Genomic DNA, 56,900 nt, shown 5'->3' on the forward strand with positions numbered 1-56,900 from the left:
TTCTGTAGCACCGAGCGCGGTGCTACTTCGCTGACGCTGTGATCGGGGTTGAACGCGTCTCCGATAACGAGCGCCACTCCGGGTTCCCACGGCATCATCGTGAGGGTATCGGGGTCAATCTGTGTGAGAAGGTCGGGCAGCCCGGATGACATGATGTCGTTTCCATCGAGCACGCCGCCGCCGGTCGTGGTTACCCAGACGCCTTGGCAGAACAGGGGAGACTTCGCGCGGTGCAATTGGCTGACGAGGAGATCTTTTGAACGGGTGATTCCCAGTACATCCGGGAAGATCAGGCGCAGAACATCGATCCCTTTTGCCTGCAGGTCTGTTTGGAGTGCTGCTATGTCGAGAGTCATTCTTCCTCCGAAAAATAAATCGTTCGGCACTGAACGATTAGTGAGATACTAAGCCACAGAGCGGTGTGGCTGTCCACTCATCGCGAGAATTTACCGGAAAGGTACACAGATGAGAGCCCTCTTGGTGCAACACGATCACGTCACCGCCAGCGGCCCAGTGGGCCACCGCCTCCGGGAGCGCGGCTTCGAAATCGACGAGATCATGGTTGTCACCGAAGAGAATTTCGAGAACCCGAACGTTAATTTTGAATTTCCGGATGTCTCGGGCTACGACCTCGTCGTTCCCATGGGAGCCCCGTGGGGCGCGTGGGATGACGGCTGCATTGGCAAGTGGTTGACTCCGGAACTGGAGTGGGTGCGCTCCGCCATCGAGGCGGACATCCCGGTGCTGGGCATTTGTTTCGGTGGTCAGCTGATCGCACGGGCGCTCGGCGGCACGGTGGCTCGTGGCGCTCAATCAGAAATCGGTTGGAAAACGATTTACAGCGATGACACCTCGCTGGTCTCCAACGGTCCCTGGTTTCAGTTTCACTACGACCAGTGGACGATGCCCGAAGGCGCCGTCGAAATCGCTCGCAACCCGATCGCACCTCAAGCATTCACCTACGGCCGCAGCTTGGCCGTGCAGTTTCATCCCGAACTCAATTCGGCAATTTTGGAAGGCTGGCTTGATCAGGGTGGTATCAACGAAGTGATCGCGAGCGGGCAGAATCCTGAGATCATGATCGCTCAAACCCGCGACGAAGAGGGCCGTGCCGCTGAACGCACGGCAGCCCTCGTGGATGCTTTCCTGGAGCGAATAGCCAAGCTCGTCTAGCGGCGGCGGGGGCGTCGCTGACCGCTACTGAGCTTTAATAACCGTGAGCAAAATCACGGAATCTTCGAGCGCATCCACGGCATGGATCTCAGCGGGAATCGGCAGCAGATCGCCCGGCTTGCCTTCCCACGATTCGTCGGCGGACCGCAGTGCGATGTGTCCGACGAGTACCTGCAGTGTTGCTTCGCCGGGGCTGGAGTGCTCGGAGAGCCCTTCACCAGCCCGCATCGCCATCACCGTTTGTCTGAGCTGGGCATCGCGCCCGCCGCACACCGTCACGGCGCTGCGGCCGTTGTTCGAGGCGAGAGCGCTCGCCAATTCCTGAGAAGCAAGCTCGGTCAAAGAAACAGTGGTGTTCATCTCGTCACGCCTTTCGTGCACGGTCGGCGTCATCGCCGTGGGGCAAAGCTACCGCAGTCGGTACTGGTGCTGCGCGAAGCGGGCCTGCTAGCGGAGCGTCTCCAGCGCCGCCATGACCTTCGCAGCCTCGGTATCCGGGTTCACGAACGCGAGCCGCAACACCGTTTGACCACGCCATTTCGTCGGTACGCACAGGATGACGCCGTCGTGCGCCACTTGCTTCGACCACGCCGAATACTGCTCCGCTGTCCACCCGCTCCGCACAAAGAGCAGCACTGAGAGCTCGGGCTCACGCACGAGTTCGAGGTAGTCGGTCGCGTCGATTGCGCGGGCGACTTCGCGAGCGGTCGACACCGAGGCTTCAACCGCATCCCGATACTTGTCGGTGCCGTGGGTGGCGAGGCTGAACCACAGTGGAAGGCCTCGCACGCGCCGCGAGAGGTGCAGGGCGAGCTCGCTGGGGTTCGACTCGTTGCGGTCAATGGCATCCAAATAGCTGGCGTGCTGAGAGTGCACGGCCCGCGCCAGCTGGGGTTCGCGATAGATCAGCGCACAGCAGTCGTAGGGGGCGAAGAGCCACTTATGCGGGTCGACGATAAAGCTGTCTGCTCGTTCGATGCCGTCAAAGAGGGGGCGGATGCTCGGGGCGGCGAGCCCTGCGCCACCGTAGGCGCCGTCAACGTGCATCCAAACACCGAACTCTTCGCAGACGTCGGCGATATCGGCCAGGTCGTCGACAAGGCCCTCGTTAGTTGTTCCGGCCGATGCGACCACCGCAAACACGTTCGGGTTCTGTTCGAGAACGGCGCGCAGCGCTGCCCCGGTCATGTGCCCGCGATCATCGATCGGCACGTCAACCCGATCCACGTCGAGCGCTTTCGCGGCCGAATTGATCGACGAGTGAGCATTGGAGGTGTAGGCCAGTTGCCAGCCGCCAGCGGGGCGACCACCGCGTCGCGTTTTGGCGGTTTCGCGGGCAGTCATGAGCGCTGAGAGGTTGCCCGAGGTGCCGCCGGAGACGAAAGTGCCGCCGGCAGTATCGGGCCAATCGAGCAGTCCGATAATCCACTGCAGCGCTTGGTTCTCAGCGAAGATTGCGCCAGCACCCGACTCCCAGAGGCCGCCAAAAATGTTAGCGGAACTCGTGACGAGGTCGAAGGCTACTGCCGCCCGGGTAGGGGCGGCAGCGATATAAGCGAGGTTCAGCGGGTCATCCTGAGCCCGCGTTGCAGGTTCAAGAATCTCATCGAAAATACGCAACGCTTCCGCGCCGCCGATGCCCTCCGGGCGGATCGCGTGACCAACCGCGGCTGCCAAATCGGCCGCTGGCCGCGCCGTCGAATACGGATCAGTCTCACGGACCATTCTCTTGGAGGTCCAGTCAATGGCGAGCTGAACTATTTCAGTCTCATCGCCCCAGACAGCGTGGGGTCTGCCCTGCGGCCGAACTTCGCTCATGCAACTACCTCGCTCATGTGCCTACTTTGCTAGTTCGACGCGTACCGGGAGTCGTTTGATTCCGTTGACGAAATTGCTGCGCAGACGGTCAGGCTCACTGAGCTTCGTCATTCCCGAGATGCGGGGCAACAGGTTCTCGAACATAATACGGATCTCAAGGCGTGCCAGTGAGTTTCCGAGACACATGTGCGGGCCACCGCGACCGAACGCCATGTGCTCGTTCGGGTTGCGGGTGACATCCATCTTGTAAGGATCTTCAAAGATCTCGGGGTCGCGGTTGCCGGCAGCGAACCACGTGACAACTTTCTGGCCTTCCTTGATCGCTTGACCATTGATCTCGGTGTCCTTGGTCGCGGTGCGACGGAAGTGGTAAACCGGGCTGGCCATGCGCAAGAACTCTTCGACCGCCCACGGGATGAGTTCTGGTTTTTCTTGGAGTAGCTCAAGCTGGTCGGGGTTATCCATGAGGTAGTTCATGGAGTGCGTGATGGTGTGGCGTGTGGTCTCGTTGCCGGCGACGACGAGCAGCAGAAAGTAGCTATTGAAGTCGCGCTCGCTGAGCGCTTGGCCGTCCATCGGCGTCTGGTTGACGAGGCGCGACACGAGGTCGTTGCCGTCCTTGCCGCGACGCTGGTTGGCGAGGTCGTTGCCGTACTCGAAAACCTCCCGAGCTGCGGGGGAGCGGAAGGGCAGCAGTCGGAACTCTTCGCTCTCGGCGGAGCTTGCCAGTACGTCGGCGTGTTCCGGATCGTCGTTTCCGATCATCCGGTTGCCCCAGTCAATGAGCTTGTAAATGTCGGTGTCGGGCACATCGAGCATTTTGGCGAGAACCCGGATCGGGAAGTCGGCGGCCACCTGGTCGACGAATTCGAACTCGGGGTTCGCAAAGGCAGCATCAAGAGTGCTGGCAGTGAGGCCGCGAAGGAAAGTTTCGTAGCCGGCGACCGCACGGGGCGTGAACTCACCCTGCATGAGGCGGCGGAGCGCCCGGTGACGCACGCCATCCGTTTCGAGCATTGACTTGCGAGCTTCGATTTGGTCAGCGTCGAGCTCTTCGAGGTTGACGGTGCCGCGTTCGCTCGAGAACGTTTCGGTGTCGCGCAATACGGAAACGATGTCGTGGTAACGGGTGAGCGACCAGAAGCCGTGGTTGGGGGCTGGCTCTTCTGACCAGTGCACGGGGGCGTCAGTTCGAAGCTTGTCGAATACGTGCCAGGGTGTGCCGTTCTCGAACAGATCTAGGTCTGCCAGGGTGACGTTCGCCATTGAAGTCAACTCAATCCTCCGTGGGTTGTTTGGATACAAACAATATGCCACATCGGCGCGTTTCTGTGAGCGATGTCCTCAAAAACTTTCTGAACGCCGGGGGTTAGATAGAGTAACCGCAGCTAAACGCGAGCAAGGGGACCCTCCGTGGCCGGACCACACACACTGACTGAGACTGAACGCCAAGTACAAGCGAGAGTCGGCGGCCTTCCGCTGGACTACTCCGCAATGGCCGTAGCATCGAACCTTTTTCGGGCGGCAAACGCCGTGCGTAATCACTTCGAGCGCACCGTGTTGTCGGAGCACAATCTCTCCTGGACAGCGTTTGTCGTTCTCTGGGTTACCTGGATCTGGGAGCCGATTGAAACTCGCCAGATCGCGCTTGAGGGAGGCTTCTCTAAAGCGACACTCACGGGAGTGCTCACGACTCTTGAGCGCCGTGGCTGGCTCACGCGCGAACGCAGCGAAACTGATGGTCGCCTCGTTGTGGTGAAGCTCACTGATCGTGGGCGCGAACTCATGACGGAACTCTTCCCTGCATTCAATCAGCAAGAGCAAGCGGTGGCGGGTCCGGTCGCGCCTGAGCGCCGCGAAGAGCTCGCCGACATGCTGCGCCTGATCACGGCGGGCGTCGAACCCAAGGGCTAACGCTCACGCAATTTTTGGTGGTCGGATGCTCCAAACGCTTGTTTGGGCTCGAATCACTCGCTAAGGTAAGTCATTAGCATCCGAATGACTTAACGGCGAGCGATTCGAGACGGGACAACTATGACCAACGTTCAAGTAGCCGGAGTGACCGTCGATACGCGGCACTTCATCAACGGAGAGCGCGTCGAATCCGACGACACCTTCACCAACGTGTCGCCGATCGACGCCAGTGCACTCGGAGAAATCTCCCGCGGCGGTCAGCGCGAGGTCGACCTAGCCGTTGCTGCCGCTCGGGCAGCATTCCCCGGCTGGGCTGCCACCAGTCCCCAGGATCGTGCAGCCATCATGCACAAGATCGCCGACCTCGTCGAAGAGCGCGTCAGCGACCTCGCCAACGTCGAGACGATGGACAACGGAGCACTCCTGCGCAGCCACCTGCGCGGTGTGATGCCGCGCGTGGCCCACAACTTCCGGTTCTTCGCTGACTACCTCGTGAACGACCTCGGACATCCGGACTTCGAAACTCGTGGCCACAACAACCACGTCTCGTGGGATCCTTCCGGAGTCGCCGCCCTCATCACGCCGTGGAATGCACCGCTCATGCTTGCCACCTGGAAGATTGCTCCGGCGCTCGCCGCGGGTGACACCGTGGTGCTGAAGCCAGCCGAATGGACACCGCTCACGGCATCCCTCTTCGCTGACATCACCGCCGAAGCTGGGCTTCCCGCCGGCGTCTTCAACGTCGTGCAGGGTTACGGAAAAGAGGCGGGTGCCGCACTGGTCGCTCACCCCGATCTCAGCCGCATCTCCTTCACGGGCTCGGTGCCGACGGCCAAATCGATCGCTCGCGCCGCCGCCGACAACCTCACCCCCTGCAGCTTCGAGCTCGGGGGCAAGAGCCCCTGCATCGTCATGGAAGACGCCGACCTCGAACTCGCTGCAACGCTCGCGGTTGAGCAATACGACAACGCCGGCCAGGTCTGTCTCTCGGGCACGCGCATCCTCGTTCACGAGAACATTGCGGATGCCTTCGCCGAAGCGTTCAAAGCCAAGGTAGCGACCCTGCGCCAGGGTGACCCGCGTGACATCGAGACCGATATTGGTCCGCAGGTTCACCGCGTGCACTTCGAGCGGATCAAGGGATTCGTTGATCGCGCGAAAGACGGCGGAGCAGACATTCTCTTCGGTGGCGGCCCGAACGCTGAACTCGGTGGCCTGTACTTTTCGCCGACGCTCGTCAAGAACCCCGAGGTTGGTAGCGAAATCGTCACGCAGGAGGTCTTCGGGCCGGTGCTGACGATGCAGACCTTTACGACGGATGACGAACTCGTCGCCATGGCGAACGGCACCGAATTCGGTCTCGCCGCCATTCTCGTCTCCGGCAACCGCGAGCACGCCGACGTTATCGCCAAGCAGCTCGTTGCCGGCACAATCTGGGTTAACTGCTTCTTCGTGCGCGACTTGCGGGCCCCCTTCGGCGGTTCCAAGAAGTCGGGTGTCGGTCGCGAGGGCGGCACCTGGTCATTTGATTTCTACGCAGATGTTAAAAACACGGTGGTTTCACCGAACGGATGGAAGGAATAGTCATGGGAGAAGTAGTTGGCGCTGGGCTGATCGCCCACGTACCTACGATCATGTTGCCCAAAGAGGTCCGTATGGAACTCAATGAGGGCAAGGATTCAACGCTCGTTGAAGGGCTCGAACGGCTCCGCAAGGACTACTTCGAGAATGACGATTACGACACTGTTGTTGTGCTCGACAGCCATTGGGCGACCACGGTTGAATTCGTTGTTACGGCGCACGAGCGTCGCCACGGTAAGTTCACGTCAGAAGAGTTGCCGCGCGGAATGAGCGGCGTGCCGTATGACTTCATCGGAGACCCCGAGCTCGCGAAGCTCATGGGGGAGCAGGCCGAAAAGAACGGCACCTGGATCACCCCGATCGACGATGAATACCTGCCGATCATGTACGCCACGATCAACCTGTGGGAGTACCTCGGCAAGGGCCTTCCCGACAAAAAATGGGTGAGCGTCTCGATCTGCCAGACCGCGACCGACGAAGACTTCTTGCGTGCGGGTCGTGCCATTGGTGAAGCAATAGCCAAGAGTGACCGCCGCGTCATCCTGCTCGCATCGGGTGCGCTTTCGCACACCTTCTATAAGCTGCGCGATCTGCGCAAGCACGAGATGGCCGATCCGAGCCACATTTTCTCGGATGCCGCCCGTGCCGCGGACTACGAACGTCTCGACTGGTTCAAGGCTGGCGACCACGCTCAGGTGTTGGAAACCATGCCCGCGTTCCAGAAGGTGCGCCCCGAGGCCATGTTTGGCCACTGGCTCATGACGGCGGGGGCAATTGGCGAAGAGGCGTGCACTGCTCCCGGCGTAATGTACAGCGAATACGAAAATTCCATCGGCACCGGTCAGGTGCACGTGTGGTTCCCGAAGCCAGAAGGTGGCTTCCCAGCAGCAAAGGATGTGGTTCTCTCTCGTGACTGAACTCCGCAGAATACTTCTTGATGGTTACCCGACACAGGTAACCCGCCACGGCGATGTTCTCGTCGCTGGAGACGGCCGCGAGGTTGGTGTCGACGAGGCAATTCACTTGCCGCCGACCGAGCCGAGCAAGATCATTGCCGTGCACTTGAACTACGCCAGCCGCACTGAAGAGTTCATGACCAAGCTGCCCGCAGCTCCGACCTACTTTCAGAAGCCGGTCACCGCGCTCAACACTCACAAGGGTGATGTTGTGCGGCCCGAGGGCTGCAAGTGGTTGAACTTCGAGGGTGAGATCGTCATCGTGATCGGCCGTACGTGCCGCAATGTTTCGCCCGACCAGGCTAGCGACTACATCGCCGGCTACTCGATCGGTAACGACTACGGTCTGCATGATTTCCGCGACACGGATGCCGGTTCCATGCTTCGAGTGAAGGGTAGCGACACGCTCGCTCCCGTTGGCCCGGGTCTCGTGACGGATTGGGATTTCCGTGGCAAGCAGTTGCGCACCATTGTGAACGGTGAGGTCAAGCAAGATGACAACACCGACAACATGGAGTGGGACATGAACTACCTCGTGGCCGACATTGCGCGCACGATCACGCTGAGCCCCGGCGACATGCTGTTCTCGGGAACGCCCGCATTCTCGCGTCCGGTGCAGCCCGGCGACGTTGTTGAGGTCGAAGTTGAAGGCCTGGGCAAGCTGACGAACCGTATCGTTACGGGCCCGACTGCGATCCGCACCGACGTGGGAGCGCAGCCGACCGAGAGCGAAGAGGTAATGTCGACAGCAATGGGTGGCGACTGGGAGTTCCGCGGAATTCGGACCCCGTCGAAGGATCTCTACCCGTCGAAGATTGAGGAAAAACGATGATCAAAATCGAAGTCGACATGAACCAGTGCCAGCACTATGGCCAGTGCGTGTTTGAGGCACCCGACAACTTCAAGCTCAACGATGACGACAAGCTCGAGTACGTGGCCGAAGCGCCCGACTCGGAGCGCGACAACATTGAAGCCGCTGTTGATGTATGCCCGATGCAGGCCATTCGAATCGTCGAATAGTGTCTGAGGCTAACCCCGCCGCACCGGTCGTTATTGTCGGTGCGGCGATGGGTGGGCTGCGCGCGGCGGAGTCTCTCCGTCGTTCGGGCTACACCGGTGCTATCCGCGTGGTTGGCGAAGAACTTCACGCTCCCTATAACCGTCCGCCTCTCTCCAAAGAGGTGTTGGCCACTGACGTGACCCACGAAGCTGTCGCGTTTCCATCGCGCGCCGAGATGGGTGATGTGGAGTGGATGCTCGGGGTACGCGCCACCGCGGTCGATCTTGATGCGCACACTCTCACCACCGACGATGGGTCTGTGCAGGAGTGGCGTGCCCTGGTTATCGCGACGGGCCTGCGCGCTCGCCGCTTGGACTTTGCTCCGATCGCCGGTCGTCACGTTGTCCGTTCGCTGGATGACGCGATGGCTCTGCGCGCCGAGCTCACCGAGGGTGCGCGCGTCGTTGTCGTCGGCTCGGGCTTCTTAGGCTGCGAACTGAGCGCCACCGCTCGCAAGTTGGGCTGCTCGGTCACCATTGTGACGCCGAGTGCCGAGCCCATGATGCGTCCGCTTGGCGACCTCGTGGCGAAGGAAATGCGCCGTCGTCTCACCGACGAGGGCGTCGAAATTTTCTCTGGCGTGAACGTTGCTGCTATCCACGGCGAGACTGCTGTTGAGTCTGTTGAGCTGAGCGATGGCCGCGTGATCGAGGCCGATGTCGTGATCGAGTCTGTTGGCTCGCACTGCAACATCGAATGGCTTGAGGGAACGAACCTCGATGTCTCCGATGGAGTTCTCGCTGACAACGCGATGCGCGCGGTCTCGACCGATGGTGTCTCCCTCGATGACGTTTACGTGGTGGGCGATATCGCTCGCTTCCCGAACCCCATGTTCGACGACGTTGCTCGCCGTATCGAGCACTGGAATATCCCGACCGACACCGGCAAGCGCGCGGGTGCCGTTCTCGCGGCACGCCTCGCCGACGACGGTTCCTTTGCCGACGTGGTGACTAAACCGTTCGCTCCGATGCCGTCATTCTGGTCGAACCAGTTCGAGATCAAGCTGCAGGCCTACGGTCTGTTGGGCTTGGTGTCGGATGACGACATCCGCGTGCTCGAGGGAGATCTCACCGACCAGGCTGCCGTGGGCTACTACCGCGACGACCGTCTCGTGGGCGTTCTCGGAATTGGCATGAAAGCCGCGCTGCTGCCGTATCGCAAGCAGATCGCGGAGGGTGGCGCGTAGCCGTTCTGCTTTTGCTGCCCTGTCCGTAGGCGAAGCGGGGTCGTAGGCTGGGCTTATGACTCCCGCTTCGACTATCGCCGTTGCCCAGTTCGTTCCTGGCCATGATCGCGAGGAGAACATCGCGCAGATCACGGAACTTGCTGAGCGTGCCGTCGAGCGTGGCGCGAGCTTTGTGATCTTTCCGGAGTACTCGTCGTACTTCACCGCCACGATGGGCGAAGACTGGGTCACCGCCGCCGAGCCGCTCGACGGCCCTTTTGTGCAGGCCTTGACGTTGCTCGCGCAGCGGTTGCGGATTCATGTCGCTGCGGGAATGTTGCAGTCGAGTGATGAAGAGAACCGCTTCTGGAACACGCTTGTCGCAATTGCTCCTACGGGCGCCATCGTCGCGACCTACAGCAAACAGCATCTCTACGACGCGTTCGGTCAGCGTGAATCCGACTGGGTCATTCCCGGGTCGATCGCTGCGCCGCAGACCTTCGCGTGGGAGGGCTTCACCGTTGGTTTGCAGACCTGCTACGACATCCGTTTTCCGGAGGTATCACGCCGGTTGGTGGATGCCGGCGCCGACCTCATTGTCGTGCCCGCCGAGTGGGTGCGCGGACCGCTCAAGGAATACCACTGGCGCACGCTGCTCACGGCGCGGGCCATCGAGAACACGGTCTTCGTCGCGGCAGCCGATCATGCCCCGCCCATCGGCGTCGGCAACAGCATGGTCGTCGACCCGATGGGCGTGGAGCTCGTGACGATCGGGGAGCGCACGGATGTCGCTGTCGCCCACATCGAGCACGCTCGCCTCGACGAGGTGCGCGCCATCAACCCGGCGCTGTCGTTGCGCCGCTACGGAGTGCACCCGCTCGAAGGCTAGTGGCGCAGTTTCATCCCGGAAAGTTGGGCTGCTGCCCGCTCGAGCACGTCTGGCTTCTTGCAATAGGCGAAGCGGATGAGCGTCTTGTAGTCGGCGTGGTTTTCCGGATGCACGAACGCGGTCACAGGGATGCCGACGACTCCGCTGATCTCGGGGAGGATGCGGCAGAAATCGGCGGCGTCCGTCACACCGAGGGGTGCGGCATCCGCAACGATGAAGTAACCGGCTTGGGGCGTGCTGACATCGAAGCCGGCGTTGCGCAGCCCGGCGCCCAGGGTGTCGCGCTTGCGGGCAAGGCCGCCGGCGAGATCGGTGAAGTAGCTGTTAGGCAGCCCGAGGCCGGTAGCGATGCCCACTTGCAGCGGTGCGCCGTTGACATAGGTGAGGTATTGCTTCACGGCCATGATCGCTTGGAGCAGCGGCTGCGGTGCGGTGATCCAGCCGATCTTCCAACCTGTGGTGTTGAACGTTTTACCGCCGCTGGAAATGCTGATGGTGCGTTCGAACGCGCCGGGCAGACTCGCGACAGGGATGTGTTCGTGGCCGAAGGTGATGTGTTCATAGACTTCGTCGGTCACGATGAGGGCGTCGTATTTGTGGGCGAGCTCGACGATCAGTTCGAGAGTTTCGCGGTCGAGCACAGCGCCGGTGGGGTTGTGCGGACTGTTCAGAATAATGAGCCGGGTGCGTCCGCTGAAGGCGGCCCGGATGTCGTCATGGTTGGGCTGAAAATCGGGGGAGCGCAGCGGCACTGTCACATGGGTGGCGCGCGCATAGTTGATCATTGCGCCGTACGCGTCGTAAAACGGCTCGAGCGTGATGACTTCGTCGCCCTCGCTCGTGAGGGCGAGAATCGTAGCGGCGAGTGCTTCGGTCGCTCCGGCAGTTGCCAGTACTTCGGTGTCGGGGTCAACGTCGATGCCGTAGAAACGCTGCTGATGCTCGGCGATCGCGTTGCGCAGTACAGGGAGCCCGTTGCCTGGCGGGTACTGGTTGGTGCCGTCGCTGATGGCCTTGCGGGCGGCATCCAACACTTCGATGGGGCCGTCCTCATCGGGGAAGCCCTGACCCAGATTGATCGCGCCGCTACTCACGGCGAGGGCAGACATTTCGGCGAAGATTGTTTGGCTCAGCTGCCCGTCGGCGCCGAGCAGCATGGCGCCAGTGGCGGCGCGTTCCCAAGATCCGGTGACTGTCATTGTGGGCCAAGCCTAACCACTTGCGGTCTCGGATGCCGCAGAAACCGGTTGCTCCACCCAACCTGAATGCGGCCCGACACAAAAACCGCACAAAGTCGGGAGTCGCGCGACAATCGCCGCTTTTCTTCAGGTCAAGCGCGCAGCCAGCCCACAGGCGAACTAAATAGAATGCACAGGTTCGCGGTGGAGGCTAGCACCGCTGAAAGGAGCACATCATGACCGAGGTCCCCGAAGAACCCACCGCCCACAACCCCGCCGGCAGCACACCCGACAACAGCACTGCACCCGGCACCCCCGAAGCATCCGCTGCCACACCTCCCGCAGCACACACGGCAGAAAACGCCGCCGGCGCCACCGAAGCGCCCCCACACGTTTCCCCTTCCGGCACCGCGCCAGAAAGCGCGCCGGCTGAGGCTGCACCAACCGCAGGCACTGCCATCACACCGACGACGCCCACTGTCCCGAGCGAAACACCCATCGCCGCCGCGGTCGCTCCGATTGATGCGAACGTCGCTGCGCCCACAGTTTCAACTACGGCTGCTCCCAGCGCACCGGGCGCGAGCTTCGGAGCCGCCGCAACCGCAGCACCTGCTGAACCAGCAGTCCCCGCCAAGAAGCCACGATTCACACTCGGACTCGTCGCCGGATTCGCCATCGTCGCGCTCCTCGGCGGTGCCTCCGGAGCAGGCGTTGCGCTCTGGGCCGTCGGCAACCAGGCCACCTCGGCCGTCAGCGGAACCGCGAGCCCCGCATCCATCACCGTCAACGACCCGGGAAACGCCACTCTCGTCACTTCGGTAGTCGCCAAAGCAGCCCCCGCCATTGTCACGATCAACGTGACCGGCCAAAACTCCGGTGGTAGCGGCTCGGGCGTTATCATCAGCGAAGACGGCAACGTCATCACCAATGCCCACGTCGTCACGCTCGACGGCGAAGTTGCCGACCCCAAGGTCACGGTCACCACCGCCGATGGGCGACTGCTGTCGGCCACGGTCGTTGGTTTCGACCCGATCTCCGATATCGCCGTGATCCACATTGACTACGTCAGTGACATGCCTTACATCAACATTGCCGATTCCAGCGAGCTGAATGTCGGCGATAACACGGTCGCGATCGGAGCTCCGCTCGGTCTCTCCGGAACGGTCACCAGCGGCATCGTGAGCGCACTCAACCGCAGCATCACGATCGCGTCCTCTGCTCTGCCCGCCGACCCCGAAACAGAGAGCGACGCTCCTGAAGACAGCAACGCGCCTGATCTCTGGAACTTCGACCTCTTCGGCGAAAACGGTCAGGGCGGCGCGCAAAACTCCGCTAACCAGGCCACAGTCGCTCTTGCCGTTATCCAGACGGATGCCGCAATCAACCCGGGTAACTCCGGCGGTGCGCTGCTGAACTCCGATGGTGAACTCATCGGAATCAACGTCGCTATTGCATCCTCCGGCGGCAACGAAGGCAGCATCGGCGTCGGGTTCGCAATCCCGTCGAACGTCGCTAGCCGCGTTGCTAACGAGATTCTCGAAACCGGAACCGCCACGCACGGCCTACTCGGAGCATCCGTCGCTGACGTCACCGACGATCCTGCCCAGAGCAGCGCTCAAGTTGTGGGAGCCAGCATCGTTGGCATCTCCGACGGCGGCGCCGCAGCGGATGCTGGTCTCAAGGTCGGCGACATCGTCACCGGCTTCGATGGCTTGCCCATCACCAACAAGACCGACCTCACCGCTCAGGTGCGGGCATACTCGGCCGGCGCAAGCGTTCCGTTGACTTATGTCCGCGATGGAAAGGGATACTCCGTCGACGTGACCCTCGGTTCACTCCAGTAAACGAACCAATCAGGTATGCGGCGTCACTGGCCTTAGGGCCGGGGGCGCCGCATACGTGTGTAACCGTCGAATTAGTACCCGACACGATAAGCTCTACCGACAACCCAGCCCGACGTATTGGAACCCATGGCAAAGAAGGCTCAAGCCCTCACTGGCGTGTCGTACGTGATGCCCGTACTCAACGAAGTTGAACACATCGAGGCAGCCGTCGACAGCCTCACAGCGCAGGATTACGAAGGACCCTTCGAGATCGTGCTCGCGCTGGGCCCCAGCGTTGACGGTACCAACGCCATTATCGACGAAATGGCGCGACTCGACCCGCGCATTCGTCATATCCCCAACGAACTTGGTTCCACTCCCGGTGGCCTCAACGCCGCTATTCGTGCTTCCACACATCCCATCGTCGTGCGAGTAGATGCCCACTCGGTGCTGCCCACCAACTACACGCGAGTCGCCGTCGAAACCCTCGAACGAAGTGGCGCAGACAACGTCGGCGGCATTATGAAAGCTGAGGGCCGAACGCCCTTCGAGCGCTCCGTCGCCCACGCCTACGGATCGCCAGAAGGGCTCGGCGGTACCCAACATCACACCGGTGGCAAAGAAGGCCCGGCTGATACCGCCTATCTTGGTGTCTTCCAGCGTGACCGCCTTGTCGAGGTAGGTCTGTTCGATGAAGACATCAAACGCGGCCAAGACTGGGAGCTTAATCGGCGACTGCGAGCGACCGGCGGCACCGTCTGGTTCACCCCCGAACTCGAAGTCGTCTACCGGCCGCGCTCCAGTCTCCGCACGCTGGTTCGCCAGTTCGTAGCCACCGGAATCTGGCGTGGAGAACTCGCACGCCGTTTCGGCACAGCCAACTCGTTGCGCTATTTCGTGCCGCCGCTCGCCGTGCTCGGCACGGTAGTGGGCCTCATCATTGGGCTCATTGGCAGCGTGACCGGGGTTGACTGGTTAGCGATCGCTTATGCGGCTCCCGCCGTTTACGTGCTCTTCGTGGTGGCGGCGTCTGCCGTTGCTGGTGCCAAAGAGGGGCTACGATCAGGTCTTTGGTATCTGATCGTGCTGCCGTGCATCCACTTTGGATGGGGTAGCGGTTTCATCCTCGGATTCTTGAAGCTCACTAAGAACATCACTGCGCAAACGGGAAGGTAATGCCGTGTCCCCCCACACACCCTCGCAGCCGACTGCGCGCCCCACCTCCATCGCCCAGCTTCGCGAAGTAACGCAGCCGCCAGAGGTGCGACTTCGCGCCAACGCCGAGCACTGGACCGCGTCGCTCTATCTTCGCGATCTCTCGCCTTATCTAACCTGGATGCTCCTTAAGACATCGATCAGTGCCAACGGTGTTACCGGGCTCATGATTCTCACGGGATGGCTCACTGCCGCAGCACTGCTGATCCCCGGGTTCACCGGAGCGGCTCTGGCGCTGTTTCTTGGCCAAATGCAGATGCTCGTGGACTGCAGCGATGGAGAAGTAGCTCGCTGGCGCAACACCCGTTCGCCCGCCGGTGTCTTTCTCGACAAGGTCGGGCACTACAGTACCGAAGCTCTTATCCCGATCGCTCTCGGCATCCGCGCCGCTGGTTGGCCTCTCGATTTCCCCGCAGATTTCGCGTGGACAACAGCCGGCTTTGCGCTCGCCCTCATCATCGTCCTGAACAAAGCGCTCAACGATATGGTGCACGTCGCGCGCGCCAATGCCGGGCTCGACAAGCTCAGCGATCGCAAGGGCGAGGCCGAACCAAGTCACAGCCTCGTCGCTACGCTGCGCCGGGCCGCACGATTCGTTCCGTTCCACCGGCTCTATCACTCGGTTGAACTCACCATGATCGCCTTCGCCACCGCCATCATCGCGCTCTTCGTCCCTGCGATGGCGGCAGAACGCACGGTGCTGCTCATTCTGCTTCCGCTGGCACTCCTCGCACTCGGCGGACACTTCGTGGCCATCATGGCCTCCAAACGCGTCCGCTCATGACCCACCGCGTCGGCATTGTTTCGCTCACTCAGGGCAAGCGCCCCGTCGATCTAGCCCGAGGGCTCGCCTCGCTCGATGCCCAAGAGGGTGTCGAGCTCGACGTGATCGTCGTCGGCAATGGCTGGCAGCCCAGCGGACTTCCGGATGACGTGCGAGGCCTCCACCTCGAAGTCAACCTGGGCATCCCCGCCGGCCGTAATCGCGGCGTCGAGCACGTTCAGGGTGACTGGATTTTCTTCCTCGACGACGACGCCAGCATCCCGTCGCCGACCTTTCTCAGCGACGCGATCGCGATAATGCAGGCTGATCCCAGTATCGGACTCGTGCAGCCGCGGGTCGAAGACGCCGAGGGCAAAGAGAACCCGCGACGGTGGATTCCGCGCATTCGCAAAGGCGACCCCGCACACTCCAGCGACGTTTTTTCAGCGTGGGAGGGTGCCGTGCTCATGCCCCGTGCGCTCTTCGACCAAATCGGTGGCTGGGGCGACCCGTACTTCTATGCCCACGAAGGCATAGAGCTCGCGTGGCGCGTCTGGGGAGCCGGCAAGCGGGCATGGTACGCCGGAAACCTTGTGGCGAATCATCCGGCCATCGACCCGGCCCGTCACAGTTACTACTACCGCCTCAACGCTCGCAATCGCGTGTGGCTCGCTAAGCGCAACCTGCCCGTGTTGCTCGTTCCCGTCTATGTGGCCAGCTGGACTGCAGTTCAGTTGCTGCGCGCCGCAAGGAATCCCGTGGGCATGCGTGCCTGGTGGGGTGGCTGGATTGCTGGTTGGCGTGAAAACCCCGGTGGGCGCCGCAGTATGGGGTGGGCAACAGTGGGGCGGATGGCGCGTGCCGGTCGCCCTCCCGTGATCTAGCCGCCGCCACTCGCCAACGCACAAACGCGGCACTTCACCGAAGTGAAGCACCGCGCTTTGTTAGTTCAGGCTCTAGTAGCGAGGCTTGCGCTTGGGACGATCGTCGTAGCTGCCGCCGCTTTCGCGACCGCCGCCGCTGCTGTCACTGTCTCGGTTGTTGTAACCGCGCGATGCTTCACGTTCGCGGTTGGCGCGGGCGCCACCTTCGAATGAGCGGTCACGGCTCGGGTACTTGTCGCCAGCGGAACGTGCTCCGCCGCCGTTGGCCTTGCGGTCCGGTGCGATCTCAATCAGCTTGCCGCTGATGCGAGTGTCACGCAGACGCTCGAGCACATCTTTCGACATGTCGGCAGGCAACTCGACGAGCGAGAAGTCCGGGCGAATCTGAATGTGGCCGAAGTCGTCACGGCTGAGTCCACCTTCGTTGGCTAGTGCGCCAACAATCTGGCGGGGCTCAACGCGCTGGCGCTTGCCAACCTCGATACGGTACGCGGCCATGGGCTTCGTGGAACGCGGGCGGCGCTCGGGGCGATCGCCACGCTCTCCGCCACGGTCGCCACTACGCTCGGGGCGATCGGTGCGTGCCTTGCGCTCATCACGCTCTGCGAAACGCTGGGCGCGTTCTTCTTCAGCCGAAAGCAACAGGGGAGTATCACCCTGAGCCACGACGGCAAGCGCCGCAGCAACATCCGCTTCAGGAATATCGTGGTGTTCAACGTAGTGAGCGATGATCTCGCGGAACGCGGTGATGCGTGGCTGCTGGTTGAGCGCTTCGGTGATGGCGTCGTCGAAGCGCGTGAGACGCGTGGAGTTGACGTCTTCAACCGAAGGAAGCTGCATTTGCGTGAGCGGCTGGCGCGTGGCCTTCTCGATGGCGGTCAGCAGGCGACGCTCGCGAGGAGTGACAAAGCTGATAGCCGAACCGCTGCGACCGGCGCGACCCGTGCGACCGATGCGGTGCACGTACGACTCGGTGTCAACGGGGATGTCGAAGTTCACGACGTGGCTGATGCGGTCGACGTCGAGTCCACGAGCGGCAACGTCAGTTGCTACCAGGATGTCGAGCTTGCCCGACTTGAGCTGGTTGACGGTGCGCTCACGCTGAGCCTGAGCAACGTCACCGCTGATCGCGGCCGCGGAGTAACCACGGGCGCGCAACTTCTCTGCGAGGTTCTCGGTTTCGCTCTTCGTGCGAACGAAAATGATCATGCCTTCGAAGTTTTCGACCTCGAGGATGCGGGTGAGAGCATCCACCTTTTGCGGGTAGGACACGATCAGGTAGCGCTGCGAGGTGTTGGCCGACGTAGTGGTCTTGGCCTTGACAGTGATCTCTTCAGCGTTGTTGAGGTACTTCTTGGAGATGCGGCGGATCTGGGCCGGCATCGTCGCGGAGAAGAGTGCAACCTGCTTGTCATCCGGGGTGTCGGCGAGGATCGTCTCAACGTCTTCGGCGAAACCCATCTTGAGCATCTCGTCGGCCTCATCGAGAACGAGGTACTTGAGCTCAGAGAGGTCGAGGGTGCCCTTGGCGAGGTGGTCCATGATGCGGCCGGGAGTACCGACAACAACGTGAACGCCGCGGCGCAGCGCCGACAGCTGAACGCCATAGGCCTGTCCGCCATAGACGGGGAGCACGTGCACGCCACGCATGTGGGTGGCGTACTTCTCGAATGCCTCACACACCTGCAACGCGAGTTCGCGGGTGGGGGAGAGCACGAGCGCTTGAGGCTTGCTCTGGGATACATCGAGGCGCGAGAGAATCGGCAGCGCGAAAGCTGCGGTCTTTCCCGTGCCGGTCTGGGCCAGGCCGACTACGTCGCGCCCTTCCAGAAGAGTAGGGATAGTGGCTGCTTGGATAGCCGACGGCGTCTCGTAGCCAATGTCGCGGACCGCTTTCAATACCGCATCGCTGAGAGCGAGGTCGGAGAAAGTGATCGCGGTCTCGGTGGTTTCAGACGGTGCGGTTGAATCAGAATCGGTCATTGTGTCAACAGTACCTGCTTAACCCCTAGTAACATGCGGTTTTAAGGGCGCTTACCCAGTATTCTGCCCGGAATCGTGCCCGAGTACTATCGAAACTGCGGCTAAGCCTCGCGCCGACGGATCAGCATCGGCTCTGTAACGGTCTGGCGAGTGTGCCGTCGCGGCAAAATTCCGATGATTTGATTGTGACCATGGCTTTACTGAAGGACTTCAAGACCGCACGCAAGGTGGTGCGCACGATGCTGCGCTCGCGCCGCAATCGGCGAAGCGTTGCCGGGCTGCTGGATGAGCATCCACTGCCCGTTCCTGGCTCAGTGAGTATTGCCGTTTACTTCGCCGATACGAAGGTGAATCTGTACCAGATGCGGCAGTGGTACGCGCCCCTCGAAGAGCTTTCGAAGCGTTTTCCCGTGGCCATCATTGCGCGTTCACCGAGCGCAGTACTCGCGCTGTGGAATGAAGCTCCTGTGCCCACGGTCTATTTGCGTCGTGTGTCAGAGCTGGAGCAGTTCGTAGCCGAGCAGCCGTTGAAGATCATTTTCTACGTCAACCAGAACGCCAAGAACTTTCAAATGTTCCGCTACGGCCGCATGTGGCACGTTTTCATCAACCACGGTGAGAGCGACAAAATGTACATGACGACCAACCAGTTCAAGGCTTATGACTTCAGCTTCGTTGCCGGGGATGCCGCGCTCGATCGCCTGAGCTACAAACTCTGGGACTTCGACATCAAGAAAAAGGCGATTCCTATCGGGCGCCCGCAGGCCGATCATTTTGCCGGCGATCTTCCGTACACTCCCGACGACCGAACAGTCATTCTGTACGCTCCCACCTGGGAGGGCGACCGTGATGCTGCCGCCTACGGCTCGATCGAAAGCCACGGTGTCGCCCTCGCCAAGGCAGTAATCGCCAGCGATAAGCATCGTCTGATCTATCGCCCGCACCCACGTAGCGGAGTGGTGAACGATGCCTACAAGCGTGCCAATGTCGACATCATCGCGGCCATTGCCGAAGCGAATGAGTCAGACCCGTCGGTGCAGCACGTGTACGACGATGGCAAAGAAATGGGCTGGCAGCTTGTCGCAGCGGATGTCGCGATCACCGATGTCTCGGCGATGGTCTATGACCGTCTCGCCACGGGCAAACCTCTCATCGTTACTCGCCCTCTCTCGGAGCATGCCGAAATCGATGAGGGCGGCTACCTCGGCTCCTGCGAGTGGCTGCGCGCCGACCAGGCGGGCGACATTCTGGCCATTGCTGAGCGAGTGCAGTTCGACACTGAGGCGAAAGAGCGCTTGGGGTATTGGGCCGAGCGCCATTTCGGCGACACCACTCCCGGTGCAGCAACCGCCCGTTTTCATGACGCAGTCGAGTCGTTGGTGGCGTTGTGGCACCGTCACGCGCAGATCCACATCGGTGATCGTCTGGTCACCGAAGCTGACCCCTTCGAAGACGACGAGGATGAATCGCCCGACGCTGAATAGTCAGCGCGAAGGTTAGCGCCCAGAGTCGTGCTCGGGCGCGTGCGCGTGTCCGGGCGCGTGCTCGGGGTGAGGGGCCGACTCGAGGCCACTATCGCTGCTCGCCTCGATTGCGGGTAATTGATCGCTGTCGAGGTGGTTTTCCAGATCGGCGAGGGTCTCTAGCTCCACCCAACCACGACGTTTTCGGCGCAGAGGTAAGGCTGGCAGCGAAGGCAGTCGTGAGCGTGTGCCGCGGACCTTGGGCGTTTTAGCCGCTTTCGGGAGCGCGATTACCGGCTCGAGCCATGCAGGCAACGTTGCTGGTGCCGGACCAAACCCTTGACGAGCGGTGCGTACGATTTGGCGGCCCAAAATGTTGTTACCGCCGCCGCCAATAACAGCACCGATACCGAACGGCATAAGGCGGCCGACAACATTCGTGCCTTGAGCGGCTGCGTAGCGTTTGAGGAAGGTTTTTTTGAGGCGGTCGGCGATAGGCCCCACTAGGGTGCTGGGCAGATTCTTAGCGAGGGTCTCGCCCCAGAACGCTGAACGAACGGCACCGGCACCGGTCGCTTGGGCCGCGAGCTGTTTCACGAGGTCGCTGCCAGCACCGCCCAGCACCATCGTCATCACGAGGGCGCGCGCACGGTCAGGGTCGTCGACAACGATTCCGTGGACTTCGGTGACCGACTGAGCAAAAAGGGCGCTGGCTTCGAGAAAGCCCGCTGTCTCGACGCCCGACAGCGCGAGCGATGCTCCAGTGCCGACGGCGGGGATCGCCGCGCTCGCTCCCACGAGCGCGCCACCGGTTGTCACGGCAGCCAGATAGCGGCGTTCGAGAACGGTGATGATCTCATCCGGAGTGGCGTGAGGTTTGCTGCGACGGATGCTGCGGATGTGTGCGAGCACAACCGGACGCTGCACCGTGAGCACGCGGTCGATGCCGCGCACCACCATCGGGTGAGAGCTGCTGATATCGCTGTTTGCCATGCGTTTCAGCGTACCGGAGGCGTCTGACGGCATCCCGGGAGTGAGGCTGCCGTTGGCTAACTGTGACGTTCGTGAGCGACGGATGTCGGAGCATCGCCCACACCGCTAGAGGCCAATACCGCCAGAGGCCAACACCGCCAGACGCCAATACCGAGAGACGCCACACCGAGTGGGAGAGTTACGCGGGGTAGTCCTTGTTGTAGAGCGCGAGCACATCGTTGATGGGGCCGTCGAGCACGAGATCGCCTTTGTCGAGGTAGAGCCCGCGGGAGCAGAATCGGCGGAGGTCTCGCTCGTTGTGAGAGACGAAGAAGAGAGTGCGACCGCCCTCTAAGAGTTCTTCAATGCGGCGGTAGCACTTTTCACGGAAGGCCTTATCGCCGACAGCGAGCACTTCATCCACCAGGATGATCGGTTCCTCGAGGCGTGAGATCACAGCGAAAGCAATGCGCACGCGCATCCCGCTCGACAGGTGCTTGTACGGGGTGTCAATAAAGCGCTTAATCTCGGCAAAATCGATGATCTCATCGAAGCGATCGTTGATTTCGCTCTTCGTCATGCCATGGAGGCCCGCCGTGAGGTAAACGTTGTCGCGAACGCTGAGGTCGTCGACAAATCCACCCGTGATTTCGATCAGCGGGGCAACGCCTTTGTCAACGTGCACACTGCCCTCATCGGCCAGCATCACTTCGGCTACGAGCTTGAGCAGAGTCGATTTTCCTTGGCCGTTACGACCAACGACGCCGATTGCTTCACCGGCGTTGACGTCGAAACTTACGTTGCGCAGCGCCCAGAACTCGTCGGCTCGTGCTCGCCGTTTGCGGCCGGCGAAGAGGTCTTTGAAGCTGCGGCGCGATCGACGATTGAGGCGGAAGCGGATGCCCGCATCCTCTACTCGAATAACGCTGTTGTCGGTCATTAGATTTCCTTCAGCACGGCGCGTTCGGTGCGAGCGAAGACAAGGATTCCTACAGCGAGCAGGATCACGCTCATGAGCGCCGCTATCAGTACGGCCGACCAATTGAGCTGGTCGGGAAAGAACGCCGCTCGGTAGAGCGAGAAGATTCCAGCGAGCGGATTGAACGCCGCGAGGGTCTCAAGCCCCAACTTGCCGAGATCGGATAGCCCATAAATGATGGGGGAGGCGTAGAACAAAAACCGCAGCGCCAGTTTCACTGCGCGCTCGAGGTCGCGGAAGAACACTACGAGCGGGGCGACGATGAGACCAACGCCCATCGTGAGAATCGCCTGAAGGATGATTCCCAGCACAAAATAGACTGCTTCCCAGTGCAGCACGGCTCCGTTGAAGACGGCGAATAGAGCGAGAACGGGAAGGCTAGCGATGAACTCGATCCCCTTTGAGAGCACGAGTCGTGCTACCCAGATGGTGCGGGGGATTTTGGTCGATCTGATCAGTTTAGATTCGCGAAGGTATGCCCGAGTGGCGTCGGAAACTGCGCCGTTGAACCACATCCAGGGCAGCAGGGCCGCGAGCAAGAACACGATGTAGGGCTGTTCTCCGACCGTACGCTCGAAGACGCGAGTGAAGACAAACCAGTAGATGCCCGCCATGACGAGGGGATCGAGGATGCTCCACACATAGCCGAGAGCAGACGTGGAGTATCGCACGCGGAGGTCGCGCACCGTGAGTAACCACAGTGTGCGGCGGTATCGGGTGAGGGGAGACCATGCTGATCGACCCAGTGCTGTGTGTGCCACGCCCCTATAGTAAACGGGCAAATCGACAGTCAGCCGCGCTCACGTGCATCTGCGTGAGTTATTCTTCGCTTTAACGAGCGACGTCCGCCCCACACTGAGTGCGAGACGGACGCTGCTGCGAGGCTCGGTGAGCCCCCGACAGTACTTATACGAAGAGGTTTGCGCGCTCGAGATCTTCAGCGAAATCGACCTCGATGGCGTAGAGGTCTGAGATGTCTACGGGCTCAATGAGCAGGTTGTCTTCTTCGATGGCGAGCTCGATGCCGCGTTCGAAGTAGTCCTGGTCGCCGACCTTCTTGAGGTGGCGCAGCAGCGTGGACTTAGCGTCGCGTGAAATGTAGTTGATGCCGACAGCCTCGCCTAGCCCGCCCTTGACGGTCTTGGAAAGCTCCTTGATGAAGCCCTCAGCGTCGGTCGTGTACTTGACCTCTTCGTCAGATACCTTCGCGGTGTTGACGCTGACGAATGACTGATCGCGCGCAACCATGGCTGCGGCACGTTCAAGAGCGGTGGGGTCGAAGACAACGTCGCCGTTCATCCAGAGCACTCCACCAGGAGTGGACGCCTGAAGCGCACGCATGAGGCTCTTCGACGTGTTGGTCTGGTCGTACTGCTCGTTGTAAACGAACGATGCCTCGGGAAATGCTTCGATGATGTGCTCGAGCTTGTAGCCGACGACGATTGTGACCTTGACGTTGTTGCCGAAGGCGTGGTGGATGTTGTCGAACTGCTGCTTCATGATGGTGCGGCCATCGCTGAGCTCAGTCAGTGGCTTCGGAAGCGAGCGGCCCAAACGGCTGCCCATGCCGGCAGCTAAAATAACGACCTGTGTAGTCATGGTGGTCTCCTCAGTAGTTCTGGGGCTCGGGTTCAAGGTTGATGATTTACCTACTGTTAACCCGAGATTGAAAAATACGACACACCTTTGTGCGATAGTCAGGCTAACTGTGTAGGCCGAGAACTCCATAGATTTTTGAGGGTTGTTGCCTATTTGTGATGCAGGCTCATTCTTGAGGCATCTGATTGGTAGGTTTGGACAGTGGAAAACGCCCAAACCCCCGACGAGGGCAAGAAGACTGTTGAAACGCCGGTAACGAAGCCCGTGAGCAGCACCCGAAAGCCTGCGACGGCTCGTGGTTCTCAAGCGAAATCGGCTACCGCCAAGCCTTCAGCCTCTGCTACTCGTAAGCCTGCCGCCAAGAAACCCGCTACCCGCACAACGAGCGCCTCGGCGACGAATGCAACGCCCGGTGCTGCCAAGCCCGGTGCTGCCAAGCCCGGTGCGGCCAAGCCGAGTGCTGCGAAGCCGCGTGCTGCCAAGCCCGGTGCGGCCAAGCCGAGTGCTGCCAAGCAGGCTGCTGCGAAGCCGAGTGCTTCCCCACGCCCGGCGGCGAAGTCGACTGCTGCTGACGCGGCGTCCACGCCTTCAGCGCTCAAAAGCCCCAAGCCGCGAGCACCGAAGCCGCAGGCCCCCAAACCGAGTGGTCCGAAACCCGCTAGCCCAGAGTCAGCCTCACCGAAGCCCACCGCACCTGCTGTTGACGCCGACCTGACCGCTACCGACCTGACCGCTACCGATGTCGCCGCTCTCAGTCCTAGTGAGGGCCCTGAGGGCACAGTCGTTGACGCTAGCGACGCAGCAGTGAGTGTCCAGGCTGCTGATACCGCTGATGCCACTGATACCGCTGATGCCACTGGGGAAGCTGATTCTGAGACTGTCGACGTCGTCGTCGACGGCGTTGAAGCAGCTGACGCCGACGGAGAGGCTGATTCAGGGGATTCAGGAGATTCCGAAAAATCGGTTGATTCGGCTCGCGAGCCGGCGGAGGCCACAACTGACGCGAAGCCGGAGCAGGACGTTCCCGCCGCAGAGGAGAAGCCGGATGCCGTTCTTGCGGGGTTGGCACGCCTGCGAGCACTAGCCTCGCAGTTTGCCGCCCCGGCAGCTGAAGCAGCAGCCAAGAAAGCTGCCGAGCAGAAGCTCGCCGATGAAAAGGCGGCCGCCGACAAGGCTGAGACTGACAAGTTTGAAGCCGAACGTGCGGAAGCGGAAAAGGCTGAGGCAGAGAAAGTCGAAGCGGAGGCGGAAGCCGAACGCGCGGAGTTGGAACGTGCTGAAGCCGAAAAAGCTGAAGCTGAGAAAGCGGAAGCCGAACAGGTAGAAGCTGAACGTCTGACGGCCGAGAAGCCTGCTGACGTCGAGAAGCCTGCTGACGTCGAGAAGACTTCTGACGTTGACGTGACGCCCGTTAGCGCCCCAGATCGAGCCGACGCCGACGCCGACGCCGACGCCGACGCCGACGCCGACGCCGACGCCGAAGCCAGCGAGTCAACGACAGCCGCGCCAATGACGGCCGAGCCAGACACCATTGCTCGCGAGGACGAGGAGCTGAGCTCCGACGCTCCAACGATCGTTGTCGAGCCCAAGCGCGATGACACCGTCAGCGTTGAACCGGAGGATGTGAGCGCAGCCCTGGTCGCCGTTGACCCGACCGTTGCGCACGGACTCGAGGCGACATCCGACGACGTGGTGTTGCAGGTAAACGGGCTCTCGAAGGACTTCGGAGACACCGTTGCCGTCGATGACATTCGCCTCAGCGTGCGCGCCGGAGTGTTTTACGGCATCGTCGGCCCTAACGGGGCGGGCAAGACCACAACGCTCTCGATGATTACTGGGCTGCTGCGACCCGACTCGGGTAACGCAACCGTCAACGGCGTCGACGTGTGGGAATCACCCGAAATTGCGAAGCGCTCCATCGGTGTGCTGCCTGACCGCTTGCGCATCTTTGACCGCCTCACCGGGTCTCAACTGCTGTATTACTCGGGCGTACTGCGTGGTCTCGAAGCATCGGAAGTGCGCAAGCGCTCTGCAGATCTTGCTACCGCGTTCGGGCTCGACGACGTCATGGGGCGACTCGTCAGCGACTACTCCTCGGGAATGCTCAAGAAGGTCGCGCTCGCGGCCGCCATGATTCACTCACCGCGGCTTTTGGTACTCGACGAACCTTTCGAGTCCGTCGATCCTGTGTCGGCGGCAACCGTGACGCGCATCCTGAAGCAATACGTCAACGCGGGGGGCACGGTGTTGCTCTCGAGCCACCGGATGGAACTCGTGCAGCGCGTCTGCAGCCACGTCGCCGTCATCGTTGAGGGCAGGTTGCTCGCGGATGGCACGATCGACGAAGTTCGCAACGGAATGTCGCTCGAAGACCGTTTCGTGCAACTGACCGGTAAGAATTCCAATGGGGGAGGGCTCGAGTGGTTAAGCAGTTTCTCCGACTGAAACTCACCCTTCTCGCGAATGCGTTTCGTCGGGGACCGCTCGTAGCATCCGCCATGGGATTGGTGCTGATCTACAGCGCCGTGCTTTTCGTGATCGCCATTACCGCCGTGGCGGACCTGCGTACCACCACGGCAGAAGTCGCCGGAGCAACCTTGGTGGTCTTCGGCTCCGCTGTGCTCGTCGGGTTCTTGGTGATGCCGCTGGGCTGGAATGCGGATGACGCGCTCGACCCACGCAGATTCGCCTACCTGCCACTCAGTCGCCTGACACTCGCTGCCCTCCTTCTCCTCGTCGGTGCGATCAGCATCCCCACGGTGATGCTTGTCGGGCTCACGATCGCGCAAATCGTCGCGTGGTCTGGCACCCTAGCCTCCGCGCTAGTCTCTGTGCTTTCAGGGCTGATTGTGATTGGCACGGCGGTCGTGGGAGCTCGCCTCGCGAGTCTCGTCGCGGCCCGCTATCTCAGCACCCGTCGTTTGCGGGAGAGCTTCGGCATTGTCGCGGTCACTCTCGTTGTGGCATCGCTGCCGATCGCCGTTATGCTCGCGCTCGCCGACTACCAGTCCCAAGTGTTGCCCGTGATCCGTCGCCTCGCAGCCGCGCTGGAATGGACGCCGCTCGGCGCAGCCTTCAGTGCCCCGGCGTCAGCGGCAGCGGGGGACACCGGCGATGTTGTCGGCAAACTCGCCATTGCTCTCGGCTTCCTCGCCGTTCTCGCAGCCTGCTGGTACTTCCTCTTAGGCTTCGTCCTCTCGCGGCCCGAACGCAGCGCTGTCGAAACCTATCGCTCCGGACTGGGATGGTTTCGTCTTATGCCCGCGACTCCGCTGGGGGCGGTTGCGGCCCGCAGCCTGAGCTACTGGGCTCGGGATGCGCGCTACTTCGTTGCTCTTGCGGCAATCCCCATCATCCCGATCGGAATGGTGGCGGCGCTGCTCGTCGGCGGCATTGGCGCCGACGTGATCGCCTGGATCCCCGTTCCTGTCATGTGTCTGTTTCTCGGTTGGAGCGCTCACAACGATGTCGCCCACGACAACACGGCACTCTGGACTCATGTCTCGGCGCACACGCGCGGCTCGGATGACCGTTGGGGGCGCATCGTGCCCAACCTTCTCGTCGGCATTCCCCTGGCGGTTATGGGAAGCATCCTCACCGTGGTCATTGTGGGTAATGGCGAGGCGCTTCCCGGTCTGATCGGGCTCAGCCTCTGCGTTCTCTTTGCGGGTCTCGGCGTCTCCAGCGTGAGTTCGGCGGCCTTCCCCTACGCAGCACCGCTTCCCGGGCATGGGGCCTTCATTCAACCGCAAGCTCTCGTGTCGAACGCGGCCACTGTGCAGTCCTTCACCTTCGCGCTCTCGACCCTGTTCGCCGTGCCGGTGCTCGCGATCGTGCTGTTCAATCCCTTCACGACCCTTCAGCCGAACTGGGCTGCATTCATCGTGGGTGTGCCGCTGGGGCTGCTCGTGCTCGTCATTGGCGTGTACTGGGGCGGCCGCATCATGGTGCGCCGCGGCCCAGAGCTCTTGGCTCTCTCCTCACAAAACTGACCAACCCCATCCGAGCCGGGTCAGCAGAATCACAGACACCAGCTCACCGCGACGGAAGTAGAATTGGCCCATGGCTGACACCGACATCACAGGCGGCGGAACCGACACTCTCGACCGCGAACTCGAAGAACTGCTCAACCAAGAGCAGGTTGAAGAGGGCGACCACGAGCGCTTCTCGCACTACGCGCCCAAAAACAAGATTATGGAATCGGCGCTTTCGGGCAAGCCGATTCGCGCCCTCTGCGGCAAGCTCTGGACGCCGGGTCGCGACCCGGAAAAGTTTCCGGTCTGCCCCACCTGCAAAGAGGTTTACGAAAAGATGAAGGCCTAGCGATAGACCGTGGGCAACACGGGCTCACCGCGGGAAAGCCGAAAGGCTGTCTGCGGTAGCTCGGCCATCGCTTGCTCGCGGTGGTCTCGGGCGGCTGTCGTTCCGCTGGCACCGAGCCACTGAGCATCCGCCGCTCCCGCCGTCATGAGCGGAACGTTCAGTTCGCGGCCCTCGACCTCGGGCCGAGCATCCTGAGTTTGAAAAATCAGCTCGGATGTCGCAACACCGTTCTGCATCGTACGAATCGCCGCCTTGTGGCCGCCTACCGTCGCCTTGGCAGCGGACTTTTTGGCGACCGAAACCCACTCGCCCGCGTCGTTGTGATGGGCAACGAGCTTGTAGACCATGCCGGCGGCCGGGTGGCCGGAACCGGTGACGACCGAGGTTCCGACGCCGAAGGAATCAACGGGAGCGGCGCGTAACGCAGCGATCGCGTGCTCATCGAGATCGTTCGTGACGGTGATGCGAGTCTTAGTGGCGCCGAGCGAATCGAGCTGAGCGCGAACCGACGCGACCTGGGTGGCCAAGTCGCCGGAGTCGATGCGCACGGCGCCGAGCTCGGTGCCGGCAACCTTGACGGCAAGCGCGACGGCGTTCTCAACGTCGTAGGTGTCGACGAGCAGCGTTGTCGAGGGGCCGAGAGCAGCGACCTGCGCCTGGAACGCTTCTTCTTCGGTGTCGTGGAGCAGCGTGAACGAGTGTGCGGCGGTGCCCATCGTCGGCACGCCCCAACTGCGGCCCGCCTCGAGGTTGCTGGTGGCGCTGAAGCCTGCGATGTACGCGGCGCGAGCGGATGCCACGGCCGAGCGTTCGCCCGTGCGGCGTGATCCCATCTCAGCGAGGGGTCGCGCGTCGGCGGCAGACACCATGCGGGCAGCGGCGGAGGCCACAGCCGAGTCGTAATTCAGCACACTGAGGGCCACAGTCTCGAGCAAGACAGCCTCGGCAAACGATCCCTCGACGGTGAGCAGAGGGGAGCCGGGGAAGTACGCGTCGCCTTCGCGATACCCACTGATGTCGCCCGTGAAGCGATAGTTGGCGAGCCATTCGATTGTCGCGGGACTCACGATCGCGTTGCGCGAGAGGAAGCTCAGTTCGTCGTCGCCAAAGCGGAACTCTGCAATCAGCTCGAGCAGGCGCCCCGTGCCGGCGACAATGCCGTAACGGCGGCTGTCGGGCAGGCGACGGGCGAACACTTCGAACACGCACTGGCGTTCGTGGCGGCCACTGCCGATAGCGGCGTCGAGCATCGTCAGCTCGTATTGGTCTGTTAGTAGAGCGGTACTCACCTGACCAGCGTACGCGACCGTCGCTCAATGCTGGCGGGGAGTGTTCGGGCATCCACCACTACGATTGAAGGCGTGACTGATGCACCCATTGGCGTTTTCGATTCCGGAGTCGGCGGCCTCACCGTTGCCCGCGCCATCATCGACCAGTTGCCGCACGAATCCATCACCTATGTGGGCGACACTCTTCACTCGCCCTACGGTCCTAAGCCCATCGCGGATGTACGTCGCTATGCGCTCGAAGTGATGGACCGCCTCGTTGACGATGGCGTGAAGCTGCTCGTGATCGCGTGCAACACGGCCTCGGCTGCGATGCTGCGGGATGCTCGTGAGCGCTACACCGAGGCGTACGGCATCGAGGTGGTCGAAGTTATCCAGCCCGCTACGAGGGCGGCAGTTAGCCAGACCCGCAATCGTCGCGTCGGAGTGATCGGTACGACCGGCACCGTCAAATCGCGAGCCTACGAAGATGCCTTCGCTGCGGCATCCGACATTCAATTGTTCACGCAGGCCTGTCCGCGTTTTGTCGAATTTGTTGAAGCCGGTATCACTACCGGCCCCGAAGTTTTGGCGGTCGCCGAGGAGTATCTGGCGCCGCTCAAAGCCGCTGATGTCGATACTCTCGTGCTCGGCTGCACTCACTACCCGCACATCTCTGCGGCGATTCAGTACGTGATGGGTCGCGAAGTGACGCTCGTGTCGAGTGCTGAGGAGACCGCGTACGACGTGTACAGCACGCTTGTGGCCCACAACCTGCTGCGCGATTCGACTGAACCCGCTCGCCATACCTTTGAGGCCACCGGGCCAGACAAGCTCGGTTTCACTCGCCTCGCTTCACGTTTTATGGGGCCCAATATTGTGCGCGTCGAGACCTTCGACACCGGCGTAATTAACCTCCCCATTCTCGATTAGCGATGCGGATGCTCCACCGCCCCGGTGGCAAGCAACCCGTGATCGCGCCCACCCCACACCCCAGATTTCACCGATAGAGAGAAGACAGATGTCACGTCACGACGGCCGCGAAAACAACGAACTGCGCAAGGTCACGATCGAGCGCGGGTGGAGCGACCAAGCTGAAGGTTCCGCCCTGATCTCGTTCGGTAAGACCAAGGTGCTGTGCACGGCATCCTTCACGAACGGCGTTCCACGCTGGATGGCAGGCAAGGGCAAGGGCTGGGTTACAGCCGAGTACTCGATGCTTCCCCGCAGCACGAACAGCCGCATGGACCGCGAAGCCGTCAAGGGCAAGGTCGGCGGCCGTACACACGAGATCTCCCGCCTCATCGGTCGCAGCCTGCGCGCTGTCGTCGACATGAAGGCGCTGGGCGAGAACACGATCGTGATCGACTGTGACGTTCTCCAGGCTGACGGCGGAACCCGCACGGCTGCGATCACGGGCGCTTACGTTGCTCTGGCCGACGCCATCGAGTGGGGCCGCGAGAAGAAGTTCATCGGCAAGAACTCGAAGGCTCTCTTCGACTCGCTCGCTGCCGTGAGCGTCGGAATCATCGACGGCGAGCCTATGCTCGACCTCGCCTACGTTGAAGATGTTCGCGCCGAGACCGACATGAACGTTGTCGTCACCGGCCGCGGTCTCTTCGTGGAGGTTCAGGGCACCGCGGAAGGTGCCCCCTTCGACCGCCGCGAACTTGACTCCCTGCTCGACCTTGCCCTCGGCGGGGCAGTAGACCTCACCGCGCTTCAGGTCGCCTCGCTCGCTGAAGGCGCTCCGGGCTCCGCGGCAGCAGCCAACTAGCCTCATGCGCATCGTTCTCGCCACCCACAACGCTCACAAAGTCGCCGAGCTGCGCCGGATTCTCGGCCCGGCTCTCGATGGACTTGAGCTCGTTGCCTACGACGGGCCCGAGCCCGTCGAAGACGGCGACACGTTCCAGGCCAACGCGCTCATCAAAGCGCGGGCTGCCGCCGCCCACACTGGGTTGCCCGCGCTGGCAGACGACTCCGGAATCTGCGTTGATGCGCTGGGCGGTGCCCCCGGCATCCACTCGGCTCGGTATGCGGGAACGCGAAATGACACAGACAACCTCCAGCTGCTGCTGTCGAACATGGAAGGTGTGGATGACCGCGCCGCCCAGTTCGCGTGCGCTGCCGCGTTTGTGATTCCTGGCGATCAGTCGCGCGAGTTCGTGGAACTCGCGCTCTGGCCGGGAACCGTGGCGCGCGAACGCAGCGGCTCCGAAGGCTTTGGCTACGACCCCATTTTCTGCCCCGACGGTCAACCCGGAACCTCCGCAGATCTCACTTCAGACCAGAAGGATGCCCTTAGCCACCGAGCGCAAGCTTTCGCGGCGATCATGCCGGTAGTGCGTGATCAACTGCTCGGCGACGAGCAGTAACAGGTCAACGGTCGAGCGAAGCAGCGCAACAACGTAGGGTTGAGGCGTGTCTGAACATGATGATCCCCACGCCGTTGACCTTGCTCTTCCTATCGCAGCCCGCATCGCGGCTGCCAGCGAGCGGCACGGCGAAGACACCGTAGTCGAGCGCGCCGTCTCTCTCATCGAGGGCAACAACGAGGGCAAAGAGTTCTTGCTCGTCGTCGGTGGCGAGCACGCTCAGGGCATCCTCGATGGTGCTCCGGTGCTGTACTGGCCCGAACTATGGGGAACCCGTGCGCTCTTGCACGCCTGGAACGACAAAGCTGCGGATGCCGTACGCGCCGCTCTCAGCAACCAAGCGTGGCGTGTGCGCGAGATGGCAACGCGAGTCGTTGCTACTCGTCGCGTTGACGCTCACGACGAACTTGCGGCGCTCCTGGAGGACGACACCGCTCGTGTTCGCGCCTCCGCGGCTCGCGCGCTTGGCACCGTCGGATCCCTCGACGACGTCGAGGCGATTTCGGCCCTCGTCAAGGATGAAGACATTGAGGTGCGTCGAGCTGCTCAGCAGGCCGTCGCCGCTATTCGCAAGCGTTCGCCGAAGCAGTAACCCGCGCCTACGCCGTAGCGAACGCCGACCATCCGACCTCGTCGTTAGTCGTCGAGATTCTGGTCGAAGTCTTTGGGGTGCAGGGCGAGAGCCTCGGCCTCATCATCGTCGAGTGTGTCTGGCTGGCCAGCTTCGCGTGCCTTTTTTGCTTTGTGCGATGAGCGGAAGTAGTGGAATGCTGTCGGCAACACCGTGAGGGTTACGGCGGCGAGCAAAATGAGGTCGATGTATTCGACGATGAAGTCGCTGAGCCACGGGATATAGCCCAACAGGTACCCGCCAAAGGTGAGCCCGGAACCCCACGTGAGAGCGCCGATCGCGTTATAGAGCGAGTACTTGCGGTAGTCCATGTGGCCGACACCCGCGGCGACTGGGGCGAACGTTCGTACGATCGGAACAAAGCGAGCCAGAATGACGGCGGCGCCACCGAAGCGGGCGAAGAAGGCGTTGGTGCGTCGCACATTCTCGACGCTGAAGAGCCCGGTCTCTTTGCGTTCGAATACTTTGGGGCCCAGCTTGTGCCCAATGAGATAGCCGACTTCTCCACCGAGGAAAGCGGCAAGACTGATGGCCAAACAGACCCACCAGATGTCGAACTCGATCACGCCGGCGAAGGTGAGCACGCCGGTGATGAGCAGCAGGGTGTCACCGGGCAAAAAGAAGCCGACCAGTAATCCGGTCTCGGAGAAGACGATGAGGGCAACGCCCAGCAGCGCGAACGCCCCGAAACCGTTGATGAGGTTTTGGGGATCGAGCCACGGGATGAGGGCTGTGCCTACCAAGGGTTGTCTCCAGAATCGTCGGCTAGGTGCGCGTAGTCGGCGACAGTAGCTATGTACCTCACAGAGTAACGGGTGCTGAGGGGGCTTCGCTGTGGGGGATACCCCCGGTTCTGGCCGAAATCGTGACGGGTTGCTATCGTTGGGGAAGCAACTATCGAAAGGGCGCTATGAATCTCGATCAGAGCCATGAACACGATCACATTCATGTCGGGAATGTTTTTTCGGCCACCTGCCCGTGCCGCGATCTGCTGGATGTCGTTGCCAGCAAATGGTCGGCGCTTGCTATCGGCGCGCTGCTGGGCGGCCGGATGCGCTTCGGGGAGCTGCAGCGCCATCTGGATGGCATCTCACCCAAGGTGCTCACGAGCACTCTTCGCCGGCTTGAAGACTACGGAATCGTCGATCGTGAAGTGTTTGCCGAGGTTCCCTTGCGTGTGGAGTACACCTTGACGGCGCTCGGGCGAGATGCGGGAGTTCCGCTGGAAGCCCTGCGGGTATGGGCCGAGTCTCAACTCGAGCATGCCCAACGCACTGAGGCCGCCCGCGCTCTCGCCTAGCGGGCCCCTGCGGCGCAATCTTCCGGGGGTAAGGTGCCGCAGGTCGCTTACCTCGGGGTAAGTTGCCTCCCTTGCGGGTCACCAGTGGGGCGGGTTTAGCGTGAAGTTCGCACGTTAGCGATCACGCAAAGGACCCCAGTGAACACCCCAGCTCCCTCCCGCTTCAGCATTGGATCAGCAGCGCCCGCCGTCGTCACTCGCGGTGGCGGATCGATTGAGGCCGAGGGAAGCCTGGTCGACACCGAACTGACCATTGACGCTACAGCCGGTCACGACATCCTCGTCGAAGTAGTTGCCGTTTCGGTCAACCCCGTCGACGTGAAGGTGCGCGCTGGCGGAGAGATCGCTGATCGAGTTATCGGATGGGACGCGTCGGGTGTCGTAGCCGCTGTCGGCCCTGAGGTCACTCTCTTTCAGCCGGGCGACGAGGTCTGGTACGCCGGAGATATCACTCGCCCCGGCACCTACTCGCGCCTGCACCATGTCGATGAGCGCATCGTGGGTCGCAAGCCGTCGAGCTTGACGCATGCCGAGGCTGCAGCGATGCCGCTCACGACCATCACGGCCTACGAGGCGCTCTTTCACAAGCTCAAGCTCAGTAAGGACAGCTCGGGGACCCTGTTGGTTCTGGGAGCTGCTGGGGGAGTGGGTTCGGTGCTCATTCAGCTCGCCAAGAAGCTCACGGGCGTTCGGGTAATCGCCACCGCGTCACGCGACGAAACCAGCGCGTGGGTGACTGGGCTGGGCGCGGATGCGGTTGTCGACCACCGCGGCGACCTTGCGGCCAACGTCGCAGCTGTCGCCCCCGAAGGCGTGGACTGGGTGTTCACCTCGCAGACCGGCACGAACCTGCCCGCGATAGTCGAGCTCATCAAGCCGTTCGGCGAGATCGTTGCCATTGACGACGAGGCGGGGCTCGACCTGCTCTCGCTCAAAGGCAAGGCGCTCAGCTGGCACTGGGAACTCATGTTCACTCGCTCCGCTCAGCACACCGCCGACATGGTGCTGCAGCATGAGCTTCTGAACGAGGTGGCTGACCTCGTGGATGCCGGCGAAATTCGTACGACTCTCACCCGCACTTTCAGCCCGCTGAATGCTGAACAGCTGCGGGCCGCCCATGCGCTCGTGGAAACGGGGAGCGCCATCGGCAAGACCGTGGTGACGTCAGAAGTCACGGCAGAAGTGGCACCAGCTAACTAGACCGGGATCAGGCCTGGAGCAGGCGCACGGGGAGCGAAAGCTCGTCGTGCGCCTTTGTCGTTGCAGCTCAAGCTGCGGGCTGGTGCTAGTGCGCTTTGTGTTGAAGGCAACGTGTTGTGCGGAAGGCGGGACTTGAACCCGCACGCTCGAAAGCACAGGAACCTAAATCCTGCGTGTATACCAATTTCACCACTCCCGCTGGCCGGTCAATCTTAGCGCGAGATTGGGCAACCGCGAATCACCTATGACGTAGCTTCATTTTTGCTGTGCACGGCCCCGCCGACCCCGCAATCCTCGTGTTTTAGGGGGCGGAGGGTGTAATTTATGAAGTGTCTTCCCTATGGAGACAACGTCCGCGACTGCGCCTTCCCAGGGCCACCAAGAGCAACAGCTTGCGCAGCGCACGAAGCAAGGAGAGCGACATTACCGTTCACGAGCTCCAATCGAGCCTTTTCACTGTCGACGCAGCTATGGCTGCTGAGATTCGTACCGCCGCTGAGCGCATTACTGCGCACCCTAACGAGAACCCGGATGACTTCGGTCGCCAGGCTCTCGCTGCGGCTTTCAGCCTGCCTGAAGAGGTCCGTGCCGCTGTTCTGAATTTTGCTGAGGTTGGCTCTGAAGCCGGCATCATGGTTGTGCGTGGCCTGTACGTCGATGAAGACCTCACAGATACCCCGCTGAACAACAAGAGCGGCCTCGGCGCCGGCACCGTTTTTGCGAAAGAAATGGGAATGCTTGCCCACCTCCTCGGAAGCATGGTTGCTTATGAGGCAGAGGGCAACGGCCACCTCATCCAAGACATGGTCCCCAACCCTAAGCTTGCGGTAACTCAGCAGTCGCAGGGCTCGAAGGTGGAGCTCGAAGCTCACACCGAGCAGTGCTTTTCTGACTTCAAGCCCGACTACGTCATCCTCGGATCGCTTCGCGGCGACGAGAATGCCAAGACCTACGCGTTCTCGGGTCGCAAGCTGGTGGCGAACATGACTCCCGAAGAGGTTGCCAAGCTGCGCCAGCCGCTGTGGGCCACCACCATCGACGAGTCGTTCCAGCCTTACATCCCCAACCCGGATGACGTACGCGGCCCGTTCCCGATCTTGCGTGGGCCAGAAGATGACCCGTACATTCTGGTCGACCAGGACCTCATGCACGGCATCACGGCGGAAGCCCAGCGACTGCTCGCCAAGGTTGTGGAAACCTACATCGAGCACCGCGATGCTCACGTGCTTCAGCCGGGCGACCTGCTCATGCTCGACAACCTGCGCGCCATGCACGGTCGTTCGATGTACGAGCCCCGCTTTGACGGCAAGGACCGCTTCATCGCTCGTGGCTTCGTTGTGCGCGACCGCCGCAAGCTCTGGCCTCAGCTGCTCGAAGACCGCCGCACGCTCGCAGCGGTTCACAGCTAAGAAGCTCAGCGAGAGCTAGCTAGTTCGTTGCGACGCGGGTCGTCTGCTCCGGCAGGCGGCCCGCGTTTGTGCGTCGCGGGGCGATGGCAAGGAAGAGCGCGGCCACCGCAAGGAGCTGCCCGACTATATTCAGCAGCAGTCCGGGGCTCGCGGCATCTCCGCCGCTGACATAAAAGGTGTCGGCGAGTCCCATGCCCATGGAGAATCCCGCGAGCCAGTGGAGTCCGATCGCGACGCTGAGCAGCGCGAATCCTGCCGCGAGTGTGCCTCGCACGGTGATCACGTTCGCTAGCGATGACGAGGCGAGAAGCAGCGCGAATACGACTGCTGTCAGCGGCCAGAAAACAGCCCAGACCCACGCGAACGGGTCGAACTGCAATTCGCCTGCCGCGTTCATCGCGGCGTAGATCTCATCGAGAGTCAGCCCGGGGGCTTTCTGCAGAGGGTTCCAGACGTAAATGTTCACTACTCCGATTGCGATGACTGCGAGCATCGCGGCAACGAACCCCGCGCCCATAACGAGTCGAATCCGCCGGGAGACGGGCTCGTCACGTGGCGGATCAAGCTGATACCGGATGTCGGTAGGTTCCTCAGCGGCGATAGCTCGAGAGGACGCTGATCGAGCTATCCAACGAGCCCGGATTGAGAATCCCGTCAACGCCACCGCGAGTATCAACAGCAGAACTGCTAAAAGGCCGACTGCTGCACCGGCGATCGGCACCACAGCGGGTAGGTCTGTCGGACCATTGCCGAAGGCGCCAAAGCTGCCAAAAAGAAACTGGTTGGCTCCGAGGAGGACGGAGCTCAGAAAGGCAGCGATGGCCCAGCGCGCGAACTGGGAAGAGGTCGACGGTAACGCAATCATGTGCACAGCGTAAGCGCACAGCATCCACAATCAAGGATTATTCAGCCGAGAGGGCGAGTCGGGTAACTCACCCACCCGCTCGGCTGGAAACAGCGACGAAAGTGCGAACTACTTCTTATGACGGCCGCGCAGGCGAGCGAAGAAACCGCGCGGGGCGGGTGCCGGTGCGGGAGCGCCCATTTCGTCGCTGGTGGCGCCGGGAAGCACGCGCAGGATGTTCATGAGGCTGAGCGCGGCGAGCAGCGAGTTCGCGGCGACCTGCTCGGTCTCGGCAATGGCGGAGAGTTCCTTCGCCGACAGCGGGGCGTGGCTGAGGATAGAGGTCATCCGCAGCTGGTCTGCGTCGTGCGGCAGGCTCGTCATGTTGGGCCAGCGACGCAGACGGTAACGAGCACCGTCGGTGAGCCACGGGGCTTCAGCGTGAGCATAGCCGGTGGTGCCGATCATCCACAGCAGCGGGTTGAGGTCGAAGCCAGCGCCCGTGGGCATGATGACTTCTTCGCGAACGTGGCTGCGAATGCTGATGTCTGTGGGGAACATGGGGAAGTCGGCAATTTCTGCTTTCCACCAGTACGCACGCTCAGATACATCGATGACCAGCATCGGAAAGCTGGGCGACGTGATCGCGAGAACAGTGGGCTGAGCACTGCTCGCCGCGATCTTGATGGCTTCGGCAACCTGGGCCCACTCAGACGTGATTGCCGTGAAGTCGGAGTCGTCGTCGCTGTCGCTGCTGTCGCGGGCGCTCACGGTCGGGTCGCCTGCGGCCTCTGAATCGACGGCAGTCTCTGCACGGGGAGCTTCGAGCTGTCGCAAGGTGTTCGCGAGAGTCGGCTTGGGCGTGGTCTCGTGAGCGGTCGGCGCAGATGCGGCAACGCGCTGGGGTTCATCGTCGAATTCGACCTCGGTCGGGTCGGCAAAGGCGACATCGACGAGTTGGTGCACGAGGGGAGCGCGTGCTCCCGAAATCTCGTCGGTCCACGTGTGGTTGTCCCACCAGCGCAACTGGGGGAGGCCAAGCGGGTCGGGGTACCAGCCGGCGGGGATATTAGTTGTGTAAGTAGTCATCTTCACGCCTCCTGCGTGAATTCCGATGCAGTGCCGAGGGTGCACTGCGGTCAAGCTTTGTCGGGTAAAAATCCTCGATTCAGGAAGTGATCGGCGGGTTAGACGGTGATCACACCTGTTCGTAGTTCCTGGTCCTACTGCGGGTTATTCGGGTGTTGCTTGCTCTGGTTTTGCGGGTTATTCGGGTAGTTACTTGCTCTAGTTGTTCGGGTCACGCGGGTGTTTGGTTTGGTGTTACTTGGCCATCAACAGTGTGTTGAGCCGTCGCGCAGTGCGTCGCGCGGCGGTCAGCGACCTGCCGATGGTGTCCTTATCAGTGAACAAGGCTGCGAGCACCAACGGGTGATCCTCGACTCGCACCTGCACGACATGGCCTTGCTCGGCCGCGACGATCACAAACTCGTTGTCTCCGAGTCGTAATTCTCGAGCGACAGCATCGGCGAGAGCCTGCGTTGAGCTGGCCATGCTCGCAAAACGATCGCTGTCGAATTCTTGACCTTCAACGTTCGCGACGCTGAAACCGTCTTCCGTGAGGAGGGAGGCATAGCGAAGCGACGGGGCGAGACTGCGGAGTCCGCCGAGAGCGAGTTCGCCTCGGGAGATGTACTTGGGGTCATGGTGGGTGACGATGCTCATCGTGCCCTCCTAGAAAGTGCTGGCGCGATCTCCTGCTTGAGCTCCACGTTGGCTACGAGCGTCATCAGCAACACGGTCATGTCGGCGTTAGAGCGGCCATCCACAGTGAACACGGGGATCATGACATCGGGCATTTCGTCCGCGAGGGCGTTCGCGTATTCCTCAATGAGGGCGTTGGGCACGAGATCGGCGCGAGTGAAACCAATGACGATTCCGCCGCGCTCGTACAGGGCGAAGAATTCTTTGACGTACTCGATCGCAGTCTCGACCGGGTTGTCGGCATCCGCATTGACCAGCAGGATGACACCCTCGGCGCGCTCGGCCAGAATCTTCCACATGAAGTCGAAGCGCTTTTGACCGGGAACGCCGTAGAGGCGAACCTTTTCTGCGTCGTTGACGCTGATCTCGCCGTAGTCGAGAGCGACAGTCGTCGTGGCTTTGGCCGATGCCGCCTGGTCGCTGTTGGCTGCCTCGGTGCTCACGACCTCAATCTCACTGAGGGCACGGATGGCAGTTGTCTTTCCGGCACCCATGGGGCCGGCAAATAGTATGACGTGTTCTGACATCTGATCCTCCCCCCAGGAGCTAGTTTTTCGGTTCTTGCTTACTGAAGCATGCAAGCCTCAGAAGCGGGGCAGTAGACCCCCATTTGGGTGTCGTTCGAAATAGTCCGCATAAATGCTGACCAGAACGTTCTGTCTGTCCCCTCAAAACGTGCCGTGTTTTCGCGGGTTTCGGGCGTTTTGCGAGACCAATTTGTCATTGGTCTCGAGCGTCACGACGGTCGGTGGCGGGTGCTAGAGAGTGCTTTCGCGGCGGGATTTGTGCCCCGACTATGGCGGCGAGTGCGAGGGCGAATCCGAGCAGTTGCAGCAGGCTGAAACGCTCGCCTTGAAGGAGGGCGCCGAGCAGTGCGGCGGTTAATGCGGTGCTACTCGGCGGCTTGCTCAGCGTGCACGAGGGTGATGCTGGCTAGACCGCGTAGCGTGCGTATTGTTCGCGGATGACGGGACAATAATCGGATGCGGGCTCCGCGACCGTAGCGATCGTCCAGTCAGGGCGTGTGCCGTCGAGCACCCACGCCGCCTGCGCTGCGGCGCCAAGGGCCACATACTCTCCGGGCTCGGGAACGACGACAGGCACGGCGAAAACTTGAGACGCGATCGACGAGACCGCAGTGTTTTGAGCCGCGCCGCCGATGAGCAGGATGCGCTCGGCGACAACTCCCTGACGTACAAGTGCGTCGAGGCCATCAGCGAGGCCGCAGAGCAGTCCCTCGATAGCGGCGCGCGCGAGCGACGGCCGAGTCGTGGAAGCAAGCGTCATGCCGAACAGGGTTGCCGTGGCATCCGGCAAGTTAGGTGTTCGTTCGCCTTCGAAGTAGGGCTGAAGAACGAGGCCGTCAGCGCCGGGTGCGGCGTCGAGGGCGAGCGTGCCGAGTTCGTCGTAGTTCACGCCGAGAAGGGCGGCGGTGCTGTCGAGCACCCGCGCTGCGTTCATGGTGGCGACGAGGGGGAGAAAGTTTCCGCTGGCATCAGCAAACCCAGCGACGGTACCAGTGGCGTCGGGGATCTGCGAGGTCGCGACGGCAAAGACGGTGCCGCTCGTACCAATCGACACGACAACGTCGCCAGCGCGGGCCCCGAGACCTAGTGCGGCTCCCGCGTTATCGCCAGCACCGCACGCTACCGAGATCATCGCGTTCGCCGCAACGGAGGTGGCGACTGTTCCCGCGGATTCGCCGGGCGCGACAATGCGGGGGAGTGTGATCGCCGAGGCATCACGACCCAGCGCGGCGCCCAGGACGTCGAGGTCGTACTTGTTGGTCACCGAGTTGAAGTAGCCCGTGCCGCTGGCATCAGACCGGTCGGTGATTAACTCTGAAAGTTCAGGATTCTCTGGCCCGAAGCCGCGCAATCGCCACGTCAGCCAATCGTGCGGCAGGCACACGGCGGCAACGAGGGCGGCGTTCTCGGGCTCGGCGTCGCGCAACCAGCGCAGCTTCGTCGATGTGAACGAGGCGACCGGCTTCGAGCCGGTGCGCTCCGCGAGGTCAGGAAACTCTGCGCTGAGGGCATCGGCCGCGGCGGCAGAGCGGGTGTCATTCCACAGCAGGGCTGGGCGGATGACCCGGCCGGCGGCATCCAACACGACCATGCCGTGTTGTTGGCCGCCGACCGAGATCGCGGAGACGTCATCCAATCCGCCCGCCTCGGTGATGGCCTCGTTGAGGGCCACCCACCAGGCGTTCGGATCAACCTCGGTGCCGGTCGGATGGGAGGCGCGGCCGGTGCGCACGAGCGCACCGGTTGCGGCATCCACGATCACGATTTTGCAGGACTGGGTTGAGGAGTCGATCCCCGCGACGAGGGTCATTTAGCGGGCGCCCATGAGGTGCTCGCCAGCAAGCTGCTGGAGGCGTACGAAGCCGAAGCCCTTGCCGTTGAAGTAGGCCTCGTGATCGAAGTCTTCGTACGAGGCGCGGTCAGCCAGCAGATCGTCATAGCTTTCATTCTCGCCGAGAGTGTTCTCCGAGAGTTCGAGGACGCGCGCTTCGACGAGAGCTTCTTGCACCTCAGGGTCGGCGCGGAAGGCGGCAGCGCGCTCCTTGAGTAGCAGGTAGTTGCGCATGTTGGCGGCAGCGGAAACCCACACTCCGTTTTCGTCTTCGGTGCGGCTGGGCTTGTAGTCGAAGTGACGCGGGCCCGTGTAGGTCTGGCCACCATCGGGGCCGCCATTTTCGAGCAGGTCGACGAGCGAGAAGGCGTTGTGCAGGTCGCCGTGACCGAAAACGAGGTCTTGGTCATACTTGATTCCGCGCTGACCGTTGAGGTCGATGTGGAACAGCTTGTCCTGGTACAGCGCCTGAGCAATGCCCGAGGTGAAGTTGAGTCCGGCCATCTGTTCGTGACCCGTCTCGGGGTTCACGCCGAACAGCTCGGGGCGTTCGAGGGTTTCGATGAACGCCATGGCGTGACCGACGGTTGGCAGCAAGATGTCGCCGCGGGGCTCGTTGGGCTTGGGCTCAATAGCGAAGCGGATGTCGTAGCCCTTTTCGGTGACATAGTCGCCAAACAGGTTGAGCGATTCGCGGTAGCGCTCGAGTGCTGCGCGTACGTTCTTGGCGGAGTCGTACTCGGCGCCTTCACGGCCGCCCCACATGACGAAGGTCTTGGCGCCCAGTTCTACGCCGAGTTCGAGTTGACGCATTGCCTTGCGCATGGCGAAGCGGCGAACGCTGCGGTCGTTCGACGTGAATCCACCGTCCTTGAAGACGGGAGCGCTGAAGAGGTTAGTGGTGACCATGGGCACGATGAGGCCGGTGTCGCTGAGCACTTGCTTCAGGCGGTCGATCTGCTTCTGGCGTTCGGCATCCGTTGATCCGAAGGCGAAGAGGTCGTCGTCATGGAAGGTAATACCGTAAGCGCCCAGCTCGGCGAGCTTTTCGACGCCGTGAACGATATCGAGGGGCGCGCGAGTTGCTCCACCGAACGGGTCAACTCCCTCCCAGCCGATTGTCCAGAGGCCGAAGGAAAATTTATCGGCGGGGGTGGGTTGCAAAGACATTGTGGTTCTCCGTTGGCAGCAGTGGCAATAAGTTATTGAGAACAACATACTTCGGTATCTCCGCTGAGTCAATCGCGTGGGAACAGGGCAATTCCAGCCCGAAGTCCCGTGTTATCTGATCGCAACTACCGATTTGATGAAAGTTTTCGAAAGTTGTTGCATTCAACGTATGAACCAATATAAGTTCGCTCTATCAACAAAACGGGGCGCTTACCGCTGCCCCTCGCGATACAACGAAGTAGCGCTCCACGGCGCTTTTACCCGGGCCGTGCACTTCGTTTCTCGTGAGGACTGCAGCCCTGCCCTGGCCGGTCATACCCCGTGTAACTGGCTTGATGTCCAGCAATCACATTTGAAAGGGACAACACGATGTCAATGAAGAAAATTATTGCGGTCGCAGCAGCAGCCGTAATGACCCTCGGGCTCGCAGCCTGCAGCAGTGGCGATAGCGGCTCCGGCGGAGGCGACAGCCTCGGCAGCGTCGGAATCTCGATGCCTACACGCAACCTCGAACGCTGGATCAACGACGGCGAAGGCCTCAAGGCTCAGCTCGAAGAAGCCGGCTACTCGGCTGACCTGCAGTATGCGGATGACAAGGCCGACACCCAGATCAGCCAGATTCAGAACCAAATCGCTTCGGGCGTCGATGTTCTCGTCATCGCAGCAATCGACGGAGAGCTTCTTGCGCCCGTTCTCGCCGACGCGAAGGCCCAAGACGTCACGGTCATTTCGTACGACCGCCTGATCAATGGAACGCCCGACGTCGACTACTACGCAACGTTCGACAACTACAAGGTTGGCCAGCTTCAGGGCCAGTTCATTGAAGAACAGCTCGGACTCGCCGATGGTGCAGGCCCGTTCAACCTCGAGCCTTTCGCCGGTAGCCCCGACGACAACAACGCCAAGTTCTTCTTCTCCGGCGCATGGGATGTTCTGCTTCCTTACGTAGAGAAGGGCCAGCTTGTCGTTCCTTCGGGCAAGTCGCCCGCCAGCAATGACGACTGGGCGAGCATCGGTATCCTCGGCTGGAAGTCCGACTCGGCTCAGTCTGAACTCGACAACCGCATCGGATCGTTCTACACCGGTGGCGAGAAGATCGACGTCGTTCTTTCTCCCAACGACAGCCTTGCCCAGGGTATTGCCGCATCGCTTCGCAGCGCTGGCTACACCGCCGGAACCGACTGGCCTCTCTTGACCGGTCAGGATGCCGACAAGGCTAGCGTCGTCAACATCCTCGCTGGCGAGCAGTCGATGACCGTCTGGAAGGACACCCGCGAGCTGGGCAACGTAGTCTTCGGCTTCGTCGAGGCGATCATGAACGGTGACGAGCCTGAGATCAACGACACCGAGACCTACGACAATGGTGAAAAGGTTGTTCCCGCATTCCTGATCGCGCCAGAGGTTGTTGTGAAGGATGACGTGCAGTCGAAGCTCATCGACTCCGGCTTCATCAAGGCCTCAGACGTAGGTCTCTAGCCCCGGCTAGAACTCAGTAATACGATTCGACGATCGGGGGACGGCACAGTAGCCGTCCCCCGAAAGTCACTGCGAGCGGAGCACACTCATGACTGCCATCCTCAGCATGAACCAAATAACCAAAGACTTTAGCGGCGGCGTTCGCGCCCTCGATGGCGTAAGCCTTGAGGTAGAACGCGGCCATGTCCACGCTATTTGCGGCGAAAACGGCGCCGGCAAATCTACCCTCATGAAGGTATTGAGCGGGGTCTATCCCGTCGGTAGCTATGGCGGCAGCATCACCTTCGAAAATCATGAGACCGCCTACAAGTCGATAAACGACTCTGAGGCTGATGGCATCGTGATCATTCACCAGGAGCTTGCGTTGAGCCCCTACCTCTCTATCGCCGAGAACATCTTCCTCGGCAACGAGATCGCCACGCGTGGTGTTGTCGACTGGCCCAAGACCAACCGTGAAGCGACGATGTTGCTCGCGCGGGTTGGCCTCGACGAGCTACCGAGCACGCCCGTGATCGAACTCGGCGTCGGTAAGCAACAGCTTGTCGAAATCGCCAAGGCTCTATCCAAGAAAGTGAAGCTGCTGATTCTCGATGAGCCCACGGCCGCCCTGAACGATGAGGACTCCGCACATTTGCTCGACCTCATCAATAGCCTTCGCGGCCAGGGCATCACGTGCATCATTATTTCGCACAAGCTCAAAGAGATTCGCCGTATTGCAGACACCGTCACGATCATCCGCGACGGCCAGACCATCGAGACCTTCCAGATGAAGGAAGCGGATGCCACTGAGGCTCGCATCATCAAAGCGATGGTGGGGCGCGACCTCGACAGCATGTTCCCGCCGCACACGCCAGACATTGGCGAGGAGCTGTTCCGGGTAGAGAACTGGACGGTGCATCATCCGGTCGACACCACTCGCAAGGTCGTCGACGATGCCTCGTTCTCGGTGCGGGCAGGAGAGATTGTCGGGTTCGCCGGGCTGATGGGCGCGGGGCGTACCGAACTGGCGATGAGCATCTTCGGTCGCTCGTATGGCAGCCGCATCAGCGGCACGGCCTTCAAAGAGGGCAAGGAAATTTCGGTCAAGAGCGTCAGCGAGGCGATCGGCCACGGCATCGCCTACGCCACCGAAGACCGCAAACACTTTGGGCTCAACCTCATCGGCAGTATCGCTGTCAATATCTCAGCGGCCGCACTCTCAAAGCTCTCGCGTTTTGGCATCGTCGACCGCTTTGCAGAGAATAAGGTCGCGGAGGACTACCGCGGCCAAATGAACATCAAGACTCAGAACGTTTCTGTGCTCGCGGGCAATCTCTCGGGAGGCAACCAGCAAAAGGTTGTCTTGAGCAAATGGATGTTCTCTGGCCCCGACATCCTGATTCTCGACGAACCAACCCGTGGCATCGATGTCGGTGCCAAATACGAAATCTATGGAATCATCAACGACCTCGCCCGCCAGGGCAAAGCGGTTGTGGTGATTTCTTCAGAACTACCGGAGCTTCTCGGACTCTGTGACCGCATCTATGCGATCTCCGAAGGCACCATCACCGGCGAGATTGATCGCGCCGACGCTACCCAAGAACGACTCATGCACTTGATGACCGCGGGAAAGGACTAACCCGATGAGCACCACCACACCCACTAGCAAACTGCCCAAAATGCGGGTCGATCTGCGTCAGTACGGCATCCTGGCCGCGCTTGCCGTCATCGTCATCCTGTTCCAAATATTGACGGATGGCCGACTGCTGCTGCCCGGAAACCTCAATAACCTCATCCAGCAGAATGCCTACGTGCTTATTCTCGCGGTGGGCATGGTTATCGTGATTATCGCGGGACACATCGACCTCTCGGTCGGCTCCGTCGTGGCGATGGTCGGTGCTGTTGCCGCGATATCGATGAGCCAATGGGGGTTGCCGTGGTGGGCCGCCGTCATCATCTCGCTTCTGCTCGGCGCGGCGGTTGGAGCGTGGCAGGGATTCTGGGTGGCCTTCGTCGGCATCCCGGCCTTCATCGTCACGCTCGCGGGCATGCTGTTGTTCCGCGGTCTCACCCTCGTGTTCCTTACGGGCGGCACGATCAATGCTCTTCCCGGTGAATTCAACGCAATCGGCGGCGGATGGCTGCCCGAGGCGCTCGGCACGATCGGCGAAGGTCGTGGCAGCCGCGACATCCTCACGATTGTCTTGGGCGTTCTGGCGGTAGCAATGCTGATCACTCAGCAGGCACGCAGTCGTGCCAAGCAGCGCAAGCTTGACCTCCCGGTGGAGCGCAGTGCCTCGTTCTGGATCAAGAACGGTGTCGCGGCAGTTGTCATCTTGGCGCTCACCTTCCAGCTTTCTGCCTACCGCGGAACTCCGATCATTCTGATCATCCTGGCCGTGCTGATTCTGCTGTTCACGTTCGTGCTGAACCAGACCGTCTTCGGCCGCCACGTTTACGCCATCGGTGGCAACCTCTTCGCTGCGCAGATGAGTGGTGTGAAGACGTCGTGGATTAACTTCTTCGTCTTCGTCAACATGGGTGTGCTGGCGGGGCTCGCCGGTGTCGTCACGACGGCGCGCGCTGGTGGTGCCGTCGCATCCGCCGGTCAAAGCTTCGAGCTGGATGCCATTGCCGCCGTCTTCATCGGTGGTGCTGCTGTCACCGGTGGTGTCGGAACGGTCATCGGTGCCGTGATCGGTGCGCTCATTATGGGTGTGCTCAACATGGGCCTGTCGATCCTGTCGGTGGATGCCGCCTGGCAACAAACGATCAAGGGGCTTGTGCTGTTGCTCGCCGTGGCGTTCGACGTCATGAGCAAGCGCCGCGCTGGACGTCGCTAGTCTTAGCATCACCGTTTTATTGCCAATCGAGTGGAACCGCCCGTGAACCAGAACACCCCGCCATCACCGTCGCTGCCGTCATCGCTGACGTCGCCGACTGGCGCGGGCAGCACGGGTGGGCGCGGCGATCGCACTCGGCGGCACAATCTGTCGCGCGTGCTGACCCTGCTTCATCGCGGGGCTCAGCGCCGCTCACAGTTAACCGCGCACACGGGGCTTAACCGCTCGACGATTGCGGCGCTTGTAGCGGAGCTCACCGAGTTGGGGTTGGCCTATGAGAGCGAGCCCGATCCTACTCGGCAAGTAGGTCGCCCGTCGCCCATGGTGAACGCGGATGCTCGCACGGTTGCGATTGCGATCAACCCCGAGATCGACGCCATCACGGTTGCGGTCGTGGGCCTCGACGGTTCGCTCTTGAAGCGCATCCGCTACGAGACGGATGAGCCGCCCACGGTCGCTGAATTTGTAAAGATTTCGAGCGTCATCATTGAGAGCCTGCGTGGTGGGTACGAAGCCAACGGGCGCATCGTCGGCATCGGCGTTGCGGCCCCCGGTCTTGTGCGCGTCGAGGACGGCCTGGTGCGGTGGGCTCCTCACCTTCACTGGCGGGATGAACCCGTGAGCGAGTTGCTCGCGGTGGCCACTGGCTACCCGGTCTCCACCGCAAATGATGCAAGTCTTGGTGCGCTCGGCGAGCACATCTACGGCGCTGGCCGCGACGTCGACGACCTGATTTATCTCAACGGTGGTGCCAGCGGTATTGGTGGGGGAATCATTGCCGGTGGGCGGCCCCTGACCGGCCGTGCCGGCTATGCGGGCGAGTTCGGCCACGTTCGGGTGGAGAACGGTGCTGCCGAGAAGGGCACGCGCGAAGAGGGCAGCCTTGAGACCGAAGTGAATCGTGCTGACCTGCTGCGGGCCCTGGGGCTCACCAACGTTGATTCCGAAACTCTAGATGCTGCACTGCGCGGATCCACGGATCCCGAGGTGGGTGCGCTCGTGCACCGACAGTTGCTCTCCCTCGGCACCTCGCTGCGCAACGCCGTGAATGTCCTGAATCCTGAAGTAATTGTGCTTGGTGGCTTCTTGGCGTCAATCTTCGCGTTCGACCCCGAATTCTTGATTGAGCGGGTTCGCAGCCAGTCTCTCGAAGCGTCATTCGAGGAGGTACAGATCGTGCCCGCTCAGCTCGGCGCAGATCTGCTCATGATCGGTGCGGCTGAGCTCGCTTTTGCAGCCCTCCTGGAAGACCCGGCGGCACTCTAGCCGCACGGCTGATTGACCGGTTAACTGTGCGTCGCCGTAACCTCGGGATAGTTTCGGCCAAACCGAAGCTCCCGGTCTTAGGCTTGTGAGATGAACTCTGATTACCGCGATTCTGGTCTCGTTTTTCCGCCGAATTTCATCGTCGGCTCCGCGACGGCGGCCTATCAAGTAGAGGGCGCTGCGCGCGATGGTGGCCGCACCGAATCAATCTGGGATACCTTCAGCCACACCCCGGGCAAGACCTGGAATGGTGACACCGGCGATGTTGCCGACGATCACTACTACCGTTTCGAATCTGACCTCGATCTCATGGCGGAGCTCGGGCTTGACGCCTACCGCTTCTCCATTTCGTGGCCGCGATTTCAGCCGGGTGGGCAGGGTCCGATCAACCCCGAGGGAGTGTCGTTCTACTCGCGACTGGTCGACGGACTGCTGAGCCGCGGCATCCGCCCAATCGCCACTCTGTATCACTGGGACTTGCCGCAAGAACTCGAGGATGAGGGCGGCTGGCCTGAGCGCGACACCGCCATGTGGTTCGCCGAATACGCCGAGCTCGCCGCCATTGCCCTGGGCGATCGCGTGCACACGTGGACAACCCTCAACGAGCCCTGGTGTTCGGCGTATCTGGGCTACGGTTCGGCCTCGCACGCCCCTGGACGCACGAGCGATGCCGATGCGTTGGCCGCCGTGCACCACCTCAATCTGGCTCACGGGCTCGCCGTGCCCCGCATCCGTGCCGCTGCCACGAATTCGCCCGAGGTGTCGGCGACGCTGAACTTCCACGTGATTCGCGGCGAGGATTCCGAAGCCAAGCGTCGCATCGATGCGCTCGCGAACCGTGCGTTCACGAGCCCGATGCTGCTCGGTCGCTACGACGATGACTTCATCGCCGATACGAGCGAGGTCAGCGACTGGTCGTTCGTTCATGCGGGCGATCTGGCGACCATCCACCAGCCGCTCGATTTCTTGGGCGTCAACTATTACTCCACCGTCACGGTGAAGATGTGGGATGGCGTGAGCGAGCGCGTGATGAACGACGGTCACAAAAACATGGGTGGCTCCGCGTGGCCGGGCAGCCGCACCGTCGAGTTCTTGCCGCAGGACGGCCCGTATACGGACATGGGCTGGAACATCGCGCCCGATGGCCTCGAAGAGCTGTTGGTCGATCTGAGTGAGCGGTTCCCCGACCTGCCGTTGATGATCACCGAGAACGGTGCCGCGTTTGATGACGAAGTCACGGATGGTCGGGTGCACGATGCCGACCGAGTCGATTACCTCAACCGGCACTTCACAGCCGCGCACCGAGCGATGCAGCGCGGGGTGAACCTGCAGGGGTACCTCGTGTGGTCGCTGCTCGACAACTTCGAGTGGGGTTATGGCTACTCGAAGCGTTTCGGCATCGTGCGCGTCGACTACGACACTCAAGAACGCATCGTGAAAGACAGCGGACTGTGGGTTTCAGAGGTTGCTAAGAACAAGGTGACGCCGGCGCTGAGCTAGTGGCCGCGCTGGTTGACGAGTGAGCAGGCTTGCGGGCGAGCGAGACGCTGAGCTAGCGGGCTAGTTCAGCGCGCCTGATGTGTGAGCGAGCGTGTTCAATTGCGGGCTCGAGTTCGGCGAACAGATGGTTGGGGTGGCGTAGCGAGCTGATCACTCCGAGGCGCTTCAGTACATCCCGATGTTCGGGGCGGATGCCCTTGATGATCACGGTGACGCCGCGTCGTTCGAGCGCGGTGATGAGCTCGGTGAGGGTGTGGGCGCCGGTGGCATCGATGAGGTGCAGTTGCGACAGCCGCACGATCACGACTTCGAGACCTTCGTGTTCGTTGATGCGGTCGATAAGGCGCTCGGCTGCTCCGAAGAAGAGTGAGCCATCGATGCGGAACAGCGCGATACGTTCGTCGCCCGGTTCGGGGGAGCCGGGGAGTTCTTCGCGGTGAACGCCGCTGGCTTTGCTCATGGTGCGCAGCGCGAAGAAGGCGGCGGCAGCGATACCGATTCCCACGGCGATGATGAGGTCGAAGCTCACCGTGATGATGCCGGTGATGACGAACACGGCAGCTTCAGATCTGCCGGTGTGCAGCATCGTCTTGATCAGGGTCGGGGACATCATGCGGGCGGCGGTGGCCATGAGAACGCCCGAGAGCGCTGCCAGCGGGATGACTGCGACGACCTGTGCCGCGAGGTACACGACGGTGAGCAGGGCGAGAGCATGCACGACCGCGGAGACGCGGGTGCGACCGCCCGACCGTACGTTGACGGCGGTGCGGGCGATGGCGCCGGTGGCTGGCATCCCGCCAAAGAAGCTGGAGGCGACGGATGCCAACCCCTGGCCGACAAGTTCGCGGTCGGCGTTGTAGGGCCCGGTGTCTGCCATACCGGCGGCGACGCGGGCAGAAAGCAGGGATTCGATGGCGGCGAGGGCGGCGACGGCGAAGGCCGGACCAATCAGCGTGGTGAGGTCGAAATCGAACGAGGGCACGGCGGGGGCCGGCAGCGAGGCGGGCAGTTCGCCGATGGTGGCGAGCGGCAAGTTGAGGGCTTGAGCTGCGATCGTGACGACGACGATGGCGATGAAGGAGGCGGGGAGGCGGCCGCTGATGCGGGTGAGCAGCAGCATGATCGCGATCACGGCCGCGGTGACGCCGAGGGGGAGTAGAGCAGCGGGCCACTGGGCGGCAGCGATAAAGGCCCCTGCCGCGAGCACGGAGTTGGTGGGGTGTTCAGTTCCTTCCGTGCCGAGCGCCGAGGGCACTTGCTGCAGGAAGATAATGATGCCGATGCCGACGGTAAAGCCTTCGATGACGGGCCAGGGGATGTAGCTGACGGTGCGGCCGAGGCGCAGCACTCCCGCGACGACGACGATGATGCCCGCGAGCAGGGTGACGATCGCGACGGCTTCGACGCCGTGACTGACGACGATGGGAGCGAGCACCACGACCATCGCGCCGGTGGGGCCGGAGACCTGCACGTTGGAGCCGCCAAAGACTGCCGCGACGATGCCTGCGACGATGGCGGTGATGAGCCCAGCTTCGGCGCCGACTCCGGAACTAACGCCAAAGGCGAGAGCGAGGGGCAGGGCGACAATGCCGACGGTCACGCCGGCGATCAGATCTCCGCGCCAGCTGGTGCGGAGGAGGCGGTAGTCCTTGACGCTCGGCAGGAGCGCCTTCCAGGAACGTTTCATCGGGCATCCGGAATCTCGGGCAGGCTGTTCACAAGCTCGCGCTGGCTGTCGGCATCGGTCAGAATTTCGCCGAGCAGCACGCGGGCTGCCCGCAGCAGTTCAGCGATCTGGGGGAGGGCGAGGCGGTAGTAGACGACGCTCGCGCGGCGGTCGGAAACGACGAGGCCGTAGCGGCGCAGCACCGAAAGATGTTGCGAAAGGTGGGATGCTTCGAGCCCAGTCTCAGCGAGCATGTCAGCCACGGATGCCTCGTCGGCGGCCGACAGCATCTCGAGCACACGGATGCGGTACGGATGCGCGAGCCCCTTGAACAGGTTCGCCTTGATTTCGTAGAGCGGCCTGCGCTCATCGAGAACGGCCATTGCTGTGCTCCTGATCGGTGCGGTTGTAGCAACGAGTATTCGCCCGCTTGCTGAATTGATGGAATCATCATATCAGGGATGTGAACAGGACGGCTGTGGACAACAACCGCAGCGTTGGGCGCCCACTCCGCACACTATGAGCATGTCTAACGCTTTGACCACCATCGCTGACCAGGTTCGCCAACGGGTTCGCCGCGACGGGGTTGATCTGTCGCGCGATAGCGAGTTGGCGTCGCGGTATGTGCGCGATGAGGTGCGCCGCTATAGCGAGCGGGCGCTGGGTGGTTCGGTTCCGCTTCTCACCGATGAAGCTCAGGCCGCCCGCGAGGTGGTGGCGGCTCTGACCGGGTACGGCCCGCTCCAGCCTTTCTTCGATGACGACACTGTCGAAGAGCTCTGGATCAACGGGCCCGAGCACGTCTTCGTCGCCCGCAACGGCGTGCCTGAGTTCACGGGCATCCGTCTCACTGATGGTCAGGTTCGCGATCTGGTGGAGCGGATGCTGCAAACCTCGGGTCGTCGCGTCGACCTGAGTTCTCCCTTCGTTGACGCGTCCCTGCCAGATGGTTCGCGACTGCACGTCGTGATTCCGGATGTCACGCGGCGCCACTGGGCGATCAACGTGCGCAAATTCAGCCAGCGCATCCGCGACCTCGATCGTTTAGTCGAGTTGGGAAGCTTGCCGCAGCACGCCGCCGACTATCTGCGGCTGTGCGTGCTCTCGGGCCAAAACATTGTGGTGTCGGGAGCGACCCAGAGTGGCAAGACCACGATGCTGAACGCGCTGCTCGCGGCGGGCAAACCGACCGAGCGCGTCGTCACCGTCGAGGAGACATTTGAGCTGAGCGTCGCCGGCCACGACCACGTCGGTATGCAGTGCCGTCAACCTAGCCTCGAGGGCACCGGCGAGATCAGCCTGCGCCGGCTCATCAAAGAGGCACTGCGGATGCGCCCCGACCGTCTCGTGGTCGGCGAAGTGCGCGATGCCGAGTCGCTCGACCTCCTTATTGCGCTCAACTCTGGACTGCCGGGAATGTCTAGCATCCACGCCAACAGCGCCCGCGAAGCGCTCGTGAAACTGTGCACTCTGCCGCTACTCGCCGGTCGCAACATCGACTCCAGCTTTGTCGTGCCGACCGTGGCCAGTTCAGTGGATGTCGTCGTCCACTGCGAACTGACGGCGAACGGCACGAGACGCGTGGTCGAGATTCTGTCGCTCACCGGGGAGGTGAGCGACGGGGTTATCGACAGCAGTATTCTCTTCCGGTTGTCGGAGGGCACGCTCCTCCACACCGGCGCGGTGCCCGCACGTCTCGCCAAGTTTCACGCGGCGGGAATCGACCCGGTCGCGCACCTCCTCAAGGCCGTCGCGTGAGCCTGATTCTGGGCATCATCCTCGCGGTGGGCGTCACGCTCGTGGCCGCCCCCTTCCTCTGGCCGGCACCCGGCGAGCGTCGCGTTCGAGCGCGCTCGGCCTGGTCGCTGCGGATGCGTGAACGCCTCGTTCAGGCGGGGCTCCCCACCACCAGCCCGGCCATCGTTGTGATTGTGTCGCTTGTCTTCGCGATTGCGGTCGCCGCCATCACGTTCGTCGTCACCTCGGTGATTGCTGTCGTCGTGTGTGCTGCTGCGGCTGCCCTCGTACTCCCGACTCTCGCGATCAGCTGGCGGGCCCGCGCTCGCCGCAAAGCAACGCAGGTCGTCTGGCCCGATATCGTCGACCAATTGGTGTCCGCCGTGCGGTCAGGGCTTGCGCTTCCCGACAGCCTCATGACGCTCGCGCACACCGGCCCCCTCGTGACGCGTAGCGCTTTTGCCGCGTTCGCTGCGCGGTATCGGGCCACGGGCAACTTCTCCATCGCCGTCGACGAACTCAAGGTCGCGCTCGCCGATCCCGTTGCTGACCGCATCCTTGAAACCCTGCGGATGTCGCGCGAAGTCGGCGGAAGCGAACTCACGAACGTACTTCGCAGCCTCAGCATCTACCTGCGCCAGGAGGCAGCGATCCGGTCGGAGGTCGAAGTTCGCCAAGGGTGGGTGATGAACGCTGCCCGCCTCGGCTTAGCGGCACCGTGGGTTGTGTTGTTCTTGCTCACGACCCGCCCCGAGGCGGCACTCGCGTATAACTCGGCGGGTGGCGTTGCGCTCATCGTCGCGGGGCTGGTTCTCTCCGTTGTTGCGTACAGAATTATGGCGGGCATCGGTCGCCTCCCCGAGCAGCCGAGGTGGTTCGCATGAGTGACGCGCTCGCGCTCGCGCTTGTCGCCGGTATCGCTGGCGGTCTCGGGCTCTGGTCGATTCTGAGCCTCATTCCGCGCCTCAGCCGCCCGACGCTGGCGACGCGTGTAGCCCCGTACGTGATCGACGTCTCCTCGGGCGCGCGCGAACATCTTGCCCCACGGTCCATCGGACCGCTTCCCGTGCTCGGGGTGCTGCTGGTGCCTGCCGTGCGGTGGTTGCGCGAGACCCTCGCGTCGGTGGTTGGCGGGGGAGACCTAATCGCGCGTCGGCTGCGGCAGGCGGGCTCCGAGCTCACCATCGAGGCGTATCGTTCGCAACAGCTGCTGGCCGTCTTGGCCGGAGCGATGCTCGGTGTCGTTTTCGATATCGCTGTCGCCAATCAACAACAAGTGCCGCTGATCGCGCAGGCCGTACTCGTGGTCGTCGGCGGGGTCGTGGGAATCACTGCCCGCGACTACCTGCTGCAGCGCGCAGCCAAGGCCCGCATCCGTCGGCTCACTGCCGAGCTGCCCGTTGTTCTGGAGTTCTTAGCACTCAGCCTCTCCGCGGGCGAAGGAATCTTGGATGCCGTACGCCGAGTCTCGCAGGTCAGTGGCGGTGAGCTTTCCCGCGAGCTCGCTCGTGTCGTCTCCTCGGTCAACACGGGGCTGCCGTTCGGCGAGACGCTAGGCGTGCTCGCCCGCGAACTGGAATTGGCCCCGTTCACACGTTGCGTCGACCAGATTCTCGGTGCGCTCGATCGCGGAACCCCACTCTCGGAGGTGCTGCAAGCCCAGGCTCAGGATGCGCGCGAAGAGTCCAAGCGCGAACTGCTCGAGGTCGCCGGCAAGAAGGAGGTCGCGATGCTCTTTCCGCTCGTGTTCCTCATCCTGCCCATCACTATCGCGTTCGCGATTTTCCCTGGCATCTTCGTGCTGCAGGTCGGGTTCTAGGAGCGCACGAGACCCTTGCCCATTTGCCCCGTTTGGGGGCTCATACCGGACCCATCCTCACGGCTAAGTTAAAACTTATCTGTACTTTTACCGTGAGGACGCTATGAAAGCGCTCGTATCAACCGCAGCTGTCGCTGCTCTTTTGCTCGCCCTGACCAGCGGCCTTCCCGCTGAAGCAGCGACACCGCTGCCGAGCGGTGGCACGGGGCTCTCATCAAGCTCGAAGTCGGCGGTGAAATTTCAATCAGCAGCACCATCAATCAGTCGACTGTCGGGTGGCGATCGATACGAGACGGCGGTGGCCATTTCGCGCCAGTTCCCCGCCGGCGTCCCCGTGGTTTATATCGCCACGGGAGCGGGCTATGCCGATGCACTCTCCGCGGCTCCCGCGGCGGCGGCTCAAGGTGGCCCGCTGCTCACTACTGCGCGAAATGTACTACCTCAAGCAGTTGCCGCTGAGATCAAACGGCTTAAGCCCCAGAAGATCGTGGTTGCGGGTGGTGCAGGCGCGGTCTCCGGCAGCGTACTCACGGCGCTGAAGAAACTTGCTCCTTCAGTGCAGCGCTTGGGTGGTAGCGACCGCTACGAAACGAGCCGTCTCCTCATCGATTACGCCTTTGACAGTGCACCAATCGCCTACCTCGCAACCGGCCGAAACTTTCCCGATGCGCTTTCTGCCTCTGCCGCTGCGGGCAGCATTGGGGCGCCCGTCATTTTGGTCGACGGCAAACAACGCAAGGTCGACAAATCGACGACCGCGCTGATTCGCGACCTGGGCGTTTCGCGCATCAACATTGCTGGGGGAACCGGCGTGATTTCATCGGGGATCGAGTCCACGCTCAAAAACACGATGTCGGTGAAGCGCCTCTCCGGCTCTGACCGATACTCCACTTCTGCGGCAATCAACCGCTATGCGTTCTCCTCAGCATCCACGGCCTATTTCGCGGTGGGCACAGGTTTTGCAGACGCCTTGGCGGGCGCAGCACTGGCAGGAAAAAGTGGTTCTCCGTTGTACGTTGTCGCGAGAACATGCGTCTCGTCTGCAGTCAAGGATGACGTCAACGCGTTGGGCCTCGAGCGACGAGTGATGCTGGGGGGAAGCGCGGTCCTCACCAGCGCGGTCGGCAAGCTCACCGTGTGTGCAAAACCTGCTCCTAAGCCTGCAGCGCCGTCGAATCCAGGCGATTCGAAGAACTGTAGCGACTTTTCTACTTACGCCTCCGCTCAGGCCTGGTACAAAAAGTACTTCCCCAAGTATGGGGATATCGCTCGTCTGGATTACGACAACGATGGCTACGCTTGCGAGACACTTCCCGGCGGACCGGCCAGCTAGTTCCGCCCGAGTTACTTGCCTCGAGCCGCTGACTTCATTCTCGCTGCGGTTCGGGGCTAGTAGGCCCGAGTGGCTCGTGGCGCTCGGGGTCTAGCGCCGTGCGATCTGCAGCGCGGCTGACACAGCCCGCGCCTGCTCGAGCGCCGTCGCGACGGGAGTCACGACATCCCGCTGCACGACCTCGTCGACCGCAGCGAGGAGACGGCGGCGGGTGCGACGCCGACGACCGCCCGCAGCGACAGCGCTGAGCGCCGCGGACAACAACCCCAGCACGATTCCGACGAGTACCGCCGCAATCAGCAGCAGCGTCGGTATCGCCCAGCCGGTGAGCGGGCCTTCCTCCACAGCGGGGAGCGGGAACGCCGGCAGTCCAAACGTCGGCAGCAGCGCGGTGCCTACCAACCAGAGAGCTCCGCCTAATCCGGCGATCGTCGCAATCCACTGCACGATGCCCACGAGCACCCACCACCACGAACCCTTCGCGGGCAGAGGTGTGCGGGCAATAGCAAGATCGAGAGTGGCGGGCAGACTGTCGAGGGCGTGCTCCGCGGTGGTGCGCGCGGCGGCTCGCCACGGGGCAGAAACTCCGGCACCGGCGTCGTCGGTGAACGTGCGAACGGCCATCGACATCCGGGCCTGCGCGCCAGCGCTCAAGAGCGGCATGCTCGTCCGGTGAACATCGGGGTCATCGCCCCGACGCTTCGGGCCAAGACCCAAGCGAGTGAGCGGGTCAGCGCGCAAACGACCAATCCACGACACGAGCGGCCACCCGGTGGCCTGCCCAGATCGCTTGCGATACGAACGAGCAACAGCGGATGCCACGATGTCGACGCCCGCAGCGGTCCCGACTTCATCGCGCAGCCGGGCGGCGCTCTTCGCGCTCACCTTCTGCGGCGAACCCGGATCGTCGATGCGGGCGGCAAGGGTCTGCACGTCAGCGCTGAGCCGCGCATCCCGTACTGCCTTCGACGCCGCAAGATCGCCAATCGCCTTGCGCAACGCGTCGATACCGTCGCCCGTGAGGGCACTCACCGGCAGCACTCGGGCGCGAGGAATGCCATCACGTTCAACGATCGCCTGGAGCGACTTCACGACCGCGGCACGATCATCGGCGCTCAGTAGATCAACCTGATTGAGCACCACCAGAGTCACAGCGGCGTGCTTGGCGTGCGGGGCGATGAACTGCGCGTGCAACACATCGTCGGCATACTTTTGCGGGTCAAC

General features: G+C 62.0%; 53 protein-coding genes and 1 tRNA gene (2 of these 54 only partly in view). 32 read left to right on the forward strand and 22 right to left on the reverse strand.

The window, feature by feature from the left end; translation table 11 throughout:
• Positions 1-356, reverse strand: the beginning of a protein-coding gene (locus ESZ53_RS13860) for a glutamine synthetase family protein (protein WP_129073366.1). 991 nt of this gene lie to the left of the window's left edge; the window shows 356 of its 1,347 coding nt (coding positions 1-356); its start codon is at positions 354-356; its stop codon lies off the left edge, out of view.
• 109 nt (positions 357-465) lie between these two features.
• Between ESZ53_RS13860 and ESZ53_RS13865 the strand changes: the two genes are divergently transcribed.
• Positions 466-1,173 (forward strand): type 1 glutamine amidotransferase, encoded by a 708-nt coding sequence (locus tag ESZ53_RS13865; protein WP_129073367.1) that lies wholly within the window; start codon positions 466-468, stop codon positions 1,171-1,173.
• A gap of 24 nt (positions 1,174-1,197) precedes the next feature.
• Here the strand turns inward: ESZ53_RS13865 and ESZ53_RS13870 are convergent, their stop codons facing one another.
• The 3 genes from ESZ53_RS13870 to ESZ53_RS13880 form a co-directional block, all read right to left on the reverse strand.
• Complete coding sequence (locus ESZ53_RS13870; RefSeq protein WP_129073368.1) at positions 1,198-1,533, reverse strand: cupin domain-containing protein; 336 nt, start codon at positions 1,531-1,533, stop codon at positions 1,198-1,200.
• A gap of 87 nt (positions 1,534-1,620) precedes the next feature.
• Positions 1,621-2,991, reverse strand: a complete 1,371-nt coding sequence (locus ESZ53_RS13875; RefSeq protein WP_168187255.1) for an aminotransferase class V-fold PLP-dependent enzyme — start codon at positions 2,989-2,991, stop codon at positions 1,621-1,623.
• Positions 2,992-3,012: 21 nt separating this feature from the next.
• Positions 3,013-4,257: a cytochrome P450 gene (locus tag ESZ53_RS13880; RefSeq protein WP_129073369.1), complete on the reverse strand. Its 1,245-nt coding sequence runs from the start codon at positions 4,255-4,257 to the stop codon at positions 3,013-3,015.
• Between the two features lie 147 nt (positions 4,258-4,404).
• Between ESZ53_RS13880 and ESZ53_RS13885 the strand changes: the two genes are divergently transcribed.
• From ESZ53_RS13885 to ESZ53_RS13915, 7 genes are all read left to right on the forward strand, one after another.
• Entirely contained in the window at positions 4,405-4,905 is a 501-nt protein-coding gene (locus ESZ53_RS13885) for a MarR family winged helix-turn-helix transcriptional regulator (protein WP_129073370.1), read from the forward strand.
• A 120-nt stretch (positions 4,906-5,025) separates the two neighbouring features.
• A complete protein-coding gene (locus ESZ53_RS13890; RefSeq protein WP_129073371.1) occupies positions 5,026-6,489 on the forward strand; it encodes an aldehyde dehydrogenase in 1,464 nt (487 codons plus the stop codon).
• Between the two features lie 2 nt (positions 6,490-6,491).
• Complete coding sequence (locus ESZ53_RS13895) at positions 6,492-7,403, forward strand: catechol 1,2-dioxygenase (protein ID WP_129073372.1); 912 nt, start codon at positions 6,492-6,494, stop codon at positions 7,401-7,403.
• Positions 7,396-8,274 carry a fumarylacetoacetate hydrolase family protein gene (locus ESZ53_RS13900; protein ID WP_129073373.1) on the forward strand — a complete coding sequence of 293 codons (879 nt, stop codon included), beginning with the start codon at positions 7,396-7,398 and terminating at the stop codon, positions 8,272-8,274. Before ESZ53_RS13895 ends, ESZ53_RS13900 begins: the two co-directional genes overlap by 8 nt.
• Entirely contained in the window at positions 8,271-8,462 is a 192-nt protein-coding gene (locus ESZ53_RS13905) for a ferredoxin (RefSeq protein WP_009774276.1), read from the forward strand. The genes ESZ53_RS13900 and ESZ53_RS13905 overlap by 4 nt, the downstream gene beginning before the upstream one ends.
• On the forward strand, positions 8,462-9,688 hold the full coding sequence (locus ESZ53_RS13910) for an NAD(P)/FAD-dependent oxidoreductase (protein ID WP_129073374.1): 1,227 nt from the start codon (positions 8,462-8,464) through the stop codon (positions 9,686-9,688). The genes ESZ53_RS13905 and ESZ53_RS13910 overlap by 1 nt, the downstream gene beginning before the upstream one ends.
• A gap of 55 nt (positions 9,689-9,743) precedes the next feature.
• The gene (locus ESZ53_RS13915; RefSeq protein WP_129073375.1) at positions 9,744-10,556 is read left to right on the forward strand and encodes a carbon-nitrogen hydrolase family protein; all 813 of its coding nucleotides are present in this window, start codon (positions 9,744-9,746) and stop codon (positions 10,554-10,556) included.
• Here the strand turns inward: ESZ53_RS13915 and ESZ53_RS13920 are convergent.
• A complete protein-coding gene (locus ESZ53_RS13920) occupies positions 10,553-11,755 on the reverse strand; it encodes an aminotransferase class I/II-fold pyridoxal phosphate-dependent enzyme (protein ID WP_129073376.1) in 1,203 nt (400 codons plus the stop codon). The genes ESZ53_RS13915 and ESZ53_RS13920 overlap by 4 nt on opposite strands.
• A gap of 215 nt (positions 11,756-11,970) precedes the next feature.
• Between ESZ53_RS13920 and ESZ53_RS13925 the strand changes: the two genes are divergently transcribed.
• The 4 genes from ESZ53_RS13925 (at position 11,971) to ESZ53_RS13940 (ending at position 16,419) form a co-directional block, all read left to right on the forward strand.
• Complete coding sequence (locus ESZ53_RS13925; RefSeq protein ID WP_246837328.1) at positions 11,971-13,578, forward strand: trypsin-like peptidase domain-containing protein; 1,608 nt, start codon at positions 11,971-11,973, stop codon at positions 13,576-13,578.
• A gap of 126 nt (positions 13,579-13,704) precedes the next feature.
• Positions 13,705-14,733, forward strand: a complete 1,029-nt coding sequence (locus tag ESZ53_RS13930; protein ID WP_129073377.1) for a glycosyltransferase family 2 protein — start codon at positions 13,705-13,707, stop codon at positions 14,731-14,733.
• A 4-nt stretch (positions 14,734-14,737) separates the two neighbouring features.
• Complete coding sequence (locus tag ESZ53_RS13935; RefSeq protein ID WP_129073378.1) at positions 14,738-15,556, forward strand: CDP-alcohol phosphatidyltransferase family protein; 819 nt, start codon at positions 14,738-14,740, stop codon at positions 15,554-15,556.
• Positions 15,553-16,419 carry a glycosyltransferase family 2 protein gene (locus tag ESZ53_RS13940; RefSeq protein WP_129073379.1) on the forward strand — a complete coding sequence of 289 codons (867 nt, stop codon included), beginning with the start codon at positions 15,553-15,555 and terminating at the stop codon, positions 16,417-16,419. Before ESZ53_RS13935 ends, ESZ53_RS13940 begins: the two co-directional genes overlap by 4 nt.
• Before the next feature lie 72 nt (positions 16,420-16,491).
• Here ESZ53_RS13940 and ESZ53_RS13945 read toward each other — a convergent pair whose 3' ends face one another.
• The gene (locus ESZ53_RS13945; RefSeq protein WP_129073380.1) at positions 16,492-18,402 is read right to left on the reverse strand and encodes a DEAD/DEAH box helicase; all 1,911 of its coding nucleotides are present in this window, start codon (positions 18,400-18,402) and stop codon (positions 16,492-16,494) included.
• Positions 18,403-18,593: 191 nt separating this feature from the next.
• On the opposite strand from ESZ53_RS13945, the gene ESZ53_RS13950 reads away from it, so the two are divergent.
• Entirely contained in the window at positions 18,594-19,886 is a 1,293-nt protein-coding gene (locus tag ESZ53_RS13950) for a CDP-glycerol glycerophosphotransferase family protein (protein WP_129073644.1), read from the forward strand.
• Between the two features lie 12 nt (positions 19,887-19,898).
• On the opposite strand, the gene ESZ53_RS13955 is transcribed toward ESZ53_RS13950, so the two are convergent.
• The 4 genes from ESZ53_RS13955 to ESZ53_RS13970 all read right to left on the reverse strand — a co-directional run bounded on the left by ESZ53_RS13955 (position 19,899) and on the right by ESZ53_RS13970 (position 23,415).
• A complete protein-coding gene (locus tag ESZ53_RS13955; RefSeq protein WP_210403811.1) occupies positions 19,899-20,858 on the reverse strand; it encodes a hypothetical protein in 960 nt (319 codons plus the stop codon).
• 178 nt (positions 20,859-21,036) lie between these two features.
• Entirely contained in the window at positions 21,037-21,777 is a 741-nt protein-coding gene (locus ESZ53_RS13960) for an ABC transporter ATP-binding protein (protein ID WP_129073381.1), read from the reverse strand.
• Positions 21,777-22,577, reverse strand: a complete 801-nt coding sequence (locus tag ESZ53_RS13965) for an ABC transporter permease (protein WP_129073382.1) — start codon at positions 22,575-22,577, stop codon at positions 21,777-21,779. Before ESZ53_RS13965 ends, ESZ53_RS13960 begins: the two co-directional genes overlap by 1 nt.
• Before the next feature lie 145 nt (positions 22,578-22,722).
• Positions 22,723-23,415 carry an NTP transferase domain-containing protein gene (locus tag ESZ53_RS13970; RefSeq protein WP_129073383.1) on the reverse strand — a complete coding sequence of 231 codons (693 nt, stop codon included), beginning with the start codon at positions 23,413-23,415 and terminating at the stop codon, positions 22,723-22,725.
• Positions 23,416-23,616: 201 nt separating this feature from the next.
• Between ESZ53_RS13970 and ESZ53_RS14510 the strand changes: the two genes are divergently transcribed.
• The 3 genes from ESZ53_RS14510 to ESZ53_RS13985 all read left to right on the forward strand — a co-directional run bounded on the left by ESZ53_RS14510 (position 23,617) and on the right by ESZ53_RS13985 (position 27,738).
• Positions 23,617-25,860, forward strand: coding sequence for an ABC transporter ATP-binding protein (locus ESZ53_RS14510; RefSeq protein ID WP_246837329.1), 2,244 nt, complete (start codon positions 23,617-23,619; stop codon positions 25,858-25,860).
• A 53-nt stretch (positions 25,861-25,913) separates the two neighbouring features.
• Positions 25,914-27,407 (forward strand): hypothetical protein, encoded by a 1,494-nt coding sequence (locus ESZ53_RS13980; RefSeq protein WP_210403812.1) that lies wholly within the window; start codon positions 25,914-25,916, stop codon positions 27,405-27,407.
• Positions 27,408-27,477: 70 nt separating this feature from the next.
• Positions 27,478-27,738, forward strand: a complete 261-nt coding sequence (locus ESZ53_RS13985) for a DUF3039 domain-containing protein (RefSeq protein ID WP_129073385.1) — start codon at positions 27,478-27,480, stop codon at positions 27,736-27,738.
• Here the strand turns inward: ESZ53_RS13985 and ESZ53_RS13990 are convergent.
• Positions 27,735-28,988: a nicotinate phosphoribosyltransferase gene (locus ESZ53_RS13990; RefSeq protein WP_129073646.1), complete on the reverse strand. Its 1,254-nt coding sequence runs from the start codon at positions 28,986-28,988 to the stop codon at positions 27,735-27,737. The genes ESZ53_RS13985 and ESZ53_RS13990 overlap by 4 nt on opposite strands.
• Before the next feature lie 111 nt (positions 28,989-29,099).
• Here ESZ53_RS13990 and murI point away from each other — a divergent pair, with 111 nt between their 5' ends.
• The 4 genes from murI (at position 29,100) to ESZ53_RS14010 (ending at position 31,973) form a co-directional block, all read left to right on the forward strand.
• Entirely contained in the window at positions 29,100-29,936 is an 837-nt protein-coding gene (gene murI, locus ESZ53_RS13995; protein WP_129073386.1) for a glutamate racemase, read from the forward strand.
• 88 nt (positions 29,937-30,024) lie between these two features.
• Positions 30,025-30,780 (forward strand): ribonuclease PH, encoded by a 756-nt coding sequence (gene rph / locus ESZ53_RS14000; RefSeq protein WP_129073387.1) that lies wholly within the window; start codon positions 30,025-30,027, stop codon positions 30,778-30,780.
• Positions 30,781-30,784: 4 nt separating this feature from the next.
• Complete coding sequence (gene rdgB, locus ESZ53_RS14005) at positions 30,785-31,381, forward strand: RdgB/HAM1 family non-canonical purine NTP pyrophosphatase (protein ID WP_129073388.1); 597 nt, start codon at positions 30,785-30,787, stop codon at positions 31,379-31,381.
• 46 nt (positions 31,382-31,427) lie between these two features.
• Positions 31,428-31,973, forward strand: a complete 546-nt coding sequence (locus ESZ53_RS14010; protein WP_129073389.1) for a HEAT repeat domain-containing protein — start codon at positions 31,428-31,430, stop codon at positions 31,971-31,973.
• Positions 31,974-32,017: 44 nt separating this feature from the next.
• Here the strand turns inward: ESZ53_RS14010 and ESZ53_RS14015 are convergent, their stop codons facing one another.
• Positions 32,018-32,755 carry a DedA family protein gene (locus tag ESZ53_RS14015; protein ID WP_129073390.1) on the reverse strand — a complete coding sequence of 246 codons (738 nt, stop codon included), beginning with the start codon at positions 32,753-32,755 and terminating at the stop codon, positions 32,018-32,020.
• 167 nt (positions 32,756-32,922) lie between these two features.
• Here ESZ53_RS14015 and ESZ53_RS14020 point away from each other — a divergent pair, with 167 nt between their 5' ends.
• Both ESZ53_RS14020 and ESZ53_RS14025 read left to right on the forward strand, forming a co-directional pair.
• Entirely contained in the window at positions 32,923-33,312 is a 390-nt protein-coding gene (locus tag ESZ53_RS14020; protein WP_129073391.1) for a helix-turn-helix domain-containing protein, read from the forward strand.
• 138 nt (positions 33,313-33,450) lie between these two features.
• Positions 33,451-34,512, forward strand: a complete 1,062-nt coding sequence (locus tag ESZ53_RS14025; RefSeq protein ID WP_129073392.1) for a zinc-binding alcohol dehydrogenase family protein — start codon at positions 33,451-33,453, stop codon at positions 34,510-34,512.
• 117 nt (positions 34,513-34,629) lie between these two features.
• Here the strand turns inward: ESZ53_RS14025 and ESZ53_RS14030 are convergent.
• Positions 34,630-34,711 (reverse strand) — tRNA-Leu (locus tag ESZ53_RS14030).
• A gap of 193 nt (positions 34,712-34,904) precedes the next feature.
• Here ESZ53_RS14030 and ESZ53_RS14035 point away from each other — a divergent pair.
• Entirely contained in the window at positions 34,905-35,921 is a 1,017-nt protein-coding gene (locus tag ESZ53_RS14035) for a TauD/TfdA family dioxygenase (RefSeq protein WP_210403813.1), read from the forward strand.
• 19 nt (positions 35,922-35,940) lie between these two features.
• On the opposite strand, the gene ESZ53_RS14040 is transcribed toward ESZ53_RS14035, so the two are convergent.
• The 6 genes from ESZ53_RS14040 to xylA form a co-directional block, all read right to left on the reverse strand.
• Positions 35,941-36,786, reverse strand: coding sequence for a hypothetical protein (locus tag ESZ53_RS14040; protein ID WP_129073393.1), 846 nt, complete (start codon positions 36,784-36,786; stop codon positions 35,941-35,943).
• 108 nt (positions 36,787-36,894) lie between these two features.
• Complete coding sequence (locus ESZ53_RS14045) at positions 36,895-37,854, reverse strand: DUF2510 domain-containing protein (protein ID WP_129073394.1); 960 nt, start codon at positions 37,852-37,854, stop codon at positions 36,895-36,897.
• Positions 37,855-38,088: 234 nt separating this feature from the next.
• Complete coding sequence (locus tag ESZ53_RS14050; RefSeq protein WP_129073395.1) at positions 38,089-38,490, reverse strand: roadblock/LC7 domain-containing protein; 402 nt, start codon at positions 38,488-38,490, stop codon at positions 38,089-38,091.
• Positions 38,487-39,056 carry an ATP/GTP-binding protein gene (locus ESZ53_RS14055; RefSeq protein WP_129073396.1) on the reverse strand — a complete coding sequence of 190 codons (570 nt, stop codon included), beginning with the start codon at positions 39,054-39,056 and terminating at the stop codon, positions 38,487-38,489. Before ESZ53_RS14055 ends, ESZ53_RS14050 begins: the two co-directional genes overlap by 4 nt.
• A gap of 406 nt (positions 39,057-39,462) precedes the next feature.
• Positions 39,463-40,866, reverse strand: coding sequence for a xylulokinase (xylB, locus tag ESZ53_RS14065; protein WP_129073397.1), 1,404 nt, complete (start codon positions 40,864-40,866; stop codon positions 39,463-39,465).
• Positions 40,867-42,057 carry a xylose isomerase gene (gene xylA, locus ESZ53_RS14070; RefSeq protein WP_129073398.1) on the reverse strand — a complete coding sequence of 397 codons (1,191 nt, stop codon included), beginning with the start codon at positions 42,055-42,057 and terminating at the stop codon, positions 40,867-40,869. It lies immediately after the preceding gene.
• Positions 42,058-42,426: 369 nt separating this feature from the next.
• Here xylA and chvE point away from each other — a divergent pair, with 369 nt between their 5' ends.
• The 5 genes from chvE (at position 42,427) to ESZ53_RS14095 (ending at position 49,121) form a co-directional block, all read left to right on the forward strand.
• Positions 42,427-43,533, forward strand: coding sequence for a multiple monosaccharide ABC transporter substrate-binding protein (gene chvE, locus ESZ53_RS14075; protein ID WP_129073399.1), 1,107 nt, complete (start codon positions 42,427-42,429; stop codon positions 43,531-43,533).
• An 88-nt stretch (positions 43,534-43,621) separates the two neighbouring features.
• A complete protein-coding gene (gene mmsA / locus ESZ53_RS14080) occupies positions 43,622-45,151 on the forward strand; it encodes a multiple monosaccharide ABC transporter ATP-binding protein (RefSeq protein WP_129073400.1) in 1,530 nt (509 codons plus the stop codon).
• A 4-nt stretch (positions 45,152-45,155) separates the two neighbouring features.
• Positions 45,156-46,355: a multiple monosaccharide ABC transporter permease gene (gene mmsB, locus ESZ53_RS14085; protein WP_129073401.1), complete on the forward strand. Its 1,200-nt coding sequence runs from the start codon at positions 45,156-45,158 to the stop codon at positions 46,353-46,355.
• Positions 46,356-46,397: 42 nt separating this feature from the next.
• Positions 46,398-47,621 (forward strand): ROK family protein, encoded by a 1,224-nt coding sequence (locus tag ESZ53_RS14090; RefSeq protein WP_371683540.1) that lies wholly within the window; start codon positions 46,398-46,400, stop codon positions 47,619-47,621.
• 90 nt (positions 47,622-47,711) lie between these two features.
• Complete coding sequence (locus ESZ53_RS14095) at positions 47,712-49,121, forward strand: GH1 family beta-glucosidase (protein ID WP_129073402.1); 1,410 nt, start codon at positions 47,712-47,714, stop codon at positions 49,119-49,121.
• A 52-nt stretch (positions 49,122-49,173) separates the two neighbouring features.
• On the opposite strand, the gene ESZ53_RS14100 is transcribed toward ESZ53_RS14095, so the two are convergent.
• Positions 49,174-50,808, reverse strand: coding sequence for a SulP family inorganic anion transporter (locus ESZ53_RS14100; RefSeq protein WP_129073403.1), 1,635 nt, complete (start codon positions 50,806-50,808; stop codon positions 49,174-49,176).
• On the reverse strand, positions 50,805-51,170 hold the full coding sequence (locus ESZ53_RS14105; protein WP_129073404.1) for a metalloregulator ArsR/SmtB family transcription factor: 366 nt from the start codon (positions 51,168-51,170) through the stop codon (positions 50,805-50,807). The genes ESZ53_RS14100 and ESZ53_RS14105 overlap by 4 nt, the downstream gene beginning before the upstream one ends.
• Positions 51,171-51,312: 142 nt before the next feature.
• On the opposite strand from ESZ53_RS14105, the gene ESZ53_RS14110 reads away from it, so the two are divergent.
• The 4 genes from ESZ53_RS14110 to ESZ53_RS14125 all read left to right on the forward strand — a co-directional run bounded on the left by ESZ53_RS14110 (position 51,313) and on the right by ESZ53_RS14125 (position 55,676).
• Positions 51,313-52,545 carry a CpaF family protein gene (locus ESZ53_RS14110; protein ID WP_246837330.1) on the forward strand — a complete coding sequence of 411 codons (1,233 nt, stop codon included), beginning with the start codon at positions 51,313-51,315 and terminating at the stop codon, positions 52,543-52,545.
• On the forward strand, positions 52,542-53,408 hold the full coding sequence (locus ESZ53_RS14115) for a type II secretion system F family protein (RefSeq protein WP_129073406.1): 867 nt from the start codon (positions 52,542-52,544) through the stop codon (positions 53,406-53,408). Before ESZ53_RS14110 ends, ESZ53_RS14115 begins: the two co-directional genes overlap by 4 nt.
• Complete coding sequence (locus ESZ53_RS14120) at positions 53,405-54,343, forward strand: type II secretion system F family protein (protein WP_129073407.1); 939 nt, start codon at positions 53,405-53,407, stop codon at positions 54,341-54,343. Before ESZ53_RS14115 ends, ESZ53_RS14120 begins: the two co-directional genes overlap by 4 nt.
• A 103-nt stretch (positions 54,344-54,446) precedes the next feature.
• A complete protein-coding gene (locus tag ESZ53_RS14125) occupies positions 54,447-55,676 on the forward strand; it encodes a cell wall-binding repeat-containing protein (protein ID WP_129073408.1) in 1,230 nt (409 codons plus the stop codon).
• A gap of 90 nt (positions 55,677-55,766) precedes the next feature.
• Here the strand turns inward: ESZ53_RS14125 and ESZ53_RS14130 are convergent, their stop codons facing one another.
• A protein-coding gene (locus tag ESZ53_RS14130) for a GTPase family protein (RefSeq protein WP_129073409.1) crosses the window boundary here: on the reverse strand, positions 55,767-56,900 show its 3' portion. It continues 471 nt past the right edge of the window; only the last 1,134 of its 1,605 coding nucleotides appear in the window; its start codon lies beyond the right edge, outside the window — the gene reads right to left on this strand; the stop codon is at positions 55,767-55,769.

The organism is Salinibacterium sp. UTAS2018 (assembly GCF_004118935.1).
Lineage (GTDB): Bacteria > Actinomycetota > Actinomycetes > Actinomycetales > Microbacteriaceae > Rhodoglobus.

Excerpts from the sequence above, each read along its gene's own strand:
- ESZ53_RS13980 (WP_210403812.1), top strand. The coding sequence starts at position 25,914 with ATGGGATTGGTGCTGATCTACAGCGCCGTGCTTTTCGTGATCGCCATT.
- ESZ53_RS13955 (WP_210403811.1), bottom strand. The coding sequence starts at position 20,858 with ATGGCAAACAGCGATATCAGCAGCTCTCACCCGATGGTGGTGCGCGGC.
- ESZ53_RS13930 (WP_129073377.1), top strand. The coding sequence starts at position 13,705 with ATGGCAAAGAAGGCTCAAGCCCTCACTGGCGTGTCGTACGTGATGCCC.
- ESZ53_RS13960 (WP_129073381.1), bottom strand. The coding sequence starts at position 21,777 with ATGACCGACAACAGCGTTATTCGAGTAGAGGATGCGGGCATCCGCTTC.
- mmsB (WP_129073401.1), top strand. The coding sequence starts at position 45,156 with ATGAGCACCACCACACCCACTAGCAAACTGCCCAAAATGCGGGTCGAT.
- xylB (WP_129073397.1), bottom strand. The coding sequence starts at position 40,866 with ATGACCCTCGTCGCGGGGATCGACTCCTCAACCCAGTCCTGCAAAATC.
- ESZ53_RS13920 (WP_129073376.1), bottom strand. The coding sequence starts at position 11,755 with ATGACAGTCACCGGATCTTGGGAACGCGCCGCCACTGGCGCCATGCTG.
- ESZ53_RS13950 (WP_129073644.1), top strand. The coding sequence starts at position 18,594 with ATGGCTTTACTGAAGGACTTCAAGACCGCACGCAAGGTGGTGCGCACG.
- ESZ53_RS14105 (WP_129073404.1), bottom strand. The coding sequence starts at position 51,170 with ATGGCCGTTCTCGATGAGCGCAGGCCGCTCTACGAAATCAAGGCGAAC.
- ESZ53_RS14125 (WP_129073408.1), top strand. The coding sequence starts at position 54,447 with ATGAAAGCGCTCGTATCAACCGCAGCTGTCGCTGCTCTTTTGCTCGCC.
- ESZ53_RS14050 (WP_129073395.1), bottom strand. The coding sequence starts at position 38,490 with ATGAGCATCGTCACCCACCATGACCCCAAGTACATCTCCCGAGGCGAA.
- ESZ53_RS14110 (WP_246837330.1), top strand. The coding sequence starts at position 51,313 with ATGTCTAACGCTTTGACCACCATCGCTGACCAGGTTCGCCAACGGGTT.
- ESZ53_RS13945 (WP_129073380.1), bottom strand. The coding sequence starts at position 18,402 with ATGACCGATTCTGATTCAACCGCACCGTCTGAAACCACCGAGACCGCG.
- ESZ53_RS13870 (WP_129073368.1), bottom strand. The coding sequence starts at position 1,533 with ATGAACACCACTGTTTCTTTGACCGAGCTTGCTTCTCAGGAATTGGCG.
- ESZ53_RS14095 (WP_129073402.1), top strand. The coding sequence starts at position 47,712 with ATGAACTCTGATTACCGCGATTCTGGTCTCGTTTTTCCGCCGAATTTC.
- ESZ53_RS13915 (WP_129073375.1), top strand. The coding sequence starts at position 9,744 with ATGACTCCCGCTTCGACTATCGCCGTTGCCCAGTTCGTTCCTGGCCAT.
- xylA (WP_129073398.1), bottom strand. The coding sequence starts at position 42,057 with ATGTCTTTGCAACCCACCCCCGCCGATAAATTTTCCTTCGGCCTCTGG.
- ESZ53_RS14100 (WP_129073403.1), bottom strand. The coding sequence starts at position 50,808 with ATGAAACGTTCCTGGAAGGCGCTCCTGCCGAGCGTCAAGGACTACCGC.
- ESZ53_RS14120 (WP_129073407.1), top strand. The coding sequence starts at position 53,405 with ATGAGTGACGCGCTCGCGCTCGCGCTTGTCGCCGGTATCGCTGGCGGT.
- ESZ53_RS14055 (WP_129073396.1), bottom strand. The coding sequence starts at position 39,056 with ATGTCAGAACACGTCATACTATTTGCCGGCCCCATGGGTGCCGGAAAG.
- mmsA (WP_129073400.1), top strand. The coding sequence starts at position 43,622 with ATGACTGCCATCCTCAGCATGAACCAAATAACCAAAGACTTTAGCGGC.
- ESZ53_RS13890 (WP_129073371.1), top strand. The coding sequence starts at position 5,026 with ATGACCAACGTTCAAGTAGCCGGAGTGACCGTCGATACGCGGCACTTC.
- ESZ53_RS13990 (WP_129073646.1), bottom strand. The coding sequence starts at position 28,988 with ATGCTCGACGCCGCTATCGGCAGTGGCCGCCACGAACGCCAGTGCGTG.
- ESZ53_RS14020 (WP_129073391.1), top strand. The coding sequence starts at position 32,923 with ATGAATCTCGATCAGAGCCATGAACACGATCACATTCATGTCGGGAAT.
- ESZ53_RS14045 (WP_129073394.1), bottom strand. The coding sequence starts at position 37,854 with ATGACTACTTACACAACTAATATCCCCGCCGGCTGGTACCCCGACCCG.
- chvE (WP_129073399.1), top strand. The coding sequence starts at position 42,427 with ATGTCAATGAAGAAAATTATTGCGGTCGCAGCAGCAGCCGTAATGACC.
- ESZ53_RS13925 (WP_246837328.1), top strand. The coding sequence starts at position 11,971 with ATGACCGAGGTCCCCGAAGAACCCACCGCCCACAACCCCGCCGGCAGC.
- ESZ53_RS13865 (WP_129073367.1), top strand. The coding sequence starts at position 466 with ATGAGAGCCCTCTTGGTGCAACACGATCACGTCACCGCCAGCGGCCCA.
- ESZ53_RS13970 (WP_129073383.1), bottom strand. The coding sequence starts at position 23,415 with ATGACTACACAGGTCGTTATTTTAGCTGCCGGCATGGGCAGCCGTTTG.
- ESZ53_RS13880 (WP_129073369.1), bottom strand. The coding sequence starts at position 4,257 with ATGGCGAACGTCACCCTGGCAGACCTAGATCTGTTCGAGAACGGCACA.
- ESZ53_RS13985 (WP_129073385.1), top strand. The coding sequence starts at position 27,478 with ATGGCTGACACCGACATCACAGGCGGCGGAACCGACACTCTCGACCGC.
- ESZ53_RS13905 (WP_009774276.1), top strand. The coding sequence starts at position 8,271 with ATGATCAAAATCGAAGTCGACATGAACCAGTGCCAGCACTATGGCCAG.
- ESZ53_RS13875 (WP_168187255.1), bottom strand. The coding sequence starts at position 2,991 with ATGAGCGAAGTTCGGCCGCAGGGCAGACCCCACGCTGTCTGGGGCGAT.
- ESZ53_RS13895 (WP_129073372.1), top strand. The coding sequence starts at position 6,492 with ATGGGAGAAGTAGTTGGCGCTGGGCTGATCGCCCACGTACCTACGATC.
- ESZ53_RS14040 (WP_129073393.1), bottom strand. The coding sequence starts at position 36,786 with ATGATTGCGTTACCGTCGACCTCTTCCCAGTTCGCGCGCTGGGCCATC.
- ESZ53_RS13940 (WP_129073379.1), top strand. The coding sequence starts at position 15,553 with ATGACCCACCGCGTCGGCATTGTTTCGCTCACTCAGGGCAAGCGCCCC.
- rdgB (WP_129073388.1), top strand. The coding sequence starts at position 30,785 with ATGCGCATCGTTCTCGCCACCCACAACGCTCACAAAGTCGCCGAGCTG.
- rph (WP_129073387.1), top strand. The coding sequence starts at position 30,025 with ATGTCACGTCACGACGGCCGCGAAAACAACGAACTGCGCAAGGTCACG.